The sequence below is a fragment of the Streptomyces lacrimifluminis genome (assembly GCF_014646095.1).
Taxonomy (GTDB): domain Bacteria; phylum Actinomycetota; class Actinomycetes; order Streptomycetales; family Streptomycetaceae; genus Streptomyces; species Streptomyces lacrimifluminis.
On the sequence record NZ_BMMU01000016.1, the window covers coordinates 1 to 52,639 of the forward strand.

General features: G+C 70.4%; 50 protein-coding genes and 1 pseudogene. 24 read left to right on the forward strand and 27 right to left on the reverse strand.

The annotated features are described in order from the left end of the window. The first annotated feature begins 461 nt into the window (after positions 1-461). Positions 462-869: an NUDIX hydrolase gene (locus IEY89_RS22980; protein ID WP_189149368.1), complete on the forward strand. Its 408-nt coding sequence runs from the start codon at positions 462-464 to the stop codon at positions 867-869. Positions 870-1,156: 287 nt separating this feature from the next. On the opposite strand, the gene IEY89_RS22985 is transcribed toward IEY89_RS22980, so the two are convergent. Then, positions 1,157-1,486 (reverse strand): hypothetical protein, encoded by a 330-nt coding sequence (locus IEY89_RS22985; RefSeq protein ID WP_189149369.1) that lies wholly within the window; start codon positions 1,484-1,486, stop codon positions 1,157-1,159. A gap of 199 nt (positions 1,487-1,685) precedes the next feature. Here IEY89_RS22985 and IEY89_RS22990 point away from each other — a divergent pair, with 199 nt between their 5' ends. Continuing rightward, a complete protein-coding gene (locus IEY89_RS22990; protein ID WP_189149526.1) occupies positions 1,686-2,051 on the forward strand; it encodes a hypothetical protein in 366 nt (121 codons plus the stop codon). Between the two features lie 116 nt (positions 2,052-2,167). Here the strand turns inward: IEY89_RS22990 and IEY89_RS22995 are convergent, their stop codons facing one another. Further along, positions 2,168-3,733: a right-handed parallel beta-helix repeat-containing protein gene (locus IEY89_RS22995; protein WP_189149370.1), complete on the reverse strand. Its 1,566-nt coding sequence runs from the start codon at positions 3,731-3,733 to the stop codon at positions 2,168-2,170. 297 nt (positions 3,734-4,030) lie between these two features. Here IEY89_RS22995 and IEY89_RS23000 point away from each other — a divergent pair, with 297 nt between their 5' ends. Then, positions 4,031-4,891 (forward strand): calcium-binding protein, encoded by an 861-nt coding sequence (locus IEY89_RS23000; RefSeq protein WP_189149371.1) that lies wholly within the window; start codon positions 4,031-4,033, stop codon positions 4,889-4,891. A gap of 163 nt (positions 4,892-5,054) precedes the next feature. Here IEY89_RS23000 and IEY89_RS23005 read toward each other — a convergent pair whose 3' ends face one another. After that, positions 5,055-6,893, reverse strand: coding sequence for a lysyl oxidase family protein (locus tag IEY89_RS23005; RefSeq protein ID WP_189149372.1), 1,839 nt, complete (start codon positions 6,891-6,893; stop codon positions 5,055-5,057). Between the two features lie 165 nt (positions 6,894-7,058). Next, positions 7,059-8,771 (reverse strand): sigma factor, encoded by a 1,713-nt coding sequence (locus tag IEY89_RS41530; RefSeq protein ID WP_189149373.1) that lies wholly within the window; start codon positions 8,769-8,771, stop codon positions 7,059-7,061. A gap of 205 nt (positions 8,772-8,976) precedes the next feature. Between IEY89_RS41530 and IEY89_RS23015 the strand changes: the two genes are divergently transcribed. Continuing rightward, positions 8,977-9,390, forward strand: coding sequence for an SsgA family sporulation/cell division regulator (locus IEY89_RS23015; protein WP_189149374.1), 414 nt, complete (start codon positions 8,977-8,979; stop codon positions 9,388-9,390). Positions 9,391-9,435: 45 nt separating this feature from the next. Then, entirely contained in the window at positions 9,436-9,675 is a 240-nt protein-coding gene (locus tag IEY89_RS23020) for a hypothetical protein (protein WP_189149375.1), read from the forward strand. 225 nt (positions 9,676-9,900) lie between these two features. Here the strand turns inward: IEY89_RS23020 and IEY89_RS23025 are convergent, their stop codons facing one another. Beyond that, on the reverse strand, positions 9,901-10,860 hold the full coding sequence (locus IEY89_RS23025; RefSeq protein WP_189149376.1) for an ABC transporter substrate-binding protein: 960 nt from the start codon (positions 10,858-10,860) through the stop codon (positions 9,901-9,903). A 404-nt stretch (positions 10,861-11,264) separates the two neighbouring features. Here IEY89_RS23025 and IEY89_RS23030 point away from each other — a divergent pair, with 404 nt between their 5' ends. From IEY89_RS23030 to IEY89_RS23045, 4 genes are all read left to right on the forward strand, one after another. Next, on the forward strand, positions 11,265-14,513 hold the full coding sequence (locus tag IEY89_RS23030) for a sensor histidine kinase (RefSeq protein WP_189149377.1): 3,249 nt from the start codon (positions 11,265-11,267) through the stop codon (positions 14,511-14,513). Then, the gene (locus IEY89_RS23035) at positions 14,510-14,986 is read left to right on the forward strand and encodes a roadblock/LC7 domain-containing protein (protein WP_189149378.1); all 477 of its coding nucleotides are present in this window, start codon (positions 14,510-14,512) and stop codon (positions 14,984-14,986) included. The genes IEY89_RS23030 and IEY89_RS23035 overlap by 4 nt, the downstream gene beginning before the upstream one ends. Positions 14,987-15,083: 97 nt before the next feature. Continuing rightward, positions 15,084-15,527: a DUF742 domain-containing protein gene (locus IEY89_RS23040; RefSeq protein WP_189149379.1), complete on the forward strand. Its 444-nt coding sequence runs from the start codon at positions 15,084-15,086 to the stop codon at positions 15,525-15,527. Next, positions 15,514-16,113: a GTP-binding protein gene (locus IEY89_RS23045; protein ID WP_189149380.1), complete on the forward strand. Its 600-nt coding sequence runs from the start codon at positions 15,514-15,516 to the stop codon at positions 16,111-16,113. The genes IEY89_RS23040 and IEY89_RS23045 overlap by 14 nt, the downstream gene beginning before the upstream one ends. 97 nt (positions 16,114-16,210) lie before the next feature. Here the strand turns inward: IEY89_RS23045 and IEY89_RS23050 are convergent, their stop codons facing one another. From IEY89_RS23050 to IEY89_RS23060, 3 genes are read right to left on the reverse strand one after another with little or no spacing between them, the layout of a single operon-like run. Continuing rightward, positions 16,211-16,879: an ABC transporter permease gene (locus IEY89_RS23050; RefSeq protein WP_189149381.1), complete on the reverse strand. Its 669-nt coding sequence runs from the start codon at positions 16,877-16,879 to the stop codon at positions 16,211-16,213. Then, positions 16,876-17,598, reverse strand: a complete 723-nt coding sequence (locus tag IEY89_RS23055) for an ABC transporter permease (RefSeq protein ID WP_189149382.1) — start codon at positions 17,596-17,598, stop codon at positions 16,876-16,878. The genes IEY89_RS23050 and IEY89_RS23055 overlap by 4 nt, the downstream gene beginning before the upstream one ends. After that, entirely contained in the window at positions 17,595-18,779 is a 1,185-nt protein-coding gene (locus IEY89_RS23060; RefSeq protein ID WP_189149383.1) for an ABC transporter ATP-binding protein, read from the reverse strand. The genes IEY89_RS23055 and IEY89_RS23060 overlap by 4 nt, the downstream gene beginning before the upstream one ends. Before the next feature lie 216 nt (positions 18,780-18,995). Here IEY89_RS23060 and IEY89_RS23065 point away from each other — a divergent pair, with 216 nt between their 5' ends. Both IEY89_RS23065 and IEY89_RS41535 read left to right on the forward strand, forming a co-directional pair. Next, positions 18,996-19,427 (forward strand): hypothetical protein, encoded by a 432-nt coding sequence (locus IEY89_RS23065; RefSeq protein ID WP_189149384.1) that lies wholly within the window; start codon positions 18,996-18,998, stop codon positions 19,425-19,427. Between the two features lie 370 nt (positions 19,428-19,797). After that, positions 19,798-20,559, forward strand: a complete 762-nt coding sequence (locus IEY89_RS41535; protein ID WP_189149385.1) for a hypothetical protein — start codon at positions 19,798-19,800, stop codon at positions 20,557-20,559. Positions 20,560-20,695: 136 nt separating this feature from the next. On the opposite strand, the gene IEY89_RS23075 is transcribed toward IEY89_RS41535, so the two are convergent. Next, positions 20,696-21,304: a type 1 glutamine amidotransferase family protein gene (locus IEY89_RS23075; protein ID WP_189149386.1), complete on the reverse strand. Its 609-nt coding sequence runs from the start codon at positions 21,302-21,304 to the stop codon at positions 20,696-20,698. A 130-nt stretch (positions 21,305-21,434) separates the two neighbouring features. Between IEY89_RS23075 and IEY89_RS23080 the strand changes: the two genes are divergently transcribed. Continuing rightward, the gene (locus IEY89_RS23080; protein WP_189149504.1) at positions 21,435-22,031 is read left to right on the forward strand and encodes a YdeI/OmpD-associated family protein; all 597 of its coding nucleotides are present in this window, start codon (positions 21,435-21,437) and stop codon (positions 22,029-22,031) included. Positions 22,032-22,061: 30 nt separating this feature from the next. On the opposite strand, the pseudogene IEY89_RS41960 reads toward IEY89_RS23080, so the two are convergent. Together IEY89_RS41960 and IEY89_RS23085 are read right to left on the reverse strand one after the other, a co-directional pair. Further along, positions 22,062-22,301 (reverse strand): annotated as a pseudogene (locus IEY89_RS41960) (protealysin inhibitor emfourin); the annotation flags it as partial. 48 nt (positions 22,302-22,349) lie between these two features. After that, positions 22,350-23,255, reverse strand: coding sequence for an NAD(P)-dependent oxidoreductase (locus IEY89_RS23085; protein ID WP_189149387.1), 906 nt, complete (start codon positions 23,253-23,255; stop codon positions 22,350-22,352). A gap of 444 nt (positions 23,256-23,699) precedes the next feature. Here IEY89_RS23085 and IEY89_RS23090 point away from each other — a divergent pair, with 444 nt between their 5' ends. Continuing rightward, positions 23,700-25,949, forward strand: coding sequence for a beta-N-acetylglucosaminidase domain-containing protein (locus IEY89_RS23090; protein WP_229695378.1), 2,250 nt, complete (start codon positions 23,700-23,702; stop codon positions 25,947-25,949). A gap of 179 nt (positions 25,950-26,128) precedes the next feature. On the opposite strand, the gene IEY89_RS23095 is transcribed toward IEY89_RS23090, so the two are convergent. From IEY89_RS23095 to IEY89_RS23110, 4 genes are all read right to left on the reverse strand, one after another. Next, positions 26,129-26,416 (reverse strand): SCO5918 family protein, encoded by a 288-nt coding sequence (locus tag IEY89_RS23095; RefSeq protein ID WP_189149388.1) that lies wholly within the window; start codon positions 26,414-26,416, stop codon positions 26,129-26,131. 145 nt (positions 26,417-26,561) lie between these two features. After that, positions 26,562-28,112, reverse strand: a complete 1,551-nt coding sequence (locus IEY89_RS23100; RefSeq protein ID WP_189149389.1) for a DEAD/DEAH box helicase — start codon at positions 28,110-28,112, stop codon at positions 26,562-26,564. Between the two features lie 283 nt (positions 28,113-28,395). Next, positions 28,396-28,599, reverse strand: a complete 204-nt coding sequence (locus tag IEY89_RS23105) for a cold-shock protein (RefSeq protein ID WP_006373337.1) — start codon at positions 28,597-28,599, stop codon at positions 28,396-28,398. A gap of 362 nt (positions 28,600-28,961) precedes the next feature. Continuing rightward, positions 28,962-29,102: a hypothetical protein gene (locus tag IEY89_RS23110; RefSeq protein WP_373287278.1), complete on the reverse strand. Its 141-nt coding sequence runs from the start codon at positions 29,100-29,102 to the stop codon at positions 28,962-28,964. Positions 29,103-29,444: 342 nt separating this feature from the next. Here IEY89_RS23110 and IEY89_RS23115 point away from each other — a divergent pair, with 342 nt between their 5' ends. Beyond that, entirely contained in the window at positions 29,445-30,191 is a 747-nt protein-coding gene (locus IEY89_RS23115; protein WP_373287279.1) for a DUF4142 domain-containing protein, read from the forward strand. Positions 30,192-30,208: 17 nt separating this feature from the next. On the opposite strand, the gene IEY89_RS23120 is transcribed toward IEY89_RS23115, so the two are convergent. Then, on the reverse strand, positions 30,209-31,906 hold the full coding sequence (locus IEY89_RS23120) for a glycoside hydrolase family 13 protein (protein ID WP_189149507.1): 1,698 nt from the start codon (positions 31,904-31,906) through the stop codon (positions 30,209-30,211). A 322-nt stretch (positions 31,907-32,228) separates the two neighbouring features. On the opposite strand from IEY89_RS23120, the gene IEY89_RS23125 reads away from it, so the two are divergent. Beyond that, complete coding sequence (locus IEY89_RS23125; protein ID WP_189149390.1) at positions 32,229-33,182, forward strand: LAETG motif-containing sortase-dependent surface protein; 954 nt, start codon at positions 32,229-32,231, stop codon at positions 33,180-33,182. A 104-nt stretch (positions 33,183-33,286) separates the two neighbouring features. On the opposite strand, the gene IEY89_RS23130 is transcribed toward IEY89_RS23125, so the two are convergent. Continuing rightward, entirely contained in the window at positions 33,287-34,294 is a 1,008-nt protein-coding gene (locus IEY89_RS23130) for a nucleoside hydrolase (protein ID WP_229695379.1), read from the reverse strand. A 144-nt stretch (positions 34,295-34,438) separates the two neighbouring features. Between IEY89_RS23130 and IEY89_RS23135 the strand changes: the two genes are divergently transcribed. From IEY89_RS23135 to IEY89_RS41970, 3 genes are all read left to right on the forward strand, one after another. After that, positions 34,439-35,353 (forward strand): hypothetical protein, encoded by a 915-nt coding sequence (locus IEY89_RS23135; RefSeq protein WP_189149391.1) that lies wholly within the window; start codon positions 34,439-34,441, stop codon positions 35,351-35,353. Between the two features lie 133 nt (positions 35,354-35,486). Further along, positions 35,487-35,789 (forward strand): hypothetical protein, encoded by a 303-nt coding sequence (locus IEY89_RS41965; protein ID WP_373287280.1) that lies wholly within the window; start codon positions 35,487-35,489, stop codon positions 35,787-35,789. Further along, a complete protein-coding gene (locus IEY89_RS41970) occupies positions 35,786-36,127 on the forward strand; it encodes a hypothetical protein (RefSeq protein WP_373287281.1) in 342 nt (113 codons plus the stop codon). Before IEY89_RS41965 ends, IEY89_RS41970 begins: the two co-directional genes overlap by 4 nt. A 91-nt stretch (positions 36,128-36,218) precedes the next feature. On the opposite strand, the gene IEY89_RS23145 is transcribed toward IEY89_RS41970, so the two are convergent. The 6 genes from IEY89_RS23145 to IEY89_RS23170 form a co-directional block, all read right to left on the reverse strand. After that, on the reverse strand, positions 36,219-38,279 hold the full coding sequence (locus tag IEY89_RS23145; RefSeq protein ID WP_189149509.1) for a TerD family protein: 2,061 nt from the start codon (positions 38,277-38,279) through the stop codon (positions 36,219-36,221). A gap of 128 nt (positions 38,280-38,407) precedes the next feature. Next, the gene (locus IEY89_RS23150; protein ID WP_189149392.1) at positions 38,408-39,079 is read right to left on the reverse strand and encodes a hypothetical protein; all 672 of its coding nucleotides are present in this window, start codon (positions 39,077-39,079) and stop codon (positions 38,408-38,410) included. Continuing rightward, entirely contained in the window at positions 39,076-39,705 is a 630-nt protein-coding gene (locus IEY89_RS23155; RefSeq protein WP_229695380.1) for an RNA polymerase sigma factor, read from the reverse strand. Before IEY89_RS23155 ends, IEY89_RS23150 begins: the two co-directional genes overlap by 4 nt. A gap of 98 nt (positions 39,706-39,803) precedes the next feature. Next, positions 39,804-40,568, reverse strand: a complete 765-nt coding sequence (locus tag IEY89_RS23160) for a TIGR03943 family putative permease subunit (protein WP_425579460.1) — start codon at positions 40,566-40,568, stop codon at positions 39,804-39,806. After that, the gene (locus IEY89_RS23165) at positions 40,556-41,551 is read right to left on the reverse strand and encodes a permease (protein ID WP_189149510.1); all 996 of its coding nucleotides are present in this window, start codon (positions 41,549-41,551) and stop codon (positions 40,556-40,558) included. The genes IEY89_RS23160 and IEY89_RS23165 overlap by 13 nt, the downstream gene beginning before the upstream one ends. Positions 41,552-41,696: 145 nt before the next feature. Continuing rightward, complete coding sequence (locus IEY89_RS23170) at positions 41,697-43,040, reverse strand: helix-turn-helix domain-containing protein (RefSeq protein ID WP_189149395.1); 1,344 nt, start codon at positions 43,038-43,040, stop codon at positions 41,697-41,699. A gap of 111 nt (positions 43,041-43,151) precedes the next feature. Between IEY89_RS23170 and IEY89_RS23175 the strand changes: the two genes are divergently transcribed. Beyond that, positions 43,152-43,292 (forward strand): hypothetical protein, encoded by a 141-nt coding sequence (locus tag IEY89_RS23175; RefSeq protein WP_189149396.1) that lies wholly within the window; start codon positions 43,152-43,154, stop codon positions 43,290-43,292. Positions 43,293-43,323: 31 nt separating this feature from the next. Here IEY89_RS23175 and IEY89_RS23180 read toward each other — a convergent pair whose 3' ends face one another. Together IEY89_RS23180 and IEY89_RS23185 are read right to left on the reverse strand one after the other, a co-directional pair. Then, complete coding sequence (locus tag IEY89_RS23180) at positions 43,324-43,887, reverse strand: Uma2 family endonuclease (RefSeq protein WP_189149397.1); 564 nt, start codon at positions 43,885-43,887, stop codon at positions 43,324-43,326. Between the two features lie 76 nt (positions 43,888-43,963). Next, the gene (locus IEY89_RS23185) at positions 43,964-45,454 is read right to left on the reverse strand and encodes an NCS1 family nucleobase:cation symporter-1 (protein ID WP_189149398.1); all 1,491 of its coding nucleotides are present in this window, start codon (positions 45,452-45,454) and stop codon (positions 43,964-43,966) included. 275 nt (positions 45,455-45,729) lie between these two features. Here IEY89_RS23185 and IEY89_RS23190 point away from each other — a divergent pair, with 275 nt between their 5' ends. Both IEY89_RS23190 and helR read left to right on the forward strand, forming a co-directional pair. Then, positions 45,730-46,980, forward strand: coding sequence for a glycosyltransferase (locus IEY89_RS23190; protein WP_189149399.1), 1,251 nt, complete (start codon positions 45,730-45,732; stop codon positions 46,978-46,980). A gap of 4 nt (positions 46,981-46,984) precedes the next feature. Further along, entirely contained in the window at positions 46,985-49,240 is a 2,256-nt protein-coding gene (gene helR / locus IEY89_RS23195) for an RNA polymerase recycling motor ATPase HelR (RefSeq protein WP_229695381.1), read from the forward strand. On the opposite strand, the gene IEY89_RS23200 is transcribed toward helR, so the two are convergent. Beyond that, positions 49,224-49,493, reverse strand: a complete 270-nt coding sequence (locus IEY89_RS23200) for a DUF397 domain-containing protein (RefSeq protein WP_189149400.1) — start codon at positions 49,491-49,493, stop codon at positions 49,224-49,226. The two genes, helR and IEY89_RS23200, sit on opposite strands and share 17 nt — an antisense overlap. Further along, positions 49,453-50,301, reverse strand: coding sequence for a helix-turn-helix domain-containing protein (locus tag IEY89_RS23205; RefSeq protein WP_189149401.1), 849 nt, complete (start codon positions 50,299-50,301; stop codon positions 49,453-49,455). Before IEY89_RS23205 ends, IEY89_RS23200 begins: the two co-directional genes overlap by 41 nt. 152 nt (positions 50,302-50,453) lie before the next feature. Here IEY89_RS23205 and IEY89_RS23210 point away from each other — a divergent pair, with 152 nt between their 5' ends. The 3 genes from IEY89_RS23210 to IEY89_RS23220 all read left to right on the forward strand — a co-directional run bounded on the left by IEY89_RS23210 (position 50,454) and on the right by IEY89_RS23220 (position 52,604). Beyond that, the gene (locus IEY89_RS23210) at positions 50,454-50,834 is read left to right on the forward strand and encodes an ATP-binding protein (RefSeq protein WP_189149402.1); all 381 of its coding nucleotides are present in this window, start codon (positions 50,454-50,456) and stop codon (positions 50,832-50,834) included. A gap of 57 nt (positions 50,835-50,891) precedes the next feature. Then, a complete protein-coding gene (locus IEY89_RS23215) occupies positions 50,892-51,227 on the forward strand; it encodes a DUF6401 family natural product biosynthesis protein (RefSeq protein WP_189149403.1) in 336 nt (111 codons plus the stop codon). A gap of 195 nt (positions 51,228-51,422) precedes the next feature. Beyond that, entirely contained in the window at positions 51,423-52,604 is a 1,182-nt protein-coding gene (locus tag IEY89_RS23220; protein ID WP_229695382.1) for a glycoside hydrolase family 64 protein, read from the forward strand. Positions 52,605-52,639 lie beyond the last annotated feature (35 nt).

Below are 52,639 nucleotides of genomic sequence, written 5' to 3' on the forward strand. Positions count from 1 at the left end.
TGGCCGGACAGCACTGAGTGGTCCGGGAAGGCCGAAAGGTTGCCGCGCTCGCGAAGATTCACAGAAACCTTCTCCACTGGTTCAAGGCCCACGGACGGCCCGGGCCCGCGCCGTCGGCACGAATTCAGAGGGAAAGCGACCACGGCGGAGACACGCGGTGGAGGAGGAGCCGGGCAACGGGAGTCTCATCAGGGGTTGCCGGCTTGCGACAGAGGGACGGGGTCCGGCGGTGACGACACGTCACGATCGGGCAGGCGTGCTGCGAGGAGAAGCCGCCAACACGTGGCAGACACGTGCGGGGGACCACGGGGAGCACCGGCGAACCACTCGACCGTTCACCAGGCCCCGACACCGCTCCGTCGCAGGTCAGCCGGAAAACAAGGCCTGGATGCCCTTGGTTCCCAAGCCCAGCGTGCGGACGGCGCTGACACAGACGATGCCCTCCGATACGGTCCGGAGCCATGGCGAATGACAACGGTGTGCCGGAGAAGGTGGCGTGGATCCTGGTTCGGGACGATCGGGTGTTGGTGACGCGTAGTCACGGCAGAGATCGCTTCTACTTCCCGGGTGGTCATCGTGAGCCGGGCGAGTCCGACAGCGAGACCCTGCTGCGGGAGATCGACGAGGAACTGCGGGCGACGATCGACCCCGGTTCCATGGTGCACTTCGGCACTTTCGAGATCGGCGAGGGCCATCCGGATCACGACCCCTTCCGGATGATCTGTTACACCGCCGCTCACCGCGGTGAGCTGACCCCGTCGAGGGAGATCGCCGAGAAGGCGTGGTTCCGCTACGCCGATCGGGACCGGGTCTCGGCCGTCGACGAGATGGCTTTCGACGCGCTTCACGAGGCCGGGCGGCTTTCCTGAAAAAGGCCGTCCCACGGAGAGGGACGTGCACAGGTACAAGCCGTATCCGGCGCCCGATCTGCTTGCGGGTTCGAGGGCTGCTGGACCTGCGCGCATATGTACCTGGTGGCCTGTCCCCCGTGCGCCGAAGGGGAGTTGGAGCCGCTCAGCTGGTGAGACTCCGCCACTGACGAGGACGCCGCACCCCGCGTGCCCATGCTGGCCGATACCAACGGCCCCGAGCATCGGCCCCGCCCCACGAGCCCGGCGGACCGGACGCGTCAACCACTGCCCGTCCTCCACCCCGCTCAGGGCGAAGGTACGAAACCTGCCGACTGGTCGAGGTGGAACGGGGACCCGGGATCCGTCGGGGTCCAACCCTCGTGCAGGGCACGGCCGATGGCCCCGGCGACGTCGGACGGCAGGACGGGCTTCGCCTCGCGGCCGAACCAGTCGCTCGGGTGCGGCTGGTCGGTGGTGACCAGGAGCGTTGTTCCAGAAGTGTCCGCGTGCTCGACCGCATACGTGCACGGTGTCCAGGACAGGGCCTGGGAGTAGGTCGGCCAGCGCCGCAGCCGCCAGCGGTAGGCCGTGCCGTCGACGACAATGCGCCGTGCGCCCTTGCGACCCAGCGCCATGACTCCCGTCTCCTGTCCCTCGACACGGAGGATGTCGGCGAGCCGGCTTCGGTCGCCGGTGTCATTCTCCGTCCCGTTCGGCGTCGTTCATGCCGGTGAGGCGAGGTCGGCTGTCACCGGTCCGGCGGCGACTCGGCACCGGGCGGCGCGCCGCCCGAAACGACTGCGAGTTGTCTGCCCGGCCCGTATGGTTTCCGCCATGTTCGAGACGATCCGTTGGCGCTGTCACGTCCACGCGAACGACCGCCGCGCCGCCGAGCGGGTGGTTGGGCGTCTTGCGGCTCGGTTGGATCGTCCCGTTGAGATCGAGAGCTATGAGCGGTACTGCAGGTTCCCCGAGCTCGCCGTGTTGCGGCTGGTATCTCCGCTCGGGTGCCCTACTCCAGAACATGCGCTGATGGCCGTTCTCGAGAGCGCGTGGAAGATCGCGACGCCCTGGAGCCTCGGCGACCAAGGACCGGGCAACCACCATGAGTTCGAGGGCATCGCGGCTGCCAACATCGGTGCGCGCTTCAGCGTCCCGGGCATCGAGTGGATGGAGTTCCACGTCACCGATCGGACGTGAGCGCCGTAAGTCCAATGGGCCCCCGGTCACCCCCAGGTCCGCGACCTGAAGGCGCCGGGAGCGTGTACGCACAGTCTGATTCAGCCTCGTACGAGAGACGGGAAGAGGCGGCCCCCCTACCCCCCGAACGTCACCCCCAGCCGCCCGTCCGAAGCGAACGACCAGTGCAGGGCGCCCGTGTACGACGAGCACCTCGGCCCGTTGCTCCCCGACCAGAACTGGTTCGTCGTGTCGGAGTTGCCGATGATCCGGTCGTTCGTGCCGCCGGCGCCGCGGCATGACGTGTTCGTGCGGAAGACCGATGTGCCGCCGTCGAAGTTGAAGTTGCGTTCCGTGCTGTCGATGCTGACGTTGTCCGACACCGTCATCGTGCCGGGGTTGCTGTTCCAGGTGAAGCCGTGTTTGCCGTTGTCGTAGGCGATGCTGCGGCGGACGGTGTGGTTGACGGCGATGTCGTCGCCGCCGAGCTTGTAGCCGTTGCGGTCGCCGTTGCCGGCCTGGGAGCCGTCGGTGAGGGTGCCGTTCCGGTAGGCGAGGGAGTCCTCGATCGTCACCGGGCCGATGGGGCCGGTGTCGGTCTTGGTGTAGAGGTCCCAGCCGTCGTCGATGTTGTGGTGCGCGACGCAGTAGCGGAAGACGTTGCCGGAGCCGGTGGTGAGCTTGGCCGCGAAGCCGTCCGCGTCCTCGCCGTCCGAGTCGGCGTTGTCGTGGGACTCGGCGCTCAGGATCAGGTTGCTGGCCGGCCAGTTGGCGGCCGGGGTGGTGGAGGCGATGCGGCCGAGCTGGAGTCCCGTGTCGCGGTTGAAGCGGGTCACCGTGCGCTCGATGACGTTGTTGCTGCCGCCGACGTAGATGCCGTTGTCACCGGCGCGTTCGACGACGAGGCCCTTGATGTGCCAGTGGTTGGCGTTCAGTTGGAGGCCTCGGTTCGATGAACTCTCCGTCTGCGCCGAGAAGTTGAGGACCGGGGTCTCGCCCGGGTAGGCGGCCAGCGTGGTGCGGGCGGAGGCCGTGCCGTTGTTGCCGGCCGGGATCGTGACCGTGGAGGCGTGGTGGTACGTGCCTCCGCGGACGTAGATCGTTCCGCCCGCGGTGATGCGGCTGATCGCCGAGGTGAGGGTGGTGGGCGCCGACGACGTGCCCGCCGCACCGTCGGTGCCGGACGGGGACACATACAGGGCGGAGGCCGTCGGCGGAGGTGTGGTGCCGCCGTCCGGGACGTTCGCGTCGAGGTGGTCGATGTTGGGGAGGCCTGCGGCGGCCGTCGGGTTGAGGCGGACGGTGTTGCTGCCCGCGACCACCGGCACGGTCAGGGTCTTTGTCGTCCATCCCGTCCACGTGCCGGTGCCCTCGAAGGTCGCCGTCGTGACCGTCGTGCCGTTCACGACGACGCTCACGGCGCGGGCGGTGGTGGTGCCGTTGGCGAAGCGGACGCCCAGTGTCGCCGTGCCCGATGCGGGTGCGGACACGGTGAACTGGGCATACGAGCCAGCCGAGTTGGTGCCGTTGCAGAATCCGCTGCCGGAGTAGCCGTTCCAGTCGGAGTCGATGGTGCCGGTGCAGACCGCCGGCGCGGTCTCGGCCTCGTACCGCGTGGTCGCGGCCTGTGCCGTGGTGCCGGAGAGCGCGACGAGGGTGCCTGCCAGCAGGCCGACACACGCCATGACGGGTCTCAGTTGCATCGTGGTTCTCCATCTCCAGGGCGGTTGGATCGGTGAGGGATCAGTTGCCGGACCGGATTGGAAAGCGCTTTCTCCCGGAAGTTAGAGGGGCTGTCCTGGGCGCGTCAATAGACGCGTACTTGATCGTCGTTCACATGCGTGGACGCTCGGGAGGGTGTCGGGCACTCCACCTGCCCGAATGTTTGGCCGTCCGCTTGTGCGGGCCGACACAACCCAGGGCGCACTCCGGCTGTCTCACATGGCGTCACGGAATTCTGAATTGCCCCAAATACCCATGTGACCCTGGAGGTTACGCAGATGTTCTCTTCCCCCACCGGCCGTCGGACGACCCGCGCCGCATCGGCATCGGCGCTCGTGTTGGCCCTCGGCGCCGGCCTGGCGGCCGTTCCGCTCGCGCTGGCTGGGACCGCCGGTGCCGCGACGCCGTCCGCCAAGGCCGAAGTCAGCTTCAACGACCGGGAGTTCACCTACACGGCCGCCGCCGGCCAGACCAACAAGGCGACCGTCACCGAGTCCAACGCCAACGCCACGGACATCACCTTCGTCATCGACGACGTCGTTCCGATCAGTGTCGGGCGCGGGTGCGTCTACCCCAGCGCCGCCGACCACACGAAGGTCGCGTGCACCGTCGTCACCGAGGACAGCCAGAGCCCGTACCAGATCATGCGGATGTACCTCGGCGACGGCAATGACGTGGTCGACTTCACCAACAAGAGCAACGAGACCTACCTCACCACCGCGTTCATCCTCGGCGCGGGCAAGGACAAGCTGACCGGCCGGGGCAGCCTCGCCGGCAACTTCGTGGACGGTGGGACAGGCGACGACACCATCAACGCGGGTGACTCGTTGCTCGCGGACGGCGGCGACGGCAACGACACCCTCACCTCCTCCAACGGGACCGCGCAGGGCGGCAAGGGCAACGACGTGATCCGCGGCACCGCGGGGGCCGAGGACCTGCGCGGTGACGACGGCAACGACACGATCTACGGCGGCGCCGGCAACGACCACATTTCCGGCGGCAAGGGCAACGACGTCCTGTACGGCAACGCCGGCGTCGACTACATCTGGGGCAACAGCGGCAACGACAAGCTGTACGGCGGCGCCGGCAGGGACGTCCTCTCGGGTGGCCCGGGCACGAACGTCGTACGTCAGGACTGACGGTCAGTCCCGACGGTCGTAGCACGTCACAGGGCTGAGCACACCTGGCGCGCACGCCGCGGAGGCCCCGGATTCACTCCGGGGCCTCTGGTGTCGGGGCAGGCCTGGTCGGACGTACGGGATCGAACCGCTGCCTCGGCCAGGCGGGGAAGGCCCGAGTCGGTTACTTCACGTCGATCAGGTCGTGCGGCGGGACCGTCACCGTCCGCGCGCCCTCGGTGCCGCCGAGGATCACCTTGCGCAGGGCGACGTTGTTGTTCAGGTCGGTCTCCTGGAGGCGCTTCTCCGGGTTGGCGATGACCTGGATGTAGTACGTGCCGTTCGGGAGGCCGGTGATGTCGAAGGACTGGCCCGGGCGGTACTGGGTGTACGTGTCACCGGAGCCGACGTCCAGGACCTCACGTACCGAGAGCGAGTTCTTCTCGCCGCACGCCGTCGACAGGTCGGTGTTGTACGGGTGCCAGTTGGCGTTCTTCACCGTGTAGTCGATGGCGTCGGTGTTGGCCAGGCAGAACGCCTCCTTGCCGCTGCGCACCTCCTTGGTCTGGTCGGCGCTCAGGAGGCGGTAGCTGGCGAAGTCCGTGAAGTGCCAGTGCTCGTGGCCGATCCGCGGGTCCCACTCCATGGTGCCGGTCGGTGTGTAGCCGACCTGCTTGCCGTTCGCGTCGTAGAAGTACTGGTAGGCGTCCATCAGGCCCTTGCCCTGCTGGCGGAAGCCGTCCACGACGAGCGGGGCCGGGCCCGCGTTCCAGACGTTCGCGCTGAACGCCAGGTAGTCCTTGCCGGGTATGTCCCCGTCCTCGCCGTCCGTGATGGCGATGTCCCACGCCGGCAGTGAACGCAGGTCCGGCTTGGGCACGTTCGCCGGTACGCCCGCCCTGCCCGTGGGCCGCTTGGCGGCGGCCTTCAGCCCGGGCGCGACGCGCGAACCGTCGGTGTGGCCCGGACCGTCCCCCAGGTGATGTGCCCTGCCCCGGTCCACGAGCGCGTTGGGCAAGGCCGGGAGGGTGGGCATGTCCGCACCGCGCGGACCGTAGTGGTGCGACGCGAGCGGGGCGGAGGGCTGGCCCGCCTGAGCCGCATCGGCCCCATGGGTTCCATGGGTTCCATGGGTTCCATGGGTTCCATGAGCTCCGTGTCCTCCTCCTTGGTGGGCGGAGGATCGTGCGGTCCGGCCCTCTCCACCGCCGCCACGGGTGCCGCCGCCTTCCTCGGTCGGCGGCAGCACCGTCACCTTGATGGTCGGCTGGTCATTGGGGATGCCGAACAGGTCGCGGTACACCTTCCCGACCGACACCTTGGCCGTGTACTCGCCCACCGGCAGATCCACCGGCTTCGCGTAGTCGATCACGCTGGCGTTGGTGGCCCAGCCCTTCTCCACGCCCCACACGCTGCCCAGCGTGAACGGGTTGGTGGAGCAGCCCTCCGGGAAGTGCGAGGTCGCCGGGGCGTCCGGGCGGATGCGTCCGGAGGCGTTGTTCGGGCAGAACGTGCCCTTGTTCTTGGCGACTTCCTGTCCTGCCTCGTTCCTGAACGACACCTCCAGGAAGCCGGGCAGGCCCGTGAAGTCCTTCACCATCCCGGGAGGCAGTCTCTTCGCCGTTGCCTTGCCGCCCTTGCGGATGATCTGCTCGGCGATCACCGGGTCCTTGTACGACTTCCGGGTCACCTTGAACTCCAGTGGTACGTCGTCCACGGTGATGTACGTTGCGAGGTCCAGGTAGACGCCGGGTTCCCCCTCCCAGCGTTCGGCCGTCACGGAGTCCGTCGCGGCCAGGAGCCTGAGCTTCGGCTTCGTGGGCGCGGCGCTGGAAGCCGCCCCGGCCCCGGGCGCCGCTCCGGCGACGGACACGACGACGGCCAGCGCCGCCCCCGCGGCGAGCGCCGAGTGCTTTACGCGGTTGTTGCTGCGCCGGCTGTCGCCATTGCCGGTGTTCGTGGTGGTACTGGTGGTGGTGCTGTGCTGCTGAGTGGTCATCGGTTCCTCGTCGGCCAGTGCCATGGTCAAGTGGCATCGGACTGGACACAGCCCACAACCGGCCGACATACGCACGGACGCGCCCCAACGCGTCCAGACCGGATCTGTGAGCAACCTGTGAGACAGGCGAAGCCGTGTCCGGGTTGCTCGGCGAGGAAAAAATCAACCGAAAGCGGTGCGACCGCCCGATCAGCAGCCCCCGGGGTCAGGCACCGGGATCTCCTCAGCAGGGTCGGGATCCACGGGAGTTGGGGCAACCGGGTACGGGTCAGGATCCGGCACGGGGACAGGGGCCGGGTCCACCACAGGGGGTTCCACGACCGGAGGTTCAACCACCGGGGGTTCTGCAACGGGGGGTTCCACGACCGGAGGTTCAACCACCGGAGGTTCCACAACGGGAGGCTCAACCACCGGGGGTTCCACCACCGGAGGCTCCACCACCGGAGGCTCCACCACCGGAGGCTCCACCACCGGAGGCTCCACCACCGGAGGCTCCACCACCGGAGGCTCAACCACCGGAGGCTCAACCACCGGGGGTTCCACCACCGGAGGCTCAACCACCGGAGTCTCCGGAGGCACAGGCCCCCCAGGCGTCCCGCCCACCGGCGGCACCGGCCGCACGGGTGGCACCGGCTTCTCGACCGGAGGTTCCGGCACCGAAGGCTCGGGCTCGGCCGGCGTAGTGGGAGCAGGCACAGGCGATACAGCCGCACCCGTACCCGTGGCAGTACCCGCACCTCCACCCGTGCCGGTACCAACACCGCTGCCGCTCCCCCGAGTCACCGTGTCGGCCGAAGCTACCCGCGCCTCAGCCGACAGCCGATCCGGCACCGGACTCGCCTTCAGCGGCACAGGCATCGTCACCGGCTCGTCCGCCACCGGCGCCGGTGCCACCGGCCTGCCCGCCAGCGGAACCTGGGACCGTTCCTGCAGTACGACCTGCGGAGAGGACAGCGCGAGGGTGACCACGACGGCCGCAGCCGCCGCCCCCGTGCTCAGCGCGAGCGCCTTGGGCATCTTCGAGCCACCGGCCACGGCATGACGCACCGCGTGTACCGCGTGCAGCGCGCCCCCACCGCCGTGCCCGGCCGCGACGGAGGCAGCGGTCGACGCGCCGACGGACCCCGCCGCGAACGACAGCAGATACTTCCCCGCACCGCCCACCAGCAGCACCAGCAGCGCCGGACCGACGAGCGCGGGCAGCCGGTCGTTCGTGCGCATCAGCAACGCGAGTCGGTGGCGACAGTCGTCGCAGGTGTCCGAGTGGGCGAGGATCTGGTCGGACTGACGGCGGGTCGCGGCGCCGCGTACGTAGGCGGGCATGCGGACCCAGTACGGCTCGCACGCCGTGTTGTGCGGGACGCCGGGCTGCTCGCGCAGGAAGGCCTGGCGCATGCCCTCGCGGGCACGGTGGAGGAGTACCGCGGTGGCGCCCTCCTTGGTGCCGGTGCCGATCTGGGGGCCGATCGCCGCCAGGGGCTGGCCCTCCGCCTCCGCGAGCCACAGCGCCTTGACCCAGCGGTCGGGGAGTTGGCCCAGTACCCGTACCAACAGGTCGACCGAGGAGACCTGTTCGGCGGGGTCGTCGACATGCCGGCCCTGGGAGACCACCCGTTCCCCGCGTTCCGGCCTGTCCTGTGGATCCTGCGGGGTCTCGCGCGCCGAGTTGCTGCCCACGGTGGCCGCCAGGTGCCGGACCGTCGTCATCAGGTACGCGGGCACGTTGTCGATCTCGTGGCCCGCCGACAGCCGTCGCCACACACGGAAGTGCGCCTCGGCGACCAGGTCTTCCGCGGCCCAGCTGCTCTTGGTGAGCGAACGCGCATAAGCAACGAGACGCGGCTGCTGCTCCTCGTAGATGCGGGCGTACGCGTCGGTCGCGGTGGCGGTGTTGTCAATCATGGGCAGGAACGCTCCAGTTACCTGCGGATGGGTCAGTGGGGACGAGTTTGTAAGGCTAGATGACAAAAAACTCAACTAATTACAGAAGGTGATGCACGTCACATGGGGTAGCTCCCGTAACGGCGTAATGCCCGGGCACTACCGAAGGTCGAGAGGGCAGCTCGGCACCACTGGCCCAAGGCCTCACCCGGACGGGAAGACGATCATGTACAGAACCCTGGAGCTGTCCGCACGCGCCCGCCTGATAACCCCCGGTTACCAGGAGCTTCCGCTCACCGTCACCCTGCGCTACGACTCCGCCGACCCGCTCGCCGTCCACATCGACTTCCCCGTCGAGGTCTCGGTCGACGGCGAGGGAGTGACGTGGACCTTCTCCCGGACGCTGCTGGACGAGGGGCTGGACAACCCGGCGGGGATCGGCGAGGTCCACCTGTGGCCGTGCGGCCCGACGCGCACGGTCGTGGAACTCCACTCGCCGCACGGGCTGGCCGTGGTCCGGTTCCGTACGGCGCAGCTCCAGCGGTTCCTCCACCGCTCGTACGGGCTTGTCGCGCCGGGCATGGAGGACCTGGGGCCGGCGGTCGAACGCGGCCTCGCCCTGCTGCTCGGCGGGGTCTGAACTCCGTACCGGCGGCGACTCGGTTCACGAACCGCCGAAGGTGCCGTGCTGACACTCATCACCCGGGACGCCCTCGAAGAGTCCCTGCCGCGCCAGGGCGGAGTGCTGCGCCGGAGCCGCGCGGAGAAGGCCGCCGAGGACGAGCGCGTACGGGTGCTCGGCGCTCTCGTACCGGGTGAGAAGACGCGAGGTGATCCGGGCGGACGCTCCCGACATCGTCCGGCGGCGGAGAAAGCTCGGCGAATCCTCGCGACCCTGCTGACGGCCGATCAGCGGGTGGCTTGAGCAGGAGGCCCGAGCGGGAGGCCTGAGCAGGAAGGCTGAGCGCAGAAGGCCCTACGTCACGCTCGATGACGGGCGAAGCATGTCCGCCCGGCGGGCAAGGTGTTCGACGGCGCCGTACTGGTTGTCGGCGGCCCATACGGCCGCACCGCCGACGAGCGCGATCGGCTCGGCGACGGTGCGGGTGGTTCCGTTCAGGTGGTTCCGTTCGGGTGGTCCGGCGGAATCTCAGCCCAGGCCTGCCGACTTGAGCCAGGCCTTGGCGACGTCCAGCGGGTCCTTGCTCTCCAGCTGCACCTGGGAGTCCATGTCGAGCAGGGCCTTCGTGTCGAGCTTGGCGGAGACGGCGTTGAGCGCGTCGATGCCCTCCTGGGAGAGCCCGCTCTTGTAGACCAGCGGGGTCACGTTCGCGAATCCGAAGAGGTTCTCCGGGTCCTGGAGGACGACGAACTTCTCCTTGAGGATGGTCGGGTCCGTGGTGAAGATGTCCGCGGCCTGCACGGTGTTCTTCTTCAGCGCGGCCTGGGTCAGCGGGCCGCCCGCGTCGAGGGCCTTGAAGGACTTGAACTTCAGCCCGTACACCGACTCCAGGCCGAGCATGCCCTGTTGGCGGGTCTGGAACTCGGGCGAGCCGCCGAGAACCAGTTCCGGCGCGATGTCCTTGAGGTCGGCGAGCGTGGAGGAAGCGGTGAGGTTGTACCGCTTCGCGGTCTCCGCGTTGATCGTGACGGAGTCCTTGTCCTCGGCCGGCGACGACTCCAGCAGCGTGAGCTTGGAGTCGAGCTTGGCCTTCGCCGCGGCGTTCACGGTGGCGAGCGAGGTCTGCGCGGCCTTCGCGTCCAGGTAGGCCAGCAGCGAGCCGTTGTACTCCGGCAGGACGGTGATGGAACCGTTCTTGAGCAGGCCGTACGTGGTCTCGCGGCTGCCGATGTTGGGCTTGTAGGACACCTTGATGCCCTTGGCCTTCAGGGCCTCGCCATAGATGTCGGCGAGCAGGATGCTCTCGGCGAAGTTGTTCGAGCCGACGACCACGGTGTCACCTGCCGCCTTGTCTCCGGCGAGCGGGTCGGACGTGGCGTCGGACGAGGAGGAGCATCCCGCCAGCAGGACCGTCACCGCCCCGAGGGCGACGACCGCCGCACCTGGATGGCTCCTGCGGGACCTGCTGCTGTGGGCGTTGGTAGTCACGGTTCCCGTTCCGAACTGGGGGAGTTGATGAGAGCTCAGATAATCTCTCCTGATCCAATCCAGCCACTTCTTGATCAGTCAAGAGGAACCGGGTTACCGATTGACCTCGATCCGTGATCGCTTGCGCGGGATTCGGAGGAACACCGGTCGTACTGTCCGGCAGGCCCCCAAGTGGCCCCCGTATACCGCTTCGTGATGGATTCTTGACGTAGGGCGACACGCTCGCCCGTTCCCAGACGGGATAGTCTCGCCGGAGTTGGCGTCCGCCACAGCGATAGGCGGGGGCCACAGCGGTGTGCGGGGGCCGCTTCCGTATCGTTCATATTCGGACATGTGCGTGCAGAAAGTCGGCATGCATGCGAACCTCCCTTGCACGCCTGCAACACCTTCTTGAAGGAGGCCCGGTGTCCACGAAAGAGGTGGACGCGTCAGCCCGGTCGGCATCCTCAGCACCGACGTCCGCACGCCGGGGACTGCGGGGATTCGCCGACCGATGGCCCTTCCAGCGCAAACTGAACGTACTCGTCGGTATCCCGCTGACGGTGATCGCGCTGATGCTGACGTACCTCATCGTCGACCTGGTGCAGGAGGCCGAGCGCGCGGAGGACGCCGCCCGACTGGTGCGCGACAGCACCCAGGTCGCGCAACTCGTCTCCGCGCTTCAGGACGAACACCGGCAGGCCATCCTGCTCTCCGTGCGGCACGAGGCGTCCGTCGGCGGCGGCGCCCCCTCCACCGAGGCCTACCGGCAGACGCAGGCAGCCGTGGACGCGCAGGTACGGAAGGTGGCCGACACGTTCGGCGACCGGTTGCCGGACACCGAGGTGCAGGCCCTCAAGGAGGTCCAGGGCCTGACCGGCCTGCGCGCCACCATCGAGCAGGGCTATCTGCCCGCCACCAACATCGACCCGGCGTACTCGGGCGCGGCCGACGGCCTCATCGACGGCCTGGGCCTGGACCGCGACGCCGACCTCGCGACCACCTTCACCGGTAACCTCCTCGACTCGCTGCTGCGCGCCGACGCGGCTCACGGCGCGTACGAGACCGGAGTGTTCTCCGCGCGGACCGGCGACAGCAACGCGCTCATCGAGTTCACCGGCGCCGTCGGCTCATACCAGCTGTTCACCTACCAGGCCGAGCGGTTCGGCCGGTTCGCCACCGAGGCACAGGCCGACGAGTTCGGCGGTATCGAGCACAACGCCTCGCAGGCCTCGATCAGCCAGCACTACGCCGAACTGGCCGTGGATCCCAGCGCGTTGCAGGCCGAGTCAAAGGCCCAGATCCGGGCGGCGTTCCGGACGGCCCTCGCCTCCACCCCCGCCTACAGCGCGCAGGCCGAGACCCGGCTGAAGATCACCTCGTCGCTCATCGACCAGATCGCCGACCGGGCCGACGACACCGCGGCCGGCTCCAAGGCGCGCGCGGGCCTGCTGCTGACCCTGGCACTCCTCTGCTTCGCCCTGTGGATCGCCTTCTCCATCCTGGTCCGCCGCTCCGTGGTCCGCCCGGTGCTGGCGCTGACGGGAGCCGCCCAGGAGGTCGCCGACGTGGCGGGCCGCGAGCTCGCCCGCGTCGCCGACGACGACGCCGAGGAGTCCGGCCCCCCGCGGCTGCGTCAGCTGCCGGTCACCGCGGACGACGAGATCGGCGAACTCGCCGAGGCGTTCAACAACGTGCAGACCACCGCCGCCGCACTGTTGGAGCGCCAGGTGCTCAGCCGGCGCAACGTCGCCGAGATGTTCGGCAACGTCGGTCGCCGCGTCAGCAACCTGACGACCCGTCAACTCGCCCTGATCGACGCGGTGGAGCGCGGCGAGACCGACCCCGCGCTGCTCGAACGTCTCTACTCCATCGACCACATCGCGGTCCGCCTGCGCCGCAACGCCGACAGCCTGATGCTGCTGGCGGGCATCCGGGAGACCGTGCTGGAGTCCGGGCCGACCGCGCTCACCAACGTCGTACGTGCCGCGCTGGGCCAGATCGAGGGCTTCCAGCGGGTAGGACTGCGGGCCGCGAGCGAGGCCATGGTGGAGCCCGACATCATCGGTGACCTGACGCTGATGATCGCCGAACTCCTGGAGAACGCCGTGTCGTTCTCGCCCAAGGACAGCCCCGTCGAGGTGGTGGTCGGCTCCGACCACGACAGCGCGACGATCACGGTCGCGGACCACGGCCTGGGCATGAGCGCCGAGCGCCTCGCCGAGGAGAACTCCCGCCTCGTGCGCCGCGAACGCCTCGACGTCGTCCCGACGAAGGTGCTCGGCCTGTTCGTCGTCGGTGCGCTGGCGCGCCGCTGGGACATCGACGTCACCCTGTCCCGTACCCCGGGCGGCGGCGTGACCGCCGAGGTGCTGATCCCGTCGACACTGCTCCTGACGGCGAGTGAGCCGGCGCCGGCGGGCCGGCTCGGCTCCCCCGACGCACCTGCCCCGGCCGCCGCGCTCGCCGCTCCGTCGGCCCCCGCGGCCGGCCCCTCCCCGTCGTCCACGGCCCCGTCCACGGTCCCGTCCTGGGCCACGCACGAGGACGAGGCCACCGCGCTCCCCCGCCGGGTCCCCCGCCGCGACGCGTCCCCCGGCGAACAGGAGAGTGAGGCTCCGCTGCCTCCGCCGTCCGCCACCGAGGACCCGGCGAACCCGGCAGACCCGACGGACCCGGCACGCGACACCGCCACGACCGTGACAGGCGTCTCCGCCGGCACCGACGCGGCCGGTCCCCTCGCCCTGGCGGGCGATGCCGGTTCCACCAGCCGTACGGCTGCGACCGGTTCCTCCGGCGACCCGGCCGAAACCGGTCTCTCCGCCCGTACGGCGAACTCCACGCCTCTCGACATCCCCGCGCGGCCCGGAACCCCGGCCACCGCCACCACCACCGGGGCCGAGCCGGGGAGTTCCGCCCCCCTGTCGGCGTCGGCGGCCGGCGCCGGCCTGTCCGCGCCCGGGACCATGGACGACGGGTCCGGAATCCCGGCGCCCCGCGCCGCCGAGCCGACGCTCCACACCCGCGCGGAAGACCGACCCGGGGCCCACGCCCGTACGGCGGAACACGCCACCCCCGCCGGTACGACGGAACCCTCGCAGGCCCACCCGGCCGGATCCCGGCCCGCCGCCCGCGCGACGGAGCAGTCGCCGCACGGCCACCCGGCCGCCGGCCCCGAGAGCGGTCTGCTCCGTGCCGCGGGCAGTCCCGGTGACTCCGCCCGCGGGACGGAGCAGGGTGCCGCCGACCACGGGGCCGACCCGTCCCGCCTCACCCGTCCCGGCGGTCCCCTCTCGGCGCAGGCCGGGGGAGACCCGTTCGCCGTCGGTCCCGACGGTTCCCGTCCGCTGCGTCGGCGGGTGCGCGGGGCGACACTGCGGACGACCGCCGACGCCGGCGCCCAGCAGGCCGCACGGCAGGCCGCCCGTCCCGCCGACGCGGACGCCGTACGCGATGCGCTGGAGGAATTCGAGGCGGCCGTGGCCCGCGCGCACCGCGACACCGGCGAACACCTTCGCCCCACCGCAGACCCGGCCGCGCGCCGGAACGAGCACCGCCGCGACGTTTCCCCCGCCCCGACCGACCCGACCGACCGGACAGAGCCGTCCGACCCGATCAGCGTCGGGGACACCCCGCACCACCAGAACCACCTTCCGGAAGGAGCCGAGCAGTGAGCACGTCGACAGGTGAGACTCCCGCCGGAGACGCCAGGCCGACCGATCTGCGGGCCGCCGCAGACGACTTCACCTGGCTGCTGAACCGCTTCGCCACCGAGACCGCAGGGGTCGTGGACGCCATCGCGGTGTCCTCCGACGGGCTGCTGATCGCCGTGTCGGCGCTGCGCGAGCACGCCGACTCCGAACGGCTGGCCGCGATCGTCTCGGGCATCACCAGCCTGGCCGCGGGCGCCTCCGGCAACTACGGCCTGGGCAGCCTGAACAAGGTCATCATCGACCTGGAGGGCGGCCATCTCCTGGTCTCCGCGATCGGCAGCGGCGCCGTGCTCGGTGTGGTCACCGGCAAAGAGGCCAAGCTGGGCAACATCGCCTACGAGATGACGGTGTTCGCCAACCGCGCGGGCACCGCGCTCAGCCCGCAGCTCGTCCTGGAACTGAAGAACACCGTCGGCGCCACACGTCTGGACTGAGCGCGTGCCACCGCGACAAGCCGTGGAAAACCGTGAAAGCCGGGAAAGCCTGGAAAGCCGTAGAGACCGCAGAGAGACGTAGAGAGAGCGAAGACCGATGGCGGACGGCCGCACACCGCGCGGGGACGGCGAGGGCGGCGTCGCACCCGTCGGCCCCGCACCCGCCGTCCGGCCCTTCCTGGTCACCGCCGGCCGGGTCGCGGGCGCCGCGGGCGAGGCGTCGGCCGGCCGGACGATGCCCGTGGAGACCCAGCTGGTGGCCACCACCAACGGGCTCGACGCGCTCCACCGGCTCTCCTTCGAACAGCACGACATCGTCGCCGCCTGCCGCGTACCGCAGTCCATCGCGGAGATCGCGGCCAGGCTGCGGCTGCACCTGAACGTGGTGCGGGTCCTCGCCGAGGACCTCCGGACGGCGGGGCAGTTGTCGGTGCACGTGCCCGACTCCGGCGTCACACACGACGCATCCGTTCTGCGCAGGGTTATCGATGGCCTGCGGGCCATCCCCGACTCCCGGAGGGTACTCCGTGACACCGACTGAACCGCTGGTCCGCGCCTCGGCCGGACAGGCCGCCGTACGGCCGCCGTTGCCGGTGAAACTGGTGATCGCCGGCGGCTTCGGCGTGGGCAAGACCACCGCCGTCGGCTCGATCTCCGAGATCGAGCCACTGACCACCGAGGCGGCCATCACCGAGGTCGCGGCGGGCGTGGACGACCTCAGCCACACCCCGACCAAGACCACCACCACGGTCGCGATGGACTTCGGCTGCATCACCATCGACCCGACCCTGAAGCTGTACCTGTTCGGCACGCCCGGACAGGAACGGTTCGGGTTCATGTGGGACGACATCGTGGAGGGCGCGGTCGGCGGGCTGGTCATCGTGGACACCCGCCGGCTCGACGACTGTTACGCCGCCGTCGACTACTTCGAGCACAAGCAGATCCCGTTCGCCGTCGCCGTGAACGCCTTCGACGGCCAGACCGCGCACACGCTGGACGAGGTCCGCTGGGCCCTCGACGTGTCCGAAGGCGTTCCGCTGCTCGTCTTCGACGCCCGCGAGCGCGGCTCGGTACGGGATGCCCTGCTCGTCGTACTGGAACAGGCGCTGGCCCGCTCCGGCGGCTGACCGGGGGCGTGACGAACAGGGCACGACAACGGCGGTGCGGGGGAACGACCTTCCCCCGCACCGCCGTTGTCGACGATCCCCAGTTGCTCCTGAACCCCTAGCTGCTCCTGCGCACTCCCGGCGAGACCGTGAGCTTCGTCGCCGCCCAGAAGACGGCGAGCGTCGCGAGTGCCATGCCGGCGACGAGGGTGGCGCCGCCCACCACCTTCTCGTAGTCGTGCTGGTAGAGACCGTCGACGATGTACCGGCCGAGGCCGCCGAGGCTGACGTACGCGGCGATGGTGGCCGTGGAGACGATCTGGATGGCCGCCGAGCGCATGCCGCCGAGGATCAGCGGGAGCGCGACGGGCAGTTCGACGCGCAGCAGGATGTCGGACTCGCGCATGCCCATGCCCCGCGCGGCGTCCACGGGAGGCGGATCCACGGAACGCATCGCCTCGTAGGTGGTGACCAGGATCGGCGGTACGGCGAGGACGACCAGCGGGATCATCACGGGCAGCATGCCGAACCCGAGCGCGAGGGTCGTCACCACCAGCAGGCCGAAGGTGGGCAGTGCGCGGCCGGCGGTGGCCACCAGGGAGAGGACGTTGCCGCCCCGCCCGTAGTGACCGGTGATCAGGCCGATCGGCAGCCCGATCGCGGCGGCGATGGCGAGCGCCTCCAGGGAGTACTGGACGTGCTCCCACAGCCGGGTGGGAATGCCGTCGTAACCGTGCCAGTGCGCGCCGTCGCTGAAGAAGGCGTTGATGAAGTTGATGACGTTCACCGGGCTGCGTCCTCCAGGGCGGGCACGGCCGGCTCGGGCCGGACCCCGGCGGGCCTGGACTTCGCGCCGCGCGTGGCGCTCGGCATCCAGGGGGTGAGCAGGATCCGTACGCCGACCAGCGCCGCGTCCGCGAGCACCGCCAGGGCGGCACTGGTGATCACGGAGTTCCAGGCGAGTTCCGGCCGGTTGTAGATCTGCGCGTCGTGGAGCAGGTTGCCGAGCGCACCCTGGTTGCCGATCAGCATGCCGACGCTGACGAGGCTGATGCTGGACACGGTGGCCACCCGCAGACCGGCGATGATGGCGGGCACCGCGATCGGCAACTGGACCTGGACGTAACGGCGTACGGGTCCGAAGCCCATGGCGGTCGCGGCGGCGAGGGTCTCCTGCGGGACCGACCGGACACCGTCGACGATCGCCGGCACGAGGACGACCAGGCTGTAGACGGTGAGCGGGATCATCACCGTCAGTTCGGTCTGTCCCGTGTAGTCGATGAGGACGACGAAGAAGGCGAGGGACGGAATGGCGTAGAGCACGGTCGTCAGCCACAGCACGGGCGGGTACAGCCAGCGCAGTCGCACGCACAGCTGGGCCAGCGGGAGCGCCAGCAGCAGCCCGCCCAGCACCGGCAGCAGGGCCTCGCGCAGATGGAGCCCGATGAGGCCGAGCCAGTCGTGCTGGAGGTCGCTGGGGATGTCGAAGAAGCGGTTCCAGTTCACCTGACGACCTTCTGCCCGCTCTTCCCGCTGCCCCCGCCGTCCTCTGTGGTCGGCCGCTCCGCACGGCCTGCCGAGTGGGCGTGGGCGTGGGCGCCGCGGATGGCCTCGCCGATGGCCGACTGCGAGACGACCCCGGCGGCCCTGCCCTCGGCGTCCACGGCGACCGCCCAGCCGGTGGGCGACAGGACGGCACAGTCGAGCGCGGCCCGCAGCGAGTCCCGTCCGGCGACGAACGGCCGTCCGTACGGCAGCAGTTGGCCGGCGTCGACCTGTCCGGCCGTCAGCTTGCCGGGCTCGCTCCAGCCGAGCGGACGGCCGTCCAGACCGGTGACGAGGAGGTAGGGGGCCTCGGTCGCGCCACGGGCGGCGATCTGCTCGGCGGTGGCGTCGACGGCGACGATCGGGGTGGTGAGCGGTTCGAGTCCGCCGGAGGAGAAGAACGACAGGCGCCGGATGCCCCGGTCGGCGCCGAGGAAGTCCTCGACGAACGCGTCGGCGGGGTCGGACAGCAGCTCGGCAGGCGGCGCGTACTGGGCGAGCCGGCCGCCGGTGCGCAGCACGGCGACCATCGTGCCGAGCTTGACCGCCTCGTCGATGTCATGCGTGACGAAGACGATGGTCTTGCCCAACTCCTCTTGAATGCGCAGGAGTTCGTCCTGAAGCCCCTTACGGACGACGGGGTCGACGGCGGAGAACGGCTCGTCCATCAGCAGCACGGGAGGATCGGCGGCCAGGGCACGTGCCACGCCGACGCGCTGCTGCTGGCCGCCGGACAACTGATAGGGGTACCGCTTGGCGAACGAGGCGTCGAGCCCCACCCGTTCCATCAGCTCCCGCGCCCTCGCGCGGGCCTTGTCCTTGCTCCAGCCGAGCATCCGGGGCACGGTGGCGATGTTGTCGACGATCGTGCGGTGCTGGAAGAGTCCCGCGTTCTGGATGACGTAACCCATGGACCGGCGCAGGGTGTTGACCGACTGCTGACGGCTGTCGACACCGTCGATGAGGATCGTGCCCTCGCTGGGCTCGACCATCCGGTTGATCATCCGCAGGGTGGTCGTCTTGCCACAGCCCGAGGGGCCGACAAGGACGGTGATCGAACGATCCGGTATGTCGAGGGAGAGCCGATCGACGGCCACCGTGCCGTCCGGATACCGCTTGGTGACTGAATCTATCCGTATCAAAACGCCGAATACCCTTCGGGTCTGGCTGTTTCCGCCCACTCTCGACCAGCTGAGTTCCGGGCCGTTTCGGGGAGAGTCTAAGCCTCGTACGTTTCGGACGATTTCACGGGAGAGCCCAACAACCGAGTGTGTGTCAGGTGGGCGCCCACTCAATTCTCTGCGCGCCCTCTTCGAGGACCTGTACGTTCCCTCCCATGACCGACAACCGAAAGGGCAGTGCCGCGTAGGCGCCCCTCCGCCCTGCGGGCCGAGATCCCCGTCCGGCGGCAGCACCGGCAACACCGACTGCGGTACGCCACGATCGACCGGCTCTCCGGTTCCTGCACGGCCGACATCCGCCGGCTCGAACTGAGCCGCCACCTGCCGGAGTCGACGGCGGAGGCCTTCTCGCAGTGGAAGGCTCTGGCGTACGGGCCGCTGCGCCTGCTCGCGGAGCCGTTTCCGGCGCAGGCGTGCGGTATCCCCGGATGCTGGTGCTGCCCGGGGTACTTCCGCGACCACCTCGAAGAGGTGCTCCACGGCCTGCCCAGAAAAAGCGCCCGCGAACTGCGCGCGCTCGTACGGTCGTTGGACCGCACGATCCTGGACCGGGCGAGGATCCTGCGAGCGAACCACCCCGACGAGACCTGGTGGCGAGGCCAGTTGTGAGAGGCGTTCCCTGGATCGTTGATCTCGGCGCCCGTTCCGGGCCTCACCCGGAAACGAGCCATGGACAGCACCAGAGGCGACAGGTGCAGCCGGAGTGGTCGGGGGAGCAGGGCGCACCGGCAACAGGTCTGACGCAGCCCGCGCCGGTTCCGTCGCCGTCGCCGGCCCCGAGGACACCTCATCCAGGGAGGAAACCCCCTGACAGCCGAATGGCTCCACGTCGCGACCCATGCGCGCACCGAGGAAACGTGCTGGTCAGCGGGGTTATGGCGAGCGGGACAGGGATTACCGGGAGTCCCCGAGCGGTTGCGGTCGGTGGCCGGTGTTCTCACCGTGGGCCCAAAGAGAGCAGCTCTCGAAAGGACTGCGCATGCGCGCCCTCGTATCCCGTTCCGGCCTCGGCCCCCGCTCCCGCGGGCTCCTCCTCCCGTCGTCCGTCGTCTGTGCCGCGCTGATATTCGGTCCGGTCGGCACAGCCGTCGCCGTCACCGACGCGAGCCGGGACGCCTACGCCTCCATCGGCGCCCACACGTCGTGGTCCACCATGTCCGCCGCCGCCTCGACGGCCGCCAGGACCTCCGGGTCCTCCTACGCGGACCAGGTGCTCAAGCGCCTCGGCTCCCTGGAGCGTGCCGACCGCAGCGACGTACTCGCCCCGGTCCTGAACGTCCTGACCGACCTCACCGAGCAGACCGCCACCGGCCGCATGACCGCCACCCAGGCGGCCGGGTTCGCCCAGGCGGTCGAGACGGCGAACGCCTCGCTCAAGCAGCGCCTGGCGGAACGAACCGGTACGACGAACCGGGCCGCGGCAGCCATGGCCGACCCGATCTCGGACCTCCTGGACCAGCTCCAGGCAACCCTCAGCGACCTCCTCGACACGGTGACCGGCCTGGTCGACGGCCTGCTGGGTACGGTCACGGGCCTGGTGAGCGGCCTCCTGGACACCCTCGGCGGCCTCCTCGGGGGTCTCCTGGGCGGCCTGCCGCCACTGCCGGTGGAACTGCCCCCGGTCGAGCTGCCCCCGCTGGAGCTGCCGCCGGCCCCGCTGCCCCCGCTGCCCGCACTGCCCGCACTGCCCGCAGCGGGGGGCGTGGCGGGAACGGGGAGTACGGCAGCCACGGTTCGGTGACACGGACTCGCTAGGGTCTGTCGTTTGGATCCCGCCTGGGCCGCGGGGCATGGCACGCACCACACCCCGCTCACCGGCAGACAACGGCACCGCAACCCGAAGTCAGCGTGATCCAAACGACAGACCCCCGGCATGCTCAGCGCAGCGCGGCCTCACCCGCGCGGACGGCACGCAGGGCACGCTCGACGCTCTGCCCGTTCTCGCCGACCGGAGCCACGTAGTCGAGGACGTCTCGCGCTGCGGCCTCCCCGAGCGTCCGGGTGATCACCCACGCGGCGAGGTACTGCGAGGCCAGGCAGCCGCCCGCCGTGGCGATGTTCCCCTCGGCGTGGAACGGCACGTCCAGCACGGTGACGCCACCGGCCTCGACGAAGGGCCGGCTCGTCCTGTCCGTGCAGGCGGGCATGTCACCCAGCAGACCGAGCCGGGCGAGCACCAGCGCCCCGGAGCACTGGGAACCGATCAGCTGCCGGGCGGGGTCGAGCGACAGACCGGCGATCAGCCGGTCGTCGGCGACCACCTCACGCGTCTTCACCCCGCTGCCGATCAGCACGACATCGGCCTCGGTCGCGAACTCCATCGGACGCTGCCCGGTCACCTCGACCCCGTTCATCGACGTGACCACGGGCGTCGGCGTCGTGATGAAGGCCTCCAGACCGTCCTGACGGCACCGGTTGATCAGTGCGGAGGCGATGAAGCTGTCGAGTTCGTTGAACCCGTCGAAGGTGACAACGGCTACCTGCATCGCAACTCCCCAACTACGCGTACAAGTGCGGCGGTCGACGGCGGATGAGCGGCGATCAGCGGCGGGCCGCCCGCCGGCCCGTGGCGCGAGTATGCCCCAGCCCCGCGAACCGTTCCCACCGCACCGGCCGATGTGGTTCGCTGCCGGAGTGACTCAGGACCTGGAGACCGTCGACTTCCCGTCCGCCGAGGCCTTCGAGGCATGGCTCGGCGAGAACCACGCGGTCTCGCCCGGCATCTGGCTCAAGCTGCGCAAGAAGGGCCCCGGAATCGTCGCGCTGAACTACGCCCAGGCGCTCGACGTGGCGCTCTGCTACGGCTGGATCGACGGCCAGAAGGCCGCGTACGACGACGAGTGGTGGCTCCAGCGGTTCACCCCGCGCAGGGCACGCAGCAAGTGGTCCAAGGTCAACTGCGGCAAGGTGGCCGTCCTGATCGAGCAGGGCCGGATGCGTCCGCAGGGGCAGGCGGAGATCGACCGGGCCAAGGCGGACGGCCGCTGGGAGGCGGCGTACGACAGCGCGCGGACCGCGACCGTCCCGGACGACCTCGCGGCGGCCCTGCTCACCGACCCGGCCGCGGCGGCGTTCTTCGAGACCCTGGACCGGCAGAACCGCTACGCGATCCTGTACCGCGTCCAGGACGCCAAGAAGGCCGAGACCCGGGCCCGCCGGATCGAGACGTACGTGGCGATGCTGGCGAAGGGCGAGAAGCTCTACCCGAAGTGATCCCCGAGCCGCCCGAGCAGGGCGGCCGAGGACGGTCGTACCGGCGCCGTCCACCACCGCGACCGTGTGGCTCGTCGCGTCCCGCGCGGAGCCGGGCGGATCCCCCTCGGCCACCGGGGCAGCGGCCGGCAGGGCCGCCGTCACCAGCCATGCCAGCTCCGCCGACTCCGCCGCCGCGGCCTCCTCGGACAAGGCATCGGTGTCCAACTCCTGCGGCGGCAGCCCGAGTCGGATCGCCGCCGCCTGCCCACCGTGTCGCGCCAGAGTCACCCTGCGGACAACGCGTCCACCTGCCGGTGCAGAGGCCAGGAGGCTCGCCTACTTCTCCGCGAAGGACGCGAAATAGGCGGCGGCCATGTCCTCGTCCCCGTGCCCCTGCTCAGCGGCCCGCCGGAACCGCTCGGCGCTCGCGGCGGCCACGTCCAGCCGTACGCCGTGCCGCTCGCCCGCCTCGACGATCAACCTGGCGTCCTTCGCCGCCGTGGACACCGCGAAACTCGCCGGAGTCAGTCCGCCGTCCAGGATCAGACCCGCCTTGGCCCGCAGGTAGCCCATGTCGAGCGGACCGCCGGCGATCGCGTCGAAGAAGCTCTGCGGGTCGACGCCGAGCGCCTGGGCCAGGGCCAGCACCTCACCGGTCGCGCTGGTGGCGGCGAGCACCCAACTGTTGGCGACCAGCTTGAGCCGCGTGGCACTCCCCTCGCTCCCGTCCTCCCCGGTCCACACCGTACGGGCGCCCACCGCGTCGAAGACGGGCGCGACGTCCGCCCGGTGTTCCGAGGGCCCGGCGGCGAGCACGAGCAACTGCCCGGCCTCGGCGGGCTGCCGGGTCCCCAGCACGGGCGCGTCGAAGAAGACCAGCCCCAACTCCCCGGCCAGTGAACCGAGTTCACCGATGGCGTCCACCCCGGCAGTTGTCGACTGCACCCACGCGGCCCCCCGACGGAGCGCGGGCGCGGCCTCGCGCACGACCTCCCGGACGGCAGCACCGTCGTACAGCATCGTCAGGACGACATCCGCGTCCCGTACGGCGTCGGCGGGCGTGCCGGAAACCTGGACGCCGGTCTCGGCGGCCAGCGGCTCGGCCTTGGCGCGGGTCCGGTTCCACACCCGGACGGCATGCCCGGACCGGGCGAGGTTACGGGCCATGGCGGCGCCCATGATGCCGGTGCCGAGGACGGCCACGGTGAGGGCGGGGCTGCTCTTGCTGTCGGTGTCGGTCATGAGGCCAGTTAAGCAACCGGTGAAGCACGTGGGCGGGGTCTTGCCAGCGGGTGATTCCATCCACCAATATTTCGCACGATGGATAAAATATTGAACCGGAGCCGGCCGTGACACCGGCACTGAAGTCAGCGAGCGGTGTCCTGGCCGCACTGGCGCTCTGTCTGCTGGGCACCGCCCCGGCCCCCGCGGCAGCGGCGACGACTCGTTCCGCCACCGCCGCCGCCCCCCTCCCCCACATCTGGCCGACCCCCCAGCAGGTGAGACCCGGCCACGGCACCCACCAGGTCCCGAAGCAGGTCGTCGAGGTCATCGGCCACGCCACCGACCCCGCCGCCCGGACCCTCGTCGAACGCGTCCTGCGCGACGCCGGCGCCCGCACCATCCGTACCGTCACCGCGGGCAGGCCGATACCCCCCGCCGCCCTCACCCCCCTACGCGATCGGCGTGCGCTCGTTCGCCGTACCGCTGGACGACATCAGCTACACCGCGTGGAACTGCCCTGCCGACGAGCGGAAGTTCGGCACCGGAGGCGGCGCGGCCGGCACCGCGCAGTCGGCCCTCCTCAACTCCGTCGTCAAGGACTTCGTCGACGCGCACGACGACGTGACCCCGCTGGAGATGGTCCCGACCGAGTACTCCGACCTCGCCGACTCCCCGTACAAGACGGCGCTGCGCGAGCTGCTGCACCCCTCGGTGGTCGTCGAGTGGACCGGCGTCGGAGTCATCGCCCCGACGATCAGCACCGAACAGGCGCGACAGGCAAAGGAGTTGTTCGGTCACCCGATCCTCATCTGGGACAACTACCCGGTGAACGACTACACCACCAGCCGCCTCCTCCTGGGCCCCTACACGGGCCGCGAGGCAGGCGTGCCCACCCAGGTCACGGGCATCACCGCCAACCCGATGGTCCAGGCGGAGGCCAGCAGACTCGCCCTGTTCACCTCGGCGTCCTACGCCTGGAACCCGAAGGCGTACGACCCCCGGACGGCGTTCCTGGCCTCGGTGAAGGACTTCGCGGCGATCGCGCCGAGCTCCACGAGAGCCTCTCTCCAGATCTTCGCGGAGAACAACTACTCCTCCCTCCTGGACGCCACCGAGTCCCCGGCCCTGACCCCGCTCCTCAAGGCGTTCACGACGGCGTACGAGGGCGGCGAGGACCTGGGCAGGGCGGCCCGCGCCCTCACCACCTACTTCACGGCGATGGCCGCAGCCCCCGCCGACCTCCGCGCGAACCTCCCCAACCCGCCCTTCCTGACCGAGACGTCACCGTGGCTCGACAAGCTGGGCGCATACGGCGAGGCAGGCACCACCGCCGTACAGCTGATGCTCGCGCAGACGAACGGTGCCCCGGACGCGGTCGCGACCCTCTACGCCCGACTCCAGTCGCAGCGCAAGCACCTGGACTCGGTGCCCCAGCAGATCGCCCCGGGCGTACTGGACCGCTTCCTCTTCGACGCGACCCTGCGAGCGGCCCCCGACCCGGGCCCGGACGCCTCCTTCACCCCGACGTCCCTGTCCCTGCCCCCCGGCGGCAGCGCGACGTCCACCCTCACCATCGCCGACAACCGCTCCACCACCGCCACCACGACAACCTGGAGAATCAAGGAGGTTGACGGCCTGACGGTCACCCCGTCGTCCGGCACCGTCACCGTCCCGGCAGGCGGAGAGGTGACGGCGACCCTGACCTTCACGGCGGCGAGCGGGTCGGCGGCGGGCACAAGATCCGTGGCCGTCACCGGAGATGGCGACGATCACCTGGTGAGCCGAGCGATCCCCGTACAGATCACCGGAGTCGGCGGAAGCACCCGAGCCCTGACCGCCAACTTCAGTGGCGCGTCGGTCAGTTCGGTCGACCTGGCCACGGGCACGTCGACGGAGATCCCGGTGGGAAAGAACCCGGGTGAGGTCGTGGTCAGCCCGGACGGCCGTACCGCCTATGCGGCGAACCAGGGTTCGGACACGGTGAGCGTCATCGACGTCGCCTCGGCGAAGGTCACGGCGACCGTGGCGGTCGGGGACGTTCCGGCGGGCCTCGCCCTCACCCCCGACGGCCGCACGCTCTGGGTCGCGGACTACTCCGACGACGCGATCCAGCCGATCGACCTGGCCACCGGCACGGCCGGAGCGCAGATCGCGGTGGGCGACGGCCCGGAGAACATGGCGATCACCCCGGACGGCACCACCCTGTACGTGGCGAACATCCACGACAGCACGGTGAGCCCGGTGGACCTGACAACAGGCAGCGCAGGCTCACCGATCGCCGTCGGACCGAACCCGTTCAACGTGGTCGCGGCTCCCGACGGGCGGACGGTGTACGTGTCCAACTCCGGCGGCTCGACGATCACTCCCATCGACACCGCCACGAACGACACCCGCCCGACCTACCTGGTCACCGGTCAGGCGTACGGCCTCGCCGTCTCCCCCGACGGCCGCACCCTCTGGGTCAGCGCGAGCAACGGTGACACGATCACCCCGCTCGACACGGTGACCGGCGCCCCGGGCACCCCGGTCACCGTCGGCCGCTCCGCCTTCGACATCACCCTCGACTGGAACGGCACCACGGCCTACATCACCACAGCCGACGCCGGCACCCTGGTACCGGTGACAACGTCAACGGGGAAGGTAGGCACCCCCCTCAAAACGGGCGCCTACCCACTGGCCGCGACGGTCACGGGAGTACCGGTCAACTCATAAATCCGGACGGTTCACCCGCGCCCGGTTCTTTGGGGGCGCGGGGAACTGCGCGAGCAACCACGACGCACCCGCAGCCAACAAACCAACCGTTCAAGGGGCGCGGGGAACGGTGCGCACCCCCCCCACCCGCAGCCAGAAAAGCACCGCACCGCCAGACGGACCCGGCCCCAAACGGAGTGCTACTGCATCTCGGCCCACGGGTCGATGACCGCCGGACGGGCCGGCGCAGCCGCCGCGGCCGGACGGCACGTGAAGCCGAGCCGAGTCAGCGCGGCGATCATCTCCTTCTCGGTGAAGTCCCGCCGGTCGAGGCGGGTGATGACCGCGCCGACCTGCTTGACGGGGTACTCCACGCCACCGATGCCGACGGCCGCACTGGTGATGGGCTCGGGAGCTACCCCGTCCATCTTGTGCGTGACCTCGCTCATGATCAGGTCGAACGGGAATCGGGCGATCACACAACGCATGGTGCCTCCGCAGGTCAGAGAAGGGTCCGGGGGTCAGTGGTGCTGGGGCCCGTCAGTCGTTCTGGGCCAGGTGATGCGTGGCGCCGGTCGGCCTGAACCGACCGGCCGGGTGGCGCCGGTACGACGCCGGGGCTTGGGGCTGGGGTCAGCCGGCCTGACGTGCGTCGGAACCCGGGCGCCGGTTGCGGGGCGCCCTGCGCCGACGGCTGCGTGGCTCGCCGGTGGGATCCTGCTCCGTACGGGGCGACGGGTTACCGCCCGACACACGCGGCGGCTTGGCACCGCCACCGGTCGGACGCGACGCCTTCTTGGCAGTGCCGCCGCCCGTCGCACGGGTCTTGCCCGCGGCGCCGCCACCCGCGGTGCGCGCCGTGGCCGCACCGCCCTCGGCGGACCCGCGGCGGGAGCGCGAACCCGAACCGGAACCCGAGCCCGAACCGGACCGGGACCGGGAGGATCTGGACCGGCCGGAGCCGTCGCCCTTCGGGGCGGACGGCGGGGTCGGGGCCGGGGCCGGGATGACCACGGGTATGCCGGACGGCGTACGGGCTCCGGTGATGCGGGTCAGTTCGGCGGCGCCGGGGGAGACCTTGGCCGTGTTCGGGTCGACGCCCGCCGCCCGGGTCAGGCTCCGCATCTCGCGGCGCTGCTCGGGCAGGACCAGGGTGACCACGCTGCCGGAGGCTCCGGCACGGGCCGTACGGCCGCCGCGGTGGAGGTAGTCCTTGGCGCCGCCGGGCGGGTCCACGTTGACGACCAGGTCGAGGTCGTCGATGTGGATGCCTCGGGCGGCGACGTCGGACGCGACCAGCACGGTGACCTCGCCGGTCTTGAACTGGGCGAGCGTGCGCGTCCGTTGGGGCTGGGAACGACCGCCGTGCAGCGCTCCCGCACGGACGCCGCTCTTCAGCAGGTGCTTGGTGAGACGGTCGACGCTGCGCCGGGTGTCGAGGAACATCAGCACGCGTCCGTCGCGGGCGGCGATCTCGGTGGCGACCGTCTTCTTGTCGACGTCGTCGACGTAGAGCACGTGGTGCTCCATCGTCGTGACGGCGCCGGCGTGCGGGTCGGTCTGGTGCACCACCGGCTCGTGCAGGTAGCGGCGGGCGAGCCGGCCGACGTCCGCGTCGAGCGTGGCGGAGAACAGCATGCGCTGCCCCTTGCGCGGCACCTGGTCGAGCAGATGCGTGACCTGCGGCAGGAAGCCCATGTCGACCATCTGGTCGGCCTCGTCGAGGACGGTGACGGAGACCCGGTCGAGGCGGCAGTCGCGGCGGTCGACGAGGTCGCGGAGCCGACCGGGCGTCGCGATGACGACCTCGGTGCCGGCGCCCAGCGCACGGGCCTGACGGGCGATGGGCAGCCCGCCGACGATGGTGGTCATCCGCACGCTCATGGCGCGGGCGTGCGGGGTGAGCGCGTCCACGACCTGCTGGGCGAGCTCACGGGTCGGTACGAGGACGAGTGCGAGCGGGCGTCCCGCCTCGGCGGTCTGTCCGGCGATGCGGGCCAGCATGGCCAGGCCGAAGGCCAGGGTCTTGCCCGAGCCGGTCTGACCACGGCCCATGACGTCGCGGCCCGCGAGGGTGTCCGGCAGCGTGGCTGCCTGGATCGGGAAAGGAACGGTGATGCCCTCGACGGTGAGGGAGGCCAGCAGCGAGGGCGGCAGGCCCAGGTCGGCGAACGACCGGTTCATGCAGAACCTTCCTCAATGCGGCACGTCGACAGAATCACGGCAGCGCTCAGCGTCCGCCGCGACAGCGGCGGCACACAGGACAAAAAGGCCGTGGGGACGGGCCGAAAGGAAACGAGCGGTGAAGGGGATGACCCCCCTGAGAACCAGGGACGGCGACGGGCGACCGGAGTCCGGCGCGAAACCGCCCCTAAAAAACTGTGAGCCGGGGCCCGCACCCCTAGGTGCGGGACCCGGCCACAATCACGTGTGTCGATCCACTAGTGGATCGCCAGGATCACGCGGATCAGGCGGGGAGAATGTTCTCCGCCTGGGGGCCCTTCTGACCCTGCGTGACGTCGAACGTCACCTTCTGGCCCTCGTGGAGCTCACGGAAGCCCTGCGTGGCGATGTTCGAGTAGTGAGCGAAAACGTCGGCGCCGCCGCCGTCCTGCTCGATGAAGCCGAAGCCCTTTTCCGCGTTGAACCACTTCACGGTACCGGTGGCCATGTTAAATCTCCTTGGGGCATGCTCGGGGGCCCGCACCGTGCGGACCCCGCGTCGCCGCAATGATTGCCCCGACCGGAGAAGAACACCGAAATCTTTGGGAACCACAACTGCAACTGAAAACCACGCTAGCACACAACGTGCCGACGGGGAGCAGCGGCAATGTCACACGTCCGGCGGGAATAGTCTCCGCAGCTCAACGCGGTCCCAAGCCGTGGGGACGTCCTCGCGGCCGGCCAGGGCAGCCGCAGCCGTCAGGCACCCCGGCCGCAGCCCCTCAGCGGCGTCCCGATCTTCGAGCAGGGCCGTCGGTCACCCGTGCGGCGAAGGCGCCGGGTACCGCAGCTCTTGGATCTCCTCGGGCTTCACGAACCGTCGCCCGAGGAACTCTGCTGTCCGCCCGAGTTCCGGTCGGAGCGGGACGACCTGCGCAGCGCCTCGCCGGCCGTCAGCGTCACGCGGGCCACCCCGCGCACCCAGCGCGGCCCGCCTCGCGACGCCCACACGACACAGACGCATCCTCCGACGACCAGCACGAGGACGCCGATCGGGCGAGCATCTCCACGCTCTTCCCCCGCTCCACGGCCCTTCGGGTGCGGGACCCGGCATCCGGCATCCGGCATCTTGCTCAGTTCATGACACCGTCCGCCGCAGCCGTGCCTCCGGGGCGGCGCCCGCGACGAACGTGCAGGCGGTGTTCACCGCCCGGTCGTCGCGGCAACGCCGCCGTCGGGGTGCCGCCGAAGGTTCATGGCGCACCTTTTACGGAGGCCTTACGGAGACGAAAGGCTGCGGCCACCACCCGTCTCCGTATCCCTCCTCGACGACTCCCCGTCGCGTCAGGAGGCATGGTGCGTTTCACCCGGAGCTCGACCGGCACCCTTTTCGTGGGTGGCGCGCTGGGCCTGACCCTGGCCGCGCTCGCCTATCCCGCCGTGCTCGGTGTCCAGAACGTTTCCAGTTCGCCCTCGCGAATCGTCGCGCAGACCTCCGCCGGGCCGTTGACGGAGGCCGACCGCGACTTCGTGGTGAAGGTGCGGGCGGCCGGCCTCTGGGAGTACCCGGTCGGGCAGATGGCGATCGCGAAGGGGACCTCGCCGGCCGTCGTCACCGCCGGGCGGCATCTCGTCGCCGGACACGCGGCGCTGGACGCGACCGTGCGGCGGATCGCTCCGCAGCTCGGGGTCACCCTTCCCAACCTGCCCAGTCCGCAGCAGCAGGGGTTCGTCTCCACGCTGACCTCGGACAGCAGGGGGACGCGGTTCGACAGCGACTTCGCCAACATCCTGCGCATCACCCACGGGTCGATCTTCAACACCGTCGCCAAGATCCGGTCGACCACCAGGAACACGCTCGTACGCGCCCTCGCCGACCAGGCCAACACCACCGTCCTGGACCACATCTCGGTCATGGAGAAGACCGGGCTCGTCAATTTCGACACCGTGCTCTTCCAGGAGACCACCCCGCCGAAACTGCCCGCCTCCGAGGTCACCCCGCCGGTCCCCGTGCCGGGCGCACCGACGGTCGTCCTCACTGCGCCACCGGACAACGCCTTCAGCCCCTCCGCGAGCCCGACCGGTCCTACGGCGGGGTGACTCCCGCACTCATGGCCTCAGTTTCCGAGCCAGGCCGTCGTGTCCGGGCCCAGGCGGCCGTCCTCCTCCAGCGGTGCGCTGCTCAACAGGACTTCCCCGGGCGGCAGTTCGACCGGCCCGGCCGTCAGGTTCGTCACGCAGCGCCAGGTGTCCGTGCGGGTGAGGTCGAGGACACCGGGGGCGGATTCCGCCGCCCAGGTCAGGTCCTCGCCGTCCAGCAGACGGCGGCGCAGGGCGAGGGCCGTGCGGTACAGCTCCAGGGTCGAGCCCTCGACCCCGTCCTGTGCCTCGACGGCGTACGACGCGAATCCCGGCGGCTGCGGCAGCCAGGCACCGCCCGCGCCGAAGCCGTACGACGGGCCGGTCGTCGTCCACGGCAGCGGCACCCGGCAGCCGTCACGGCCCTTGCTGGTGTGCGCCGACTGTTCCCAGATCGGGTCCTGGAGGGCCGCGGCGGGCAGGTCGGCCACCTCCGGGAGGCCCAGTTCCTCGCCCTGGTAGACGTACGCCGAACCCGGCAGCGCCAGCATCAGGAGCGTGGCCGCCCGGGCCCGGCGCAGGCCGGCCGTCTCGTCGACCGGCGGGGCGGTGCCGTCCGACAGGAGCCAGGCGTTCAGGTCGGTGCCCGGCGGGAGTGTCAGGCGGGAGGCGTGGCGTACGACGTCGTGGTTGGAGAGGACCCAGGTCGCCGAGGCGCCCGCCGAGTGGGCCGTGGCGAGGGAGTCGGTGATGACCCGACGCAGTTGCTCCGCGTCCCAACCAGCTTGCAGGTACTCGAAGTTGAAGGCCTGGCCGAGTTCGTCCGGGCGGGCGTACAGGGCGCGGCGGGCGCCCGGGACCCAGGCCTCGGCGACCGCCATCCGGGGCGGGGTGTAGGCGTCGAAGATCTTGCGCCAGTCGCGGTAGACCTCGTGGACCTCGTCGCGGTCGAAGAAGGGGTGCGTTCCGGGTGGGAGGGCGGTCAGTGCCTCCGCGCCGCTCAGTTCGGGAGCGCCCAGGTCACGCAGCGGCACGTCGAGGTCCTTCGCCAGGGCGTGGGCGACGTCGATACGGAAGCCGTCCACGCCCCGGTCGGACCAGAAGCGGAGCGTGGTGCGGAAGTCGGCGCGGACCTCCTCGTTGGCCCAGTTGAGGTCGGGCTGTTCGGGCGTGAAGAGGTGCAGATACCACTGGCCGTCGGGCGCCTGGTCCGCCTCCACCCGCTTCCAGGCGCTGCCCCCGAACACCGACTGCCAGTCGGTGGGGGGCAGTTCGCCGTGCTCACCCCGCCCGTCGCGGAAGACGTAGCGGTCGCGGGCCGGGGAGCCGGGGGCCGAGCGCAGCGCCTCCTCGAACCACACGTGCCGGCGCGAGGTGTGGTTGGGGACGATGTCGACCATGACCTTGAGGGCAAGCCGGTGTGCCTCGGCGACCATGGCGTCGAAGTCCTCGAGGGAACCGAGGCGGGCGTCGACGTCACGGTAGTCGGCGACGTCGTAGCCTCCGTCGGCCAGTTCGGAGGGGTAGAAGGGGCTGAGCCAGAGGGCGTCCACGCCCAGTGTGCTCAGATGCGTCAGGCGCCGGGTGATGCCCCTCAGGTCGCCCAGTCCGTCGCCGTCGGCGTCGGCGAAGCTGCGCGGATACACCTGGTAGAAGACGGCCTGGCGCCACCAGTCGGGGTCCCGGGAGGAGAGGTCCGGCGACTGCGCGTACGGCTGCGACCGGCGGTCAGGCATGGGTTCGGACACTCGATGTCTCCTAGCTGTGGCACTTCTCCGGCGACAAGCCCAACTCTGTCCACTTCGCCGGGACCGTGAACCCCCGCGCCCCCGGAACACACCCTTCCTTGTGTGCCGGAATGGTGATGAACCGCGAACATTCTTTTCATTCCCGCAAGTTGACACTCCGGTCCGCACGATTCACGATGTGCAAACGCTGTGGCGCATATGACAGATGAGCCCGGCGTTCCGCACACCAGACTCCCTCGGCACGGCCCGGCCGCACCGCGCTGCCCTCCCGCCGTACCCGGGTTCTCGCACACGCCAAGATGGGATCCGCATGTCCATACTGAGACGTGTCAACGCGCTGCACCTCCTGGGGACGGGCGCCGCCACGATCGCCCTCTGCGCGGCCTCCGCCTCGGGCGCCTGGGCCACCGGCACGCCCGGCGGTGACGGCTGGGGTTCCAAGACCGGCGGCTACAAGCCCGGCGCCGGCGCGGGCACGAAGACCGAGACCGACCGCTGCCAGTTCTCCCTCGACGGGCAGAACTTCTTCGACTCGGTCCGCGTCGACGACCAGAACCTCAAGCCCACCGACGACGGCAAGGTCCACATCCAGGTCCGCACCGCCGGTGACGCCAGCACCTGCACCGCGTCCCTCGCCTCCTACATCGCCCACGGCGCCACCTTCGGCACCTCCGGCCTTCAGGTCTTCGTCGACTTCGACACCGTCACGGTTCGGCAGGGTCAGACCGACTCGCTCGACATCGCGGTGCCGGACGCGGGCTGCTTCGCGCAGATCGACCTCTACCGGGGCAAGGTCAAGTTCGACGGCGACTTCGACGCCAACGACGGCTTCGAGCACGGCGACCTGCCCAAGGGCCCGGACCGTCCGGTCATCAAGGACAAGCTGATCGCCGCCTGGAACGGCGGTACGAAGGACTGCACGCTCACGCCTCCGCCGGCCGAGGAGACCCCGGGCACCCCGACTCCGACCCCGACGCCGCCGGCCGAGGAGACCCCGGGTACGCCGACTCCCTCCGAGCCCGCGCCCGAGACGACCCCGCCCGCCTCCGAGACGCCGTCGACCCCGACGCCGTCCGAGTCGTCCCCGGAGTCCACCCCGCCGGCCACCCCTGCGAGCCCGGTCAGCAGCCAGCCCCCGCTGGCCGAGACCGGCGGCGGCAGCGCCACCGGCCCGATCGCGGGCGGCGCCGCGGCGCTGCTGATCGGCGGCGCGGCGATCGTGCTGGCGACCAAGCGACGCAAGGCGGCTCGCGCCGGTTCGTGACCCCGCGCGGTAACGCTTGAGCACGTCCGCCCCGGTACCGCTCCTCGCGAGCGGTACCGGGGCGGACGTCGTTTCCGAACCCCTGGTCCTGGCGCGCTATCGCGCTACCGCTTCTCGACCGTCCCCAGGTACAGCTTCACGTACCGCTCCACGCCGACGTCCAACGCGACGTCCACCAGCGGCTTTTCCCGCGTGCCGTGGTGGATCTCGGACTCGCCGGGGCGCGGCCTGCGGTCCACGACCGTCTGGCCCCGGGTCGGGCCAGGGGTCAGGGAGACCTCGACCGGCAGCAGGCTGGTGGTCAGCCCCGCCGGGTCGGCGACCGCGCAGACTGCCCCCGCGTCGCCGAGGCTGCCGGTGGGCGTGGGGTCGCCGGTGGCGGCCGGGTCGCGGTGGGCCAGCAGCCGACCGGCGAGACGCGCACCCGGTTCCGCGCTCGCGCTCAGCCGCTGGACATCGGCCCACGGCACGACGACGCGCCGGAAGACGTCCAGTCCGTACATCGTGATCGGCACCCCGGCGCTGAGCAGGATCGCGGCGGCCTCCGGGTCGTGCCACACGTTGAACTCGGCGACGGGCGTGGCGTTCCCGATCTCCACCGCGCCGCCCATGAAGACGATCCGCTCGATGTTGCGGGTCACCTCGGGGTACGTACGCAGCAGCAGGGCGATGTTGGTGAGCGGCGCGATAGGGACGAGCGTGACCGGGCGGGGCGAGCCGAGGATCTCGCGGCGCAGCAGGGTCACCGCGTCCACGTCGACGGGCATCCGGTCGGTGGGCGCCGACAGGCCGATGTCGCCCATGCCGTCCCGCCCGTGCACATGGGCGGCGGGCCGCGCGGGCTCGATCAACGGCCGCTCGGCCCCACGCGCGACGGGCAGCTCGGGGGCGCCGGCCTGGTCGAGGACGGTGAGGGTGTTGCGTACGACCTGGTCGACGTCCGTGTTCCCGGCGACACAGGTCACCGCGCGGAGGTCGATCCCCGGATGGCGTACGGCGAACAGCAGGGCCAGGGCGTCGTCGATACCGGTGTCGCAGTCGATGATGACGGGCACGGGGTGAGCTGGACTGGCGTCGGGGTGGGCGTGGGCGGTGGGTTCCACAGTCGTCACGGTGAGGGCTCCTTTCCCGGCTGCACAGACTCCCACGCCCTCCGGTGCTCACCCGTACGGCCCGGCCCGCTGGTGGGACCGGGCGCGTGATGGTCCCGTCGAGGGGAGATCTGACGTACCGGCACCTCTGGAGGAACTCCCTTGATGACCCGTCGGCCCTCTCCCCGTGCGGTACGCCTGCTCGCCTCGGCCCTCGGGATGGGCACCCTGCTGACGATGGCCGCGTGCATGCACGACGAGGACCGCGCCGGGGCCGCCATGGAACGCCGGCAGGCCAGACCGGTCGCCTCCCCCACCGCCCCGGTCCCCGCCGCCCAGCGGGCCTCCGCCTCCCCGACCGCCCAGCCCGCCCTCACCGACACCCAGGCCCAGGGCGCCCTCCTCACCGACGCCGACCTCGGGGCGCCGTGGGCCCCCACCGAGGGCGCCGCGATCTGGCGGGACGGGCTGCTCAAGGCGACGACGGACAACGCCGACTGCGGACGCCTCCTCGACGCCGCGTACACGGAGGAACTGGTGGGCGAACCGTCCGGCGCCCGTGCCGTCGTCGGCTTCGACGACTACGACGAGGGCGGGCAGCTCCGCTACCAGGTCATCGCCGCCCACCGCGCCGACGTGGACGAGCGGCTCGCCTGGCTGAAGACGATGCCGCGGAAATGCGCCCGCTTCACGGCGGTCGGACCACGCGGCGCCCGCCAGGAGGTGCGGGTCACGGAGGTCGGACTGCCGCAGGTGGGGGACGCGAGGCAGGGCCTGCGGCTGTCGACGCGCGGCGAACTGGACGGCGCCCCGGCGACGCTCACCCTGGATCTCGCCGCCGTACGGGTCGGCGACGACGCGATCGTCCTCACCAACGGCGGCCTGACCGAGCCCCGCACGGAGTACACCGTCCACGCGGTCCAGGTCGGCGCCGAGCGCCTGAAACAGACCAGGAAGGAGACCGCACCCCTGCCCCAGACCCCGGTGCAGGACCAGAGCCAGAGTCCGACGCGGGGCCCGGTCCAACCCCAGCCTCAGCCCCGGGAGCAGGAGCAGGAAACGGACCAGGACCTGTACTGAACGACCGGGCGACCGAGCAGCCCGGCGGCCCTGCGCCCGTGGGTGGGTGTCTCCTCCACCTGCGCATAGGGCAGGTGGTGTACCTGACACCACCGACACAGGCAAGGCGGCCGGCTCGCCGACCCCGACCGGAATGAGCGAGGCGACCGGCCGCCGCCTGACCGGCGCCGCGGCCATCGCCGCCGCGGTCGCCCTGACCGTCGAAGTCCCCCTGTACTTCGTCTACCCGGGCCCACCCCCGGACGCGAACGTCCTGGCCCGCCTCCTGGTCGGGATCATCGCGCTGGCGTTCCTGATCGTCTTCGTGACGAGCTTCCGTGAACTCGTGAAACGGGTGAACCCGGCGTACGAGTGGGCGGCCTCGCTGGCCTTTTCGACGGGCCTCGTCTACGCGACGATCACCCTGGTCTCCATGGGCCTGGAGGCCGCGCGGTGATCGCCACCGACCACTCGATCGACCCGACGATCGACGTGAACGGCACCTACATCCTCTACGGCTCGATCAGCCGCCTCCTGCTCGCCATGTTCCTGGCGGCGACCGGCTTCACGATCGCCCGCACGAACCTCCTCCCGCGCTGGACCGCCCGCTCGGCCTACGTCCTGGCCGGCGTCAACCTGGCCTTCGTACCATCCCTGTTCTTCGGCAACACCCCGGCCGACTTCTACGCGGCGAACGGCTGGGGCACGACCGCCTCGATGGCGCGATCCTCAGCTACTGGCTACTGGCTGCTGGCCCTGGGCATCTCGACGTACCGCAGCGCCACGAAGCACTGAGACACCTCAACTCCCTTGTCCCATACGCATACGAACATCGCGGCGACCTCCACTCCGGCAGGGCGCCGCGATCGGTGCGGTGGGTCGGGTGTCAGCCCGCGGCGGCCGTCTCCCGTGTACGGGACGACGACGTCCGGCGCTCCAGGTGGACGACGACATGGGCGTGGAAGCGGTCGACGGACTCGTCGACGCTGCGGATGAAACCGGACTCGGCGTTGCCGCGGGTGTTGCCCATGCTCCGGAAGAGAGACAGCCGGAAGCCGGTGATCGGCGTGCCGTCCTTGGGCAGCAGGTCGGCCGGTTCCGGGCGGAGGCGTTCCAGGGTGCCGCGCGGACCGGGTACCTGACCGGCGAGCAGCGCCTCGACGTGCAAGTCGGCTGGGGCGTCGGCGAGTTGGCGGACGAGTCGCTTGGTCCAAGTGAGCGGGTAGCCCTGTTCGGGTACCGGGATCTCGATGGACGTACGCAGTTTGCCGGTCCGCAGGTCCGCGCAGAGGGCGAGGATGCCGGGAGTGCCGTCGATACGGAGTTCGGCCTCCAGCCGTCCGTCCGCGCACAGTTGGTCGGCCAGGGTGGCACGGCGGGTGCGTGGATCGCTTCCGCGTTTCGCGCGCTGCACGGGCAGTGCCTTCTGGCCGAGTTCGCCGCCCAGCCGCAGGCACACCTGGCGGACCAGTCGCTCCCAGCTCTCGACGACGTCGACCGCGCGCGAGTCGCCCTGGCACAGGGTCTCGTCGTCGATGCCGTTACGGACGGGGACCCAGGCGGGGCCCATGTTCTGGAAGCCGTGGCAGCCGGAGTTCTCGTGCTGGAGGTAGTGCAACAGTTCCTGGAGGAGCCAGGCGTGGGCCGCGTTGCCGACGCCCTCGTGACGGATCAACATCTGGGCCTGGTGGGCGACTTCGGCCCAGGAGAGGTGCCAGAGGGCGACCTTGTGCTTGCGCCGGCCGTCCGCCTTGACCTCGACCAGCGGGCTGCCGTCGAGTTCGACGTCGTTGGACAGGGTGATGACGGCCTCGTAGCCGCGCCGGGCCGCGATGTCTGCGTATGCCTGCACCTGGTCCGGCTTGAGGGAGTTGCCGTTCGTCTTCGTCTCGACGAGCGCCGTCCACAACTTGCCGGCCCGCTCGACGCGGATCACGCCGTCGGGGCGGCGCGGGGTGTCGCCGTTGGGCAGCGTGACCTCCGTGAACGTCTCCATCCGGCCGGCCGGCGCACCGAACGCTGCCGTCAACCGCCGTCCGAACTCCGGGACTTGGGTCATCACCGCGAGCAGAACGGAGGTCGCCCGGGTCTCGCGCTCACGGTCGCTCTTGAGAGCGGCGGCGGGGAAGAGTCGCGCCACCCGCCAGGCGTCGTTCTCGGCAAGGGACTTCCTGGCCACCTTGGGCAGCGTGACCTTCTTCTTCGCAGTACGGGGCCGGGGCGCGACCTTGGCCACCGGCTGGTCCGGCGGTACGGGCCGCACCGGCTCCACCTGGCGCTCGCTCGTCGGCTGCGTGGGGATGGCGGGCAGGGGCGCGGCCTGCTCCTGCGGCACGGGCACCGCCTGCACTCCCTGCACTTCCTCCACTTCCTGTTTCTCCGCCGCCTCGGCCTCCGTTTCGGCCTCCGCGTCGTCGTCGATGTCGACGCCGAAGTCCGTTGCCAGGCCCGCGAGTCCGGACTCGTATCCCTGGCCGATCGCCCGGAACTTCCAGTCCCCGCCGCGCCGGTAGAGCTCGCCGAAGAGCAGCGCGCCCACCTCACCGGGGTCGTCGATGGCGAAACGCAGCAGGCTCTCGCCGGCGCCGTCGGCCAGCGTCAGGCACAGGCCGTGCAGGTCGGAGAAGCGGGCGCCCTCGTAACGGCTCGCGGCGACGACGATCCGCTCGGCGTCGTCCGCGATCGCCGTCAGATCGAAGGTGATGCGGTCCTCGTCGCCGTCGGCAGTGGGCGCCTTGCCCAGCAACTGCACGCTGCCGTCGGCGGCGACGGGGTTGTTGTAGAAGTAGAAGTCCCCGTCGCTGCGGACCTTGCCGTCGGCGGTCAGCAGCAGGACGGAGACGTCCGCGTCGCCCTCCCCCGTCGGACTGCTCCAGCCCAGTCTGACCATCACTGAGCCGACATCTTCGCTCAACGCGGCCAGACCGACGTTGGCGCCCTTGACCATCTCGTGCACGAGGCCCCCCAGATGCACCGTAGTGACGTGTGACACGCACCACACCCTGCGCATCAAGGGAACCCTAGCGTCGGTCAGTGACCATTGGCCCCAAATGGTCGGAAGAAACCCCCTGTTCGCTACTTCTTCGGAGCCCCGAAGGCCTCCTCGAACATGGCCCTTCCCTCGTCCGTGGCCTCGGTCGTGCCGCCACACATCGGGACGATGCCGCCGTCCGCGGTGACGAGGTAGTGGGCGCCGATCTCGAAGTCAGGGGCCTCCGAGGACGCATAGTCGTTGCTGAGGCGGACTTCGTGGGAAGGGTTGGCCAGGTTGGCGTCCTTGCGATACCAGTGGTCGACTTTGAGGACCACGCGTCCGCCGTTTTCGGCCGTCACCGTGCCCTCGAAGGCGAGTTCGTGGCCGCGCAGGAGGTCGGGCGTGGGTGCCGCGCACTTCGCCGCCGCCGGGTCGCCGTCCGGGAGCATCAGGGTCAGGGGCTGAAGCTGGGGCACGCTACCGACTCCCGCCGCACCTGCCCCCGCCTTGTCCGCCGTGTCCTCTCCGCCCTGAGCGACACCCCAGCTGACACCGCCTCCCACCAGCAGCAGCGCTGCGAAGGCCAGTGCAGGTACGAGGCGGCGGCGCGGCCGTGCGTCCTGAGTGGCTTTGGCCGGGGGCGGGGTTGTGGTTGTCGCTGTCTGCGTGTTCATCGTGGCCTCCACAAGACGGGTGACGTCGGGTCGCGGAGCCTTCGAGGTCAGTGCCGGGTCCGTGGCCTTCAGGTGGGCCAGCAACTCGTCGTCGTTCATCGACTGCTCCTTCCGTTTCCGTTTCCGGTACCGGTTCCTTGTCCTTCGTCTGTCTCATGTCCGGGGTTCGGGCCGGTCTTTCGTTCCAGCTGGGCCGCCAGTCTCTTCTTCGCCCGGTGCAGCCGGATACTCACGGCGTTCGCGCTCAGGCCGGTCACCTCGGCGATCCGGCTCGGGGTCAGTTCCTCGTACGCCCACAGCAAGACCACTTCCCGGTCCAGCGCGCGGAGTTGGGCGAGCGCCGCGTGCAGGGCGGTGTGGTCGGCGTCCCCCGTCTCCCGCGCCGCGCCCGCCGCCGTCCACGTCAGGCGTTCCAGGAGCGAGCGTCTACGGCGGTCCGCGCGGCGGGCGTTGGCGAGGCAGCCGCGGGCCACGCCGTAGCACCAGGGCAGCACGGCGTCGGGGTCGAGGTCGGGGACGTGCTCCGGCGCCTCCAGGCCCGGTACGTCCAGGCCCGGTACGTCCTCGATACGGCGCCACAGCACCAGCAGCGTCTCCGCGAGGACGTCGTCGACCTGGTCGGGTTCGGCGCGCCGCAGCAGATAGCGGTGCAGGGGTGCCGTCACGATGTGCGCCAACGCCTCGAAACGGGCCCGCTGATCCCGGGCGCCCCTCTTCTCCGTCATGGATTCCACGCCCCGACCTGTCCGGCACCGGGGGAATCCTTTCACCACCGCCGAGTTCCCGTCGGCGGAAGCCGGCGGCGGTCGGTTCCGGGCCGGCTTCACCTCTTCTCGTACGGATTCGACGGCTCCGCGATCTTCCGCACGGACCCCGCGTCCAGCACCGGCGGCCAAGCCGCGTCCGAGCCCGGCTTTCCCTTGGGCACCCAGGTTCCGGTGACGGTGACCCAGGTGTCGGTGACCGGGGCGTCGGCGTCGCGTATCTCGACTTTGCTCGTCGATGCGTCGGCCGCGCAGCAGGAGACGAGGAGACGGGTGACGTACCAGGCGCCGTCGTCCCCGTGGGTGACGAAGCCGGTCAGGCGGACGGTACGGCCCTTGAGGGACCGCCCGCTGTCGAAGACCGCGCGCGAGCTGAACTCGCCGACCGTCAGCTCCAGCGGATTCCCGGCGGGCAGCGCGCGGAACGTACCCACGCCCTGCGCGGCCCGCTGAGCCGCCTCCCGGTCCGCGCTGTACGAGCCCAGGGCGGGCGGCGGGAAGAGGAGCAGCGCGAGGGCGGGAAGTGTGAGCAGCCAGGCGACCCGGGGCCCATGCCCATGCCCATGACGGTCACCGTGGTCGTACCCATGACTTTCACCGGGGGCGTTCCCATGGTCATCGGGGTCGTCCTCGCCCCGTCGCGCCACGGCGGCCACCACCCCCAGCAGCACCAGTACCACCCCGGACACCACCAGGTACGGCCGCAGCCCCACCTGCACGTATCGCAGATACAGCTCGCTGAACAGCGCGATGCGCAACACCGCCCCGCCCGTCAGCAGCAACAGCACAGCGGGCCCGTACCGCCCCCGCCTCACAGCAGCCACCACCCGACGGCCACGCTGCTCGTCACCGCCACCACCCACGTCACCGACGAGAAGCGGACGGCGAAGGACCGGCCGAAGGTGCCCGCCTGGAGGGCGATCAGCTTCAGGTCGACCATCGGGCCGACCACCATGAAGGCGAGCCGGGCCGTGGGGGAGAAGCCGCTGAGCGAGGCGGCCACGAAGGCGTCCGCCTCGCTGCACACGCACAGCACGACCGCCAGTACGGCGAGCAGCAGCACGGACAGCCACGCCGAGCCGGTGAACACGTCGAGCACCGACCTCGGTACGACGATGTTGAAGGTGGCCGCCGCCCCCGCCCCCAGCACCAGGAAGCCGCCCGCGTGCAGGAAGTCGTGCTGGAGCCCGGCCAGGAACCCGCGCCAGCCGGAGGCCGAGGACGACGACGGTCCGTTCGCCGACGTGGGCTTCCGCAGCCACTCCTCCCGCCCGAACCGTGCCCACAGCCAGCCCATGACCACCGCCGTGGCCAGGGAGGCCATCAGCCGCCCGAGCACCATGTTCGGCTGGCCGGGGAAGGCGATGGAGGTGGCCACCAGCACCACGGGATTGATCGCGGGAGCGGAGAGCAGGAACGCGAGCGCCGCGGCCGGGGCCACTCCCCTCCGCATCAGGCTCCCCGCCACCGGCACGGACGCACACTCGCACCCGGGGAGGACGACCCCCGCCGCGCCCGCGATCGGGACGGCGAGCGCCTGACTGCGCGGTAGCAGCCGGGTGAACACCTTCTCCGGTACGAACGCCCCGATCGCCGCCGACACCACCGTGCCCAGCAGCAGAAACGGCACCCCTTGCACCACGACCGCCGTGAACACCGTCCACCAGGCGGCCACGGCGGGCGTGTACAGGTCCAGGGCGAGGGTCGGGCCGAGTACGGAGGCGACGGTGGCGATGGCGATCAGCGCGACGCCACCGACGACGGCGTACACGAACGCGCGTACGGCGGCCCGCAGCCGGTCGGCCACGCTCCGCACCCCACCGCCGTATGCGCCGTACTCTCCGCCGTACCTTCCGCCGTGCTCACTGTCCACGCGCTCGTACCGTCCCGGTCACATGTCCACAGGTCCGGCCGCAGGCTATGCGCGCGTACTGTGCGCTGCCCCCGATTCGTCAAAGAGGGGGCTGTGCGGGCGCCGGACCGAGCGTGGTGGTCCCAGGGGCCGTACGATGCCCCAGCCCCGTCCGGTACGCGTCGAGCGCGGCCTCCACCCGGCCCGTCCGGCGCAGCAGATCGCCGAGCAGGCGGCACAGGTCGGCGAGGTCTCCGGCGGCACCCGCGCGCTCCAGGACGCTGAGGGCGCGGACGTAGTGCTCCTCCGCCCGGTCCGTGTCGCGGGCGTCCTCGGCGATGATGCCGAGCAGCCGGTGGGCGGCGGCCGAGTGGACGGCACCGCGCTCCGAGGACAGATCCCCGAGCACGTCGTGCAGCAGCGCCGACGCCTCGTCCGACTTGCCGCGCCGGTGCAGTACGTCGGCCAGTTCGACCGTGACCTGGCTGCTGTAGAGGGCGGCGCGCTTGGCGGACAGCATGGCGTGCGCCTCCCGCAACTCGGCTTCGGCGAGGGCGAGTTCGTTCTGCTGGGCGTACAGGTAGCCGCGCATCCAGTGGCAGTTGGCCAGTTCGGTACGGATCTGCAGCTGCCGGTACAGTTCGGCGGCCTTCGCCAGCGAGGCGTCGGCCTCCGCGTACCGTCCCTCGGCGAGCATCGTCCGGGCCACCTGCCGGTGCATCCGGGCGACCAGCGCGGGATCGCGCACCTGCGGGGCGAGGGCGAGGGCGAGTTCGGCCGCCTGGGCCGCCCGCGCGTGGGCGCCCATGTCCATGTAGGGGGCGATGGAACTGGCGTAGAGGGGGAGAAGCGCGTCCGGGTCGTGCAGCCCGCTACGGTTCAGCTCGTCGATCGTGGACTCGAGAAGGTATACGGAGTAACGGAGTTCACCGGCGAGATAGTGCGCGACGGCCCGCCCGCGCAGGGCGGGGACCCGGCCGGTCAGGGGCTCGTCGGCCAGACACCGCTCGGCGAGCTCGAAGTGCTCCTGGGCGGCGGCGAGATCGCCGTTCTCCACCCCGCACTCGCCGAGCCCGAGCAGCGCGGCGGCCTCCTCCGCGAGGAGCCCGAGCCGCGCGGCCTCCTCCCGCAGCTCCCCGTACCGCTTGGCCGCCGCCTCGGTCTCGCCGGTGGCCAGAGTGCGCTGGGCGTCGGTGAGGCGCAGCCGTAGGTTGGTGGCCAGGTGGGCGGGCCGCCCGGTCACCACCTCCTCGTACGCCACCCCGAGCCGCTCGGCGATGTGCCGCAGTGCCTCGTCGGAGGCACGCACACGGCCCGCCTCCAGGGTGGAGATGTAGGCGGGGGTGTAGGCGGGCTCCGCCAGCTGCCGCTGTGTCAGCCCCTGCTCGATACGCAGCCGTTGCACCCTGCGCCCGATGACTTCCGGGTCGTCCCGCTCAGCCATCGCCCAACTCCCCTGTGCCTACTTGCTGTTGAGGTCCGTCAGCCTCTACGTTAAGCCACGGATTAAACGCGCTTAATACATCGCTGTTATCGCTGTTGTTGCGAGGTTGCCGTGCTCTCACACACCAGAGCGATCTGCGCGGCGATCGTCGCCGCCGCCACACTCATCATCGCGGCGAACACCGGCCCGGCACGGGCAGCGGAGCCGCGCCCTGCCGGGCCACTGAGCCAGGAACTGGCGCAGGCCGGGTAGGGCGCGGGGGCGGGGGCCGACGCCCCCGTGATCAGAATCCGGCCGCGTCCAGCTCGAACCCCAGGGGCTCGGGAAGCGGCACGTCAAGACCCCACTTGTACCTCGCGCTGCAACCGTACGCGTCGTCCGACGGCTCGAAGTGCACGACCACCTCACCCTTCTCCCCGTCGATCAGGAGACAGACGGGAATGCCCGCACGGGCGTACCCACAGGGCTTCTTCCTTCGGTCGCGCTCGGCGGTACCGGCGGAGGCGACCTCTGCGACGAGGAGCACGGCGGAGGGGTTCTGCCACACGTCCTCGTTGGCGAAGCTGCTCTTGGGCGCGACGGTCAGATCCGGAAGGACATGGCCCGCGCCGGGGACACCCAGGACCTCGGGGATCTTCAGGCCGATGCCCGTGCAGGGACGCAGGGACAGGTCGTTCCGGCGGTCCATGACCTGCCCGGCGAGTTCCGACACGATCTCCGCGTGCTCCCCGTTCCCGGGCGGCGACACGCAGATCTCCCTCTCGACGAGTTCCACGCGCCACCCCTCAGGAGCAGCCGCGCTGAACGACTCGAAGGCCTGCCCTACGCCCGACTCCGCCGTCGCCATGACATGCCTCCTTCGCCCTCGCTCAGCGCGACTGTCCCAGAGGTGACCGGCGCCCCGGAAACGGAATCCGGAACCGTCACTCGGACGAGCGCGAACCCACCAGCCGGCTCTTCCCGCCGCTCACCCCGAAGTAGATCGTCCCGGCGACCAGCACCCCGATGAACCACGAGTACGGGCCCAGCGCGGCCCCGTATCCCGAGGGTCCGTACGTCGGGAGGATGCTGGAGAAGAGCGCGCCGACCGCCGCCGCCGCGAAGGCGCGGATGTTCCAGCCGCCCTGGAAGCGGAACTCGCCGTCCTCCTTGTAGAGGTCGGGGACGTTCAACTGGGCCTTGCGGATGAGGTAGTAGTCGACGACCACCACGCCGAAGATCGGGCCCATGGTCGAGCCGATGGCGTTGACGAAGCTCGGGGCGTTGTCCCAGGGGTGGAGGGGATAGAGGAGCAGCGCGATGACCGCCGCGATCAGGCCGCCCCGCTTGAACGAGATGTGCTTCGGGGCCACGTTGGCGAAGTCGAAGGCCGGGCTGACGAAGTTGGCGACGACGTTGATGCCGAGGGTCGCGACCGCGAACGTGAGGGCGGCGAGCAGGACCAGGAACGCGCTGTCGAACTTCGCCGAGATCTCCGCCGGTTCGAGGATGACCTCGCCGTACACCTTGCTGGCTGAGGCAGTTGTCAGCGCCGCCACCAGCGAGAACAGGATCAGGTTGACCGGCAGACCCCAGACGTTGCCCTTCTTCAGGGTCTTCTCGTCCGGGGTGAAGCGGGCGAAGTCACCGAAGTTCAGGAACAGCGCGGCGAAGTACGTCACCCAGGTCGCCGCGATGGCCGCTATCGCGGCGAACGACCCCGGCGTCACGTCCAGCCCTGTCGCGTTCTTCGCCAGCGCCGCCAGGTCCTTGGCCGGCATGTCGATGGAGAGGGACAGCGTGCCCGCCTTCACCGACAGGCCCACCGCCAGCACCAGCATCATCAGCCAGACCGCCGGACCCGCGAAGTCCTGGAACCGGCGGACCGTCTCCATCCCCTTGCTGATGATCAGCAGTTGGGCCGCCCAGACGACGAGGTAGCAGATGACCTCCAGCCCGGTGTGGTCGAACAGCCGGCTCGTCTCGTGCAGGTTCTTCGGGCCGTCGTAGCGGATCAGGAAGGCCACGATCGCGCCCGCCGCCGCGCTGGTCTGGGCGCCGTACCAGAACGTGGCGACCACGGCCCTGACCAGTGCCGGAACGTTCGCGCCGAACGTGCCGAAGGAAGCGCGGGCCAGGACGGGGTACGGGACGCCCGTGCGCACGCCCGCCTTCCCGATCAGCGTCATCAGGTAGTAGATGATCAGCGATCCGACGCCGATGCCGATCAGGAACTTGAAGGTGTTGCCGGCGACCAGGAACAGGCTGGCGGCGAGGAAGTAGCCGTACAGACTGTGTACGTCCGAGGTCCACACGTTGAAGATGCTGAACGCGCCCCACTTGCGCTCAGTGGCCGGGGCGAGGTCCTCGTTGTAGAGGCGGGGGGAGTAGCCCTCCCCGTCCGTGATCTCCGTGTCTCTGACCGTGTCCGTCATCGCGTTCTCTTCCTGCGCGGGTCGCCACGATGGCGCCGGATGGCGTAAGAGAACGGGTCGGATGTTTCTCCCAAATGCCGCACACGTAACCGGCCTGTCAATGGAATTTCTCTTCCATTGCGGGCTGGTGGGGGCGGGAAAACGCAAAGGCAAGGAGTCGTGAACCCCTTGCCTTATTCAATGTATAGCGCACCGGGGGGCTTGCGGCAAGACCCCCCGGGTGCCGCAGAATCTCCCGCCTGAGCCGGAAATTCGCGGAAACGGGGAGTCTCGAAGTGCGTGTTCTGTTGTCGACCTACGGGTCGCGCGGGGATGTCCAGCCGATGGCCGCCCTCGCGGTGGCGTTGCGGGAACTCGGTGCCGAGGTGCGGGTGTGCGCGCCCTCGGACGAGGAGTTCGCGAAGCTGCTCGCCGGGGTCGGCGTGGAGTTCGTGCCGGCCGCCGAGCCGGTGCGCACGGTGGTGACCAAGGCGGTGCCGATGACACCGGAGGCCCTGCCGCAGCGCGCCGCCGCGTTGACCGCCGCGCAGTACGAGGCGCTCGTGACGGCGGCCGGGGGATGCGACGCGGTGGTGGCGACCGGGCTCGTCCCGGCGGTGGGCGCCGCCCGGTCGGTGGCCGAGAAGCTGGGCATCCCCTTCCGCTACGTCGCCTGCTTCCCGACCATGCTGCCGTCGCCCCACCACAGGCCGCACGCGCTGCCGGGGCGGCCGTTCCCGCCGGACGAGACCGACAACCGGGTGCTGTGGGATCTGACCGCCGAGAGCTTCGACGTCCTGTACGGGCCGGGGATCAACACCCACCGGATGTCGATCGGCCAGACGGTCGTGGAGGACACCCTCCGCCATGTCCTCACCGACCGGCCGTTGCTGGCGGCGGACCCGGTCCTGGGCCCCTGGCCGAAGTCCCCTGCGGACGCAGCCAAGTTGAACGTCGTACAGACCGGCGCGTGGATCCTGCCCGACGAACGGCCCCTGTCCGCCGACCTGTTGGCGTTCCTGGAGGCCGGTGAACCGCCCGTGTACGTGGGCTTCGGCAGCATGCCCATGCGGGAGTCGGCGGACGTCGCCCAGGTGTCCGCCCGGGCGGTACGCGCGCAGGGGCGGCGCGTACTCGTCGGGCGGGGCTGGGCCGACCTCGCCCTGATCGACGACCAGGACGACTGCCTCGCCGTCGGCGACGTCAACCACCAGGCGCTGTTCCCCCGGGTGGCCGCCGTCGTGCATCACGGCGGCGCGGGTACGACGACGACCGCCGCCCGGGCCGGAGCGCCCCAGGTGGTCGTACCGCAGCTCGTGGACCAGCCCTACTGGGCAGCCCGGGTCGCCGAGTTGGGCATCGGCGCGGCGCACGACGGCCCGACGCCGACCTTCGAGTCACTGTCCGCCGCGCTCGGCATCGCCCTGGCCCCGGAGACCCACGCGCGGGCCACCGCCCTCGCCGCCACGATCCGCACCGACGGCGCGACGGTCGCCGCGAAGCTCCTGCTCGACACGATCGGCCGAGACACCTCGGATCGGAGCTGACGCCATGCACTCCCAGAGCACCACCAGGAACACCATCACGTCCACGACCAGGAGCGCCACCACGTCCACCGCCAGGTCCACCACCAGCGCTTTCGCTCTCCCCGACCGTCTCTCCCGCAAGGCCGACCCGAAGCTGATCGCCCGTGACGAGCGGCACTTCGCCGCCGTCGCGGAGTGTCTGGAGCAGTCGATCGCCGAACTGTCCGACCGTCTCGACACCGAGCGCAGGGCACCCGGCGGCACCGGCCGCGACGCGATGGACCGGGACACCGAGATCCACCGCCTGACCTCTCGCCTGCGCGCGCTGCGCCGCTTCGGCCTCGACCTGTGTCTCGGCCACATGGTCAGCGCGGACGACCCCGAGCAGGCCGTGTACGTCGGACGGCTCGGCCTCACCGACTCCACGGGCCGTCGGCTGCTGCTCGACTGGCGCTCCCCCGCCGCCGAGCCGTTCTTCGGCGCCACCCACGGCAACCCCATGGGCCTGGCCGGCCGCCGCCGGTACCGCTGGACCGACGGCCGGATCAGCGACTACTGGGACGAGGTGTTCGCCTCGGACGGGTTCGACGGGCACGCCGCCGCCCTCGACGACCAGTCCGCGTTCATCGCCAGCCTGGGCGGCAACCGTTCGCCGCGCATGCGGGACGTGCTCGGCACCATCCAGGCCGACCAGGACGCCATCATCCGCGCCGGTTCGCGCGGCGCGCTCGTCGTGGACGGCGGTCCTGGTACCGGCAAGACCGTCGTCGCCCTGCACCGCTCCGCCTACCTTCTCTACGCCGACCCGCGCCTCGGTCACCGCCGTGGCGGCGTCCTGTTCGTCGGCCCGCACCGGCCCTACCTGGCGTACGTCGCCGATGTCCTGCCCAGTCTCGGCGAGGAGGGTGTGCAGACCTGCACCCTGCGGGACCTCGTCGACGAGGGCGCGTCGGCGGCGGTCGAGGCCGACCCGGACGTGGCCCGTCTGAAGTCGTCCGCGGACCTGGTGAAGGCGGTGGAGAAGGCCGTCGCGTTCTACGAGGAGCCACCCACCCAGGGTCTGACGGTCACCACCCCCTGGTCCGACGTCCGGCTGACCGCCGGCGACTGGGCCGTGGCCTTCGAAGCGGCACCCGGCGTGCCGCACAACGAGGCCCGCGACCAGGTCTGGGAGGAACTCCTCACGATCCTCGCGGAGAAGCACGACAGCGGCGACCACGACGGCGACCACGGTGTCTCACCCGCCCAGCTGCGCAAGTCGCTCGCGCAGGACCGGGAGTTGGTCACCGCCTTCAACCGCGCGTGGCCGCTGCTCGAAGCGGCCGACCTGGTCGGAGACCTGTGGTCCGTGCCCGCCTACCTGCGGATGTGCGCGCCCTGGCTGAGCCCCGACGAGGTACGGAAGCTGCAGCGCGCGAACGCCCACGCCTGGACCGTGTCCGATCTGCCGATCCTGGACGCGGCACGCCAGCGCCTCGGCGACCCGGAGGCGGCCCGGCGAAAGCGTCGGCACGAGAGTGTCCTCGCGGCCCAGCGGGAGCGGATGACCCAGGTCGTCGACAACCTGATCGACGCCGCGTCCGCCTCCGGCGCGGACGGTGACGAGGGCGTGGGTCTGGTGCGCATGCTGCGCGGCCAGGACGCCAGGGTCAGCCTGGTCGACGAGTCCGAACTGGCCGTCACGGACCCGGACCTGCTCGCCGGTCCGTTCGCGCACATCGTCGTGGACGAGGCCCAGGAACTGACCGACGCGGAGTGGCAGATGCTGCTGTTGCGGTGCCCGTCCCGGAGTTTCACCATCGTCGGGGACCGCGCCCAGGCCCGGCACGGGTTCACGGAGTCGTGGGAGGAACGGCTGGAGCGGATCGGGCTCGACCGCGTCACCCTGGCCTCCCTCAGCATCAACTACCGCACGCCGGAGGAGATCATGGCGGAGGCCGAGCCGGTCATCCGGGCGGCCCTCCCCGACGCCAACGTGCCGACCTCGATCCGCAGCGGCGGGGTTCCTGTTGTCCACGGTTCGGTGTCCGAGCTGGACGCGCTCCTGGACACCTGGCTCGCCTCACACGCCGACGGCATCGCCTGCGTCATCGGGGACCCCGGGTTCACGGCGACGACGTCACGCGTCCGGTCGTTGACCCCGTCACTGTCGAAGGGCCTCGAATTCGACCTGGTGGTCGTCGTCGACCCCGAGAAGTTCGGCGAGGGGATCGAGGGGGCGGTCGATCGCTATGTCGCGATGACCCGGGCGACCCAGCAACTCGTCATCCTGACCAGCTGACGAACGCGACGAAGGCCTCCGGCGTGAGCGTGAGAGCGCCCAGGTCGGGGGCCTTTGAGTCGCGGATCGCGATGTGGGGGGCGGAAGGGGTTACGGCTACTTCGACACACTCGCCACCGGTGTCGCCGCTGTACGAGGACTTGCGCCAGGCTGCGGTGCCAAGCGGCGCACATTCGACGCACTGCCCGCCCGTGTCGCCGCTGTAGCTGGACTTACGCCACCGCGCGGCCGACAGGTTCTGGTTGATGCCCATACCGTTCCTCCACTACGCGCGCGATCAGCGCCGCCGAGTCGCCAACCGAGAGGGCGGCAGCCTTCAGTTGATCGTAACGGAGGGAGCCTTCCCTGAACTTGCTCGGATCGGCGGTCATGTGACCCTGGACGAAGTCTTCCGTGTAGACCAGATCCGGATCGCTGTCGAAGCGCAGCAGGTTGAACGCGCCCATCATTCCCGGGTGTTGGCCCGCGCCGAAGGGCAGCACCTGAATCTGCGTCCACCCGTCGGCCGAGAAGTCCAACAGGTGGGCCAGTTGTTCTCGCATGACCTCCTGGCCACCGACCGCCTGGTATAGCACCGCCTCGCTCAGCACCACCCACGCCAGCGGCGGCTCCTGCCGCGCCAGGATGCGCTGCCGGTCCAGCCGCGCGGCCACCCTCGCATCGAGATCGTCACCACCTCGGACCCCCAGCACCGCGCGCGCATACGCCTCCGTTTGCAGAAGGCCGTCGATCAACTGAGCCTGGTACGAAGAAATATAGGTGGCCCTCGCCTCCATCTCCGCGTACGCCTGAAACCACGATGGCAGTTGGCTGCGCAGCACCAACCCCACCAACCGCGAGAACTCCCCGTCCGTTCCCAGCGCAGCGTCCACCCGCTCCGCGAACTCCCTGGTGGGAACCTTCCTCGCCGTCTCGACCTGGCCCACCAGGGACCCCGTACAGAAGATGCACGCACCCAACTCCCCCTGGGTGAGGCCCGCTTCCTCTCTCTTCCTGCGCAGCTCGAAGCCGAAGTAGTCCAGCGGAGACGCACTGGGGTCGAGTTCGCGGATGTTGGGCACGGCGGGCCACCCCCAAGCTGACGCTTCGCGTCGTTGGTTTCACGAGGTAGCCCAGCGTAACCAGACCACCTCACTCTGGTGACGTGAATCACGCAACTGACGCAATTGACGCAACCGACCTGGACGAAAGCCCACTTGGGCCGAGGTACGGCATGAACTTCACCCTCGGTGACCACTCGGCCCGGCACCTGCGGTGCATCCTGCGGGCGTATCTCGCCGCCTGGGGCATGTCCGACCTCGCCGACTCCGCCACCCTCGCCCTGACCGAGCTGGTGTCGAACGTCGTACGGCATGTCCCCGACCGGCGGGCCACCGTACTGATGCTGCGGCGGCCCGGCGGGGTCCTCGTCGAGGTCACCGACACGGAACCGCGGGGTCCGGAGCTTTCCACAGCTGTGGACGAAGAAGGCGGGCGCGGACTGCTGATCGTCCAGGCCGTCACCGACCGCTGGGGCTGGTACAGCCTGCCCACGCATCCCACACGTACCGGAAAGACCGTCTGGTTCGAGTGCGAGAGCAAGGAGCCGGTGTGACGGAAACCATGACATACACCCCTCCAACCTCCCCCTCCTCCCCCATACCGTGGAGCGATGTCCCCCTTGGCCAGGATCAGCAGCGCGTTCGCGCCCCGTTTCGCGGAGTTCGCGTTCGAGCCCGCCTTCACGGCCGCCGTGGACCAGCACGTCGCCGAGATAAGAGAGCGGCTGGAGGCGGGCGGCGGCCCCGGGCTCGTCCCCCGGCAGCCGCACCGCGAACACCTCGCCGACTACGCCCTCGGGTTCCTCGACGCGCTCGACGAACTCGACTGGCGCGAACCCGTCGGGCACGACTACGCGGTGTGCCGCCTCACCGCCATCAGCTGGCTGGTGGAACGGCACAGCCTCCTTGAGGAGAACCCGGAGAACCCGGAGAACACCGGAGGCTAGGGCGCCGAGAGCTACGGCGCGGGATCCGACGGCCCCACCATCGCCCTCAAGAAACTCCTCTTGGTCTAGACCTTGACGTGTTCCGCTCACGGGAGCAGCCTGAGAGCGCTCTCAAGCGAGCGCCAGGCAAGCGACACGAGGAGGACGAGCGTGTTTGCCATACGAAAAGTACGGAAGGTGCGAAAAGTACGGAAGGTGCTGGTATCCCTGGTCGCCGCCGCGGCCGTCGCCACGGGGCTCACGGTCGCGGGGCCGGTGTCGTCCCGCGCCGAAGCCGCGGTGCCCACCACCATCCCGCTGGAGTTCAGGAACAACTCCGGGCGCGGTGACCAGATCTACGTCTACAACATCGGGACCCTGCTCTCGACCGGTCAGCAGGGCTGGGCAGACGCGAACGGCACGTTCCACGCCTGGCCCGCCGGTGGCAACCCGCCGAGTCCGGCACCCGACGCGTCCATCGCCGGACCGGCCAACGGGCAGTCGATGACGCTCCGGATGCCGAAGTTCTCCGGCCGGGTCTACTTCTCGTACGGCCAGAAGCTCGTGTTCAAGCTGACCACCGGCGGTCTCGTGCAGCCCGCCGTGCAGAACCCCTCCGACCCCAACGCGAACATCCTCTTCAACTGGACCGAGTACACGCTGAACGATGCCGGGCTGTGGATCAACAGCACGCAGGTGGACATGTTCTCGGCCCCGTACGCGGTCGGCGTCAAGAACACCTCGGGCGCCGTCAAGAACACCGGGCACCTGAAGGCGGGCGGCTACGCCGGGTTCTTCAACTCACTGAAGGCACAGCCCGGCGGCTGGGCCAACCTCATCCGCACCCGGTCCGACGGCACGATCCTGCGCGCCCTCTCGCCCGGCCACGGCATCGGGTCCGGCGTCCTGCCGAGCACCGTCATGGACGACTACGTCAACCGCGTGTGGAGCAAGTACGCCACCTCCACACTCACGGTGACACCGTTCGCGGACCAGCCCGCCACCAGGTACTACGGCAGGGTCTCCGGCAACGTCATGAACTTCACCAACAGTGCCGGCGCGGTCGTCACCACCTTCCAGAAGCCGGACGCCGACAGCGTCTTCGGCTGCCACAAGTTCCTGGACGCGCCGAACGACCAGGTGCGCGGCCCGATCTCCCGTACCCTGTGCGCCGGCTACAACCGCTCCACCCTCCTGACCAACTCCAGTCAGCCCGACGCGAGTTCGGCCGGTTTCTACCAGGACGCGGTGACCAACCACTACGCCCGGAAGATCCACGCCCAGATGGCCGACGGCAAGGCGTACGCCTTCGCCTTCGACGACGTCGGCCACCACGAGTCGCTCGTCCACGACGGCTCCCCGCAGACGGCTTACATCACGCTCGACCCGTTCAACTGACGCACACGCGGCGGTACTCCACCTCCGGCACATAC

Bases quoted from the DNA above. Each gene is read 5' to 3' on its own strand.
- IEY89_RS22980 (WP_189149368.1), top strand. From the start codon at position 462: ATGGCGAATGACAACGGTGTGCCGGAGAAGGTGGCGTGGATCCTGGTT.
- IEY89_RS22985 (WP_189149369.1), bottom strand. From the start codon at position 1,486: ATGGCGCTGGGTCGCAAGGGCGCACGGCGCATTGTCGTCGACGGCACG.
- IEY89_RS22990 (WP_189149526.1), top strand. From the start codon at position 1,686: ATGTTCGAGACGATCCGTTGGCGCTGTCACGTCCACGCGAACGACCGC.
- IEY89_RS22995 (WP_189149370.1), bottom strand. From the start codon at position 3,733: ATGCAACTGAGACCCGTCATGGCGTGTGTCGGCCTGCTGGCAGGCACC.
- IEY89_RS23000 (WP_189149371.1), top strand. From the start codon at position 4,031: ATGTTCTCTTCCCCCACCGGCCGTCGGACGACCCGCGCCGCATCGGCA.
- IEY89_RS23005 (WP_189149372.1), bottom strand. From the start codon at position 6,893: ATGGCACTGGCCGACGAGGAACCGATGACCACTCAGCAGCACAGCACC.
- IEY89_RS41530 (WP_189149373.1), bottom strand. From the start codon at position 8,771: ATGATTGACAACACCGCCACCGCGACCGACGCGTACGCCCGCATCTAC.
- IEY89_RS23015 (WP_189149374.1), top strand. From the start codon at position 8,977: ATGTACAGAACCCTGGAGCTGTCCGCACGCGCCCGCCTGATAACCCCC.
- IEY89_RS23040 (WP_189149379.1), top strand. From the start codon at position 15,084: ATGGCGGACGGCCGCACACCGCGCGGGGACGGCGAGGGCGGCGTCGCA.
- IEY89_RS41535 (WP_189149385.1), top strand. From the start codon at position 19,798: ATGCGCGCCCTCGTATCCCGTTCCGGCCTCGGCCCCCGCTCCCGCGGG.
- IEY89_RS23075 (WP_189149386.1), bottom strand. From the start codon at position 21,304: ATGCAGGTAGCCGTTGTCACCTTCGACGGGTTCAACGAACTCGACAGC.
- IEY89_RS23080 (WP_189149504.1), top strand. From the start codon at position 21,435: ATGTGGTTCGCTGCCGGAGTGACTCAGGACCTGGAGACCGTCGACTTC.
- IEY89_RS23085 (WP_189149387.1), bottom strand. From the start codon at position 23,255: ATGACCGACACCGACAGCAAGAGCAGCCCCGCCCTCACCGTGGCCGTC.
- IEY89_RS23095 (WP_189149388.1), bottom strand. From the start codon at position 26,416: ATGCGTTGTGTGATCGCCCGATTCCCGTTCGACCTGATCATGAGCGAG.
- IEY89_RS23100 (WP_189149389.1), bottom strand. From the start codon at position 28,112: ATGAACCGGTCGTTCGCCGACCTGGGCCTGCCGCCCTCGCTGCTGGCC.
- IEY89_RS23105 (WP_006373337.1), bottom strand. From the start codon at position 28,599: ATGGCCACCGGTACCGTGAAGTGGTTCAACGCGGAAAAGGGCTTCGGC.
- IEY89_RS23115 (WP_373287279.1), top strand. From the start codon at position 29,445: ATGGTGCGTTTCACCCGGAGCTCGACCGGCACCCTTTTCGTGGGTGGC.
- IEY89_RS23120 (WP_189149507.1), bottom strand. From the start codon at position 31,906: ATGCCTGACCGCCGGTCGCAGCCGTACGCGCAGTCGCCGGACCTCTCC.
- IEY89_RS23125 (WP_189149390.1), top strand. From the start codon at position 32,229: ATGTCCATACTGAGACGTGTCAACGCGCTGCACCTCCTGGGGACGGGC.
- IEY89_RS23135 (WP_189149391.1), top strand. From the start codon at position 34,439: ATGACCCGTCGGCCCTCTCCCCGTGCGGTACGCCTGCTCGCCTCGGCC.
- IEY89_RS41965 (WP_373287280.1), top strand. From the start codon at position 35,487: ATGAGCGAGGCGACCGGCCGCCGCCTGACCGGCGCCGCGGCCATCGCC.
- IEY89_RS23145 (WP_189149509.1), bottom strand. From the start codon at position 38,279: ATGGTCAAGGGCGCCAACGTCGGTCTGGCCGCGTTGAGCGAAGATGTC.
- IEY89_RS23150 (WP_189149392.1), bottom strand. From the start codon at position 39,079: ATGAACGACGACGAGTTGCTGGCCCACCTGAAGGCCACGGACCCGGCA.
- IEY89_RS23155 (WP_229695380.1), bottom strand. From the start codon at position 39,705: ATGACGGAGAAGAGGGGCGCCCGGGATCAGCGGGCCCGTTTCGAGGCG.
- IEY89_RS23170 (WP_189149395.1), bottom strand. From the start codon at position 43,040: ATGGCTGAGCGGGACGACCCGGAAGTCATCGGGCGCAGGGTGCAACGG.
- IEY89_RS23180 (WP_189149397.1), bottom strand. From the start codon at position 43,887: ATGGCGACGGCGGAGTCGGGCGTAGGGCAGGCCTTCGAGTCGTTCAGC.
- IEY89_RS23185 (WP_189149398.1), bottom strand. From the start codon at position 45,454: ATGACGGACACGGTCAGAGACACGGAGATCACGGACGGGGAGGGCTAC.
- helR (WP_229695381.1), top strand. From the start codon at position 46,985: ATGCACTCCCAGAGCACCACCAGGAACACCATCACGTCCACGACCAGG.
- IEY89_RS23200 (WP_189149400.1), bottom strand. From the start codon at position 49,493: ATGGGCATCAACCAGAACCTGTCGGCCGCGCGGTGGCGTAAGTCCAGC.
- IEY89_RS23210 (WP_189149402.1), top strand. From the start codon at position 50,454: ATGAACTTCACCCTCGGTGACCACTCGGCCCGGCACCTGCGGTGCATC.
- IEY89_RS23215 (WP_189149403.1), top strand. From the start codon at position 50,892: ATGTCCCCCTTGGCCAGGATCAGCAGCGCGTTCGCGCCCCGTTTCGCG.